The organism is Lentibacter sp. XHP0401 (assembly GCF_025751535.1).
Taxonomy (GTDB): Bacteria; Pseudomonadota; Alphaproteobacteria; order Rhodobacterales; family Rhodobacteraceae; genus Lentibacter.
Window position 1 is genome coordinate 54927 of the sequence record NZ_JAOWLC010000002.1, and the last position, 57131, is coordinate 112057.

Annotated in this window: 49 protein-coding genes and 3 tRNA genes (2 of these 52 cut by a window edge); 27 read left to right on the top strand and 25 right to left on the bottom strand. The window is 57.6% G+C overall.

What is annotated here, in order from left to right; translation table 11 throughout:
* The 9 genes in view from atpD to OE750_RS03190 are tightly spaced (at most 3 nt apart) and all read left to right on the top strand, a layout consistent with a single transcriptional unit that may run on beyond the window.
* Positions 1 to 609: the 3' end of a F0F1 ATP synthase subunit beta gene (gene atpD, locus OE750_RS03150; RefSeq protein ID WP_263761310.1), read on the top strand. Its footprint begins 786 nt before the window's first position; the window shows 609 of its 1395 coding nt (coding positions 787-1395); its start codon lies beyond the left edge, outside the window; it ends in the stop codon at positions 607 to 609.
* Positions 606 to 1016 (top strand): ATPase, encoded by a 411-nt coding sequence (locus OE750_RS03155; protein ID WP_263761312.1) that lies wholly within the window; start codon positions 606 to 608, stop codon positions 1014 to 1016. Before atpD ends, OE750_RS03155 begins: the two co-directional genes overlap by 4 nt.
* Positions 1013 to 1300 (top strand): AtpZ/AtpI family protein, encoded by a 288-nt coding sequence (locus tag OE750_RS03160; RefSeq protein ID WP_263761313.1) that lies wholly within the window; start codon positions 1013 to 1015, stop codon positions 1298 to 1300. The genes OE750_RS03155 and OE750_RS03160 overlap by 4 nt, the downstream gene beginning before the upstream one ends.
* Positions 1297 to 1584: an ATP synthase subunit I gene (locus OE750_RS03165; protein ID WP_263761315.1), complete on the top strand. Its 288-nt coding sequence runs from the start codon at positions 1297 to 1299 to the stop codon at positions 1582 to 1584. The genes OE750_RS03160 and OE750_RS03165 overlap by 4 nt, the downstream gene beginning before the upstream one ends.
* Complete coding sequence (locus OE750_RS03170; protein ID WP_263761317.1) at positions 1584 to 2279, top strand: F0F1 ATP synthase subunit A; 696 nt, start codon at positions 1584 to 1586, stop codon at positions 2277 to 2279. Before OE750_RS03165 ends, OE750_RS03170 begins: the two co-directional genes overlap by 1 nt.
* Positions 2276 to 2563, top strand: a complete 288-nt coding sequence (locus tag OE750_RS03175; RefSeq protein WP_263761319.1) for a F0F1 ATP synthase subunit C — start codon at positions 2276 to 2278, stop codon at positions 2561 to 2563. The genes OE750_RS03170 and OE750_RS03175 overlap by 4 nt, the downstream gene beginning before the upstream one ends.
* A gap of 3 nt (positions 2564 to 2566) precedes the next feature.
* Positions 2567 to 3337 carry a F0F1 ATP synthase subunit B gene (locus OE750_RS03180; RefSeq protein ID WP_263761321.1) on the top strand — a complete coding sequence of 257 codons (771 nt, stop codon included), beginning with the start codon at positions 2567 to 2569 and terminating at the stop codon, positions 3335 to 3337.
* Positions 3327 to 4865, top strand: a complete 1539-nt coding sequence (locus OE750_RS03185) for a F0F1 ATP synthase subunit alpha (RefSeq protein WP_263761323.1) — start codon at positions 3327 to 3329, stop codon at positions 4863 to 4865. The genes OE750_RS03180 and OE750_RS03185 overlap by 11 nt, the downstream gene beginning before the upstream one ends.
* The gene (locus tag OE750_RS03190) at positions 4849 to 5799 is read left to right on the top strand and encodes a FoF1 ATP synthase subunit gamma (protein ID WP_263761325.1); all 951 of its coding nucleotides are present in this window, start codon (positions 4849 to 4851) and stop codon (positions 5797 to 5799) included. Before OE750_RS03185 ends, OE750_RS03190 begins: the two co-directional genes overlap by 17 nt.
* A gap of 301 nt (positions 5800 to 6100) precedes the next feature.
* Here OE750_RS03190 and OE750_RS03195 read toward each other — a convergent pair whose 3' ends face one another.
* From OE750_RS03195 to OE750_RS03210, 4 genes are all read right to left on the bottom strand, one after another.
* Positions 6101 to 7741 (bottom strand): plasmid recombination protein, encoded by a 1641-nt coding sequence (locus OE750_RS03195; RefSeq protein ID WP_263761327.1) that lies wholly within the window; start codon positions 7739 to 7741, stop codon positions 6101 to 6103.
* A 421-nt stretch (positions 7742 to 8162) separates the two neighbouring features.
* Positions 8163 to 9986, bottom strand: coding sequence for a site-specific integrase (locus tag OE750_RS03200; protein WP_263761329.1), 1824 nt, complete (start codon positions 9984 to 9986; stop codon positions 8163 to 8165).
* 129 nt (positions 9987 to 10115) lie between these two features.
* Positions 10116 to 10190: transfer RNA gene (locus OE750_RS03205), tRNA-Asn, on the bottom strand.
* A 76-nt stretch (positions 10191 to 10266) separates the two neighbouring features.
* Positions 10267 to 11178, bottom strand: a complete 912-nt coding sequence (locus tag OE750_RS03210; protein ID WP_263761331.1) for an MBL fold metallo-hydrolase — start codon at positions 11176 to 11178, stop codon at positions 10267 to 10269.
* 39 nt (positions 11179 to 11217) lie between these two features.
* Here OE750_RS03210 and OE750_RS03215 point away from each other — a divergent pair, with 39 nt between their 5' ends.
* Positions 11218 to 12507: an ATP-binding protein gene (locus OE750_RS03215; RefSeq protein ID WP_263761333.1), complete on the top strand. Its 1290-nt coding sequence runs from the start codon at positions 11218 to 11220 to the stop codon at positions 12505 to 12507.
* An 8-nt stretch (positions 12508 to 12515) separates the two neighbouring features.
* Here the strand turns inward: OE750_RS03215 and OE750_RS03220 are convergent.
* The 7 genes from OE750_RS03220 to OE750_RS03250 all read right to left on the bottom strand — a co-directional run bounded on the left by OE750_RS03220 (position 12516) and on the right by OE750_RS03250 (position 19684).
* Positions 12516 to 12589: transfer RNA gene (locus OE750_RS03220), tRNA-Gly, on the bottom strand.
* A 35-nt stretch (positions 12590 to 12624) separates the two neighbouring features.
* Positions 12625 to 13797 carry a glycosyltransferase family 87 protein gene (locus tag OE750_RS03225; protein WP_263761335.1) on the bottom strand — a complete coding sequence of 391 codons (1173 nt, stop codon included), beginning with the start codon at positions 13795 to 13797 and terminating at the stop codon, positions 12625 to 12627.
* Positions 13798 to 13863: 66 nt separating this feature from the next.
* Entirely contained in the window at positions 13864 to 15897 is a 2034-nt protein-coding gene (locus OE750_RS03230; RefSeq protein ID WP_263761337.1) for an ASKHA domain-containing protein, read from the bottom strand.
* Between the two features lie 537 nt (positions 15898 to 16434).
* Positions 16435 to 17730: a TrkH family potassium uptake protein gene (locus OE750_RS03235; protein WP_263761339.1), complete on the bottom strand. Its 1296-nt coding sequence runs from the start codon at positions 17728 to 17730 to the stop codon at positions 16435 to 16437.
* 50 nt (positions 17731 to 17780) lie between these two features.
* A complete protein-coding gene (locus OE750_RS03240) occupies positions 17781 to 18446 on the bottom strand; it encodes a potassium channel family protein (protein WP_263761341.1) in 666 nt (221 codons plus the stop codon).
* A 195-nt stretch (positions 18447 to 18641) separates the two neighbouring features.
* Positions 18642 to 19109 carry a disulfide bond formation protein B gene (locus tag OE750_RS03245; RefSeq protein ID WP_263761343.1) on the bottom strand — a complete coding sequence of 156 codons (468 nt, stop codon included), beginning with the start codon at positions 19107 to 19109 and terminating at the stop codon, positions 18642 to 18644.
* A complete protein-coding gene (locus OE750_RS03250) occupies positions 19106 to 19684 on the bottom strand; it encodes a YqaA family protein (protein WP_263761345.1) in 579 nt (192 codons plus the stop codon). The genes OE750_RS03245 and OE750_RS03250 overlap by 4 nt, the downstream gene beginning before the upstream one ends.
* 122 nt (positions 19685 to 19806) lie before the next feature.
* On the opposite strand from OE750_RS03250, the gene OE750_RS03255 reads away from it, so the two are divergent.
* The 3 genes from OE750_RS03255 to OE750_RS03265 all read left to right on the top strand — a co-directional run bounded on the left by OE750_RS03255 (position 19807) and on the right by OE750_RS03265 (position 25899).
* Entirely contained in the window at positions 19807 to 21060 is a 1254-nt protein-coding gene (locus OE750_RS03255) for a flavin-dependent oxidoreductase (protein WP_263761347.1), read from the top strand.
* A 71-nt stretch (positions 21061 to 21131) separates the two neighbouring features.
* A tRNA-Leu gene (locus tag OE750_RS03260) sits at positions 21132 to 21215 on the top strand.
* 790 nt (positions 21216 to 22005) lie between these two features.
* A complete protein-coding gene (locus OE750_RS03265; RefSeq protein WP_263761349.1) occupies positions 22006 to 25899 on the top strand; it encodes a Hint domain-containing protein in 3894 nt (1297 codons plus the stop codon).
* A gap of 211 nt (positions 25900 to 26110) precedes the next feature.
* Here the strand turns inward: OE750_RS03265 and OE750_RS03270 are convergent, their stop codons facing one another.
* From OE750_RS03270 to OE750_RS03285, 4 genes are all read right to left on the bottom strand, one after another.
* Positions 26111 to 26470 (bottom strand): hypothetical protein, encoded by a 360-nt coding sequence (locus OE750_RS03270; RefSeq protein WP_263761351.1) that lies wholly within the window; start codon positions 26468 to 26470, stop codon positions 26111 to 26113.
* Positions 26448 to 27053 carry an NTP transferase domain-containing protein gene (locus OE750_RS03275; RefSeq protein ID WP_263761353.1) on the bottom strand — a complete coding sequence of 202 codons (606 nt, stop codon included), beginning with the start codon at positions 27051 to 27053 and terminating at the stop codon, positions 26448 to 26450. The genes OE750_RS03270 and OE750_RS03275 overlap by 23 nt, the downstream gene beginning before the upstream one ends.
* A gap of 3 nt (positions 27054 to 27056) precedes the next feature.
* Positions 27057 to 29474: a GcvT family protein gene (locus OE750_RS03280; RefSeq protein ID WP_263761356.1), complete on the bottom strand. Its 2418-nt coding sequence runs from the start codon at positions 29472 to 29474 to the stop codon at positions 27057 to 27059.
* Between the two features lie 95 nt (positions 29475 to 29569).
* Entirely contained in the window at positions 29570 to 29947 is a 378-nt protein-coding gene (locus tag OE750_RS03285) for a winged helix-turn-helix transcriptional regulator (protein ID WP_263761358.1), read from the bottom strand.
* A gap of 211 nt (positions 29948 to 30158) precedes the next feature.
* On the opposite strand from OE750_RS03285, the gene OE750_RS03290 reads away from it, so the two are divergent.
* The gene (locus OE750_RS03290) at positions 30159 to 31343 is read left to right on the top strand and encodes a DUF2254 domain-containing protein (protein ID WP_263761360.1); all 1185 of its coding nucleotides are present in this window, start codon (positions 30159 to 30161) and stop codon (positions 31341 to 31343) included.
* A gap of 108 nt (positions 31344 to 31451) precedes the next feature.
* Complete coding sequence (locus OE750_RS03295) at positions 31452 to 33896, top strand: GcvT family protein (protein ID WP_263761362.1); 2445 nt, start codon at positions 31452 to 31454, stop codon at positions 33894 to 33896.
* A 112-nt stretch (positions 33897 to 34008) separates the two neighbouring features.
* Here the strand turns inward: OE750_RS03295 and aroB are convergent, their stop codons facing one another.
* Positions 34009 to 35124 carry a 3-dehydroquinate synthase gene (gene aroB / locus OE750_RS03300; protein WP_263761364.1) on the bottom strand — a complete coding sequence of 372 codons (1116 nt, stop codon included), beginning with the start codon at positions 35122 to 35124 and terminating at the stop codon, positions 34009 to 34011.
* Positions 35124 to 35672 (bottom strand): shikimate kinase, encoded by a 549-nt coding sequence (locus tag OE750_RS03305; RefSeq protein WP_263762002.1) that lies wholly within the window; start codon positions 35670 to 35672, stop codon positions 35124 to 35126. Before OE750_RS03305 ends, aroB begins: the two co-directional genes overlap by 1 nt.
* 146 nt (positions 35673 to 35818) lie before the next feature.
* Between OE750_RS03305 and OE750_RS03310 the strand changes: the two genes are divergently transcribed.
* The 4 genes from OE750_RS03310 to OE750_RS03325 all read left to right on the top strand — a co-directional run bounded on the left by OE750_RS03310 (position 35819) and on the right by OE750_RS03325 (position 39829).
* Positions 35819 to 35968, top strand: a complete 150-nt coding sequence (locus tag OE750_RS03310; protein WP_263761366.1) for a hypothetical protein — start codon at positions 35819 to 35821, stop codon at positions 35966 to 35968.
* Positions 35958 to 37502, top strand: coding sequence for a hypothetical protein (locus OE750_RS03315; protein WP_263761368.1), 1545 nt, complete (start codon positions 35958 to 35960; stop codon positions 37500 to 37502). Before OE750_RS03310 ends, OE750_RS03315 begins: the two co-directional genes overlap by 11 nt.
* A gap of 1 nt (position 37503) precedes the next feature.
* On the top strand, positions 37504 to 38424 hold the full coding sequence (locus OE750_RS03320) for a tyrosine recombinase (RefSeq protein WP_263761370.1): 921 nt from the start codon (positions 37504 to 37506) through the stop codon (positions 38422 to 38424).
* A gap of 97 nt (positions 38425 to 38521) precedes the next feature.
* The gene (locus OE750_RS03325; protein ID WP_263761372.1) at positions 38522 to 39829 is read left to right on the top strand and encodes an HlyC/CorC family transporter; all 1308 of its coding nucleotides are present in this window, start codon (positions 38522 to 38524) and stop codon (positions 39827 to 39829) included.
* A 106-nt stretch (positions 39830 to 39935) separates the two neighbouring features.
* On the opposite strand, the gene tyrS is transcribed toward OE750_RS03325, so the two are convergent.
* On the bottom strand, positions 39936 to 41189 hold the full coding sequence (tyrS, locus tag OE750_RS03330; RefSeq protein WP_263761374.1) for a tyrosine--tRNA ligase: 1254 nt from the start codon (positions 41187 to 41189) through the stop codon (positions 39936 to 39938).
* A 61-nt stretch (positions 41190 to 41250) separates the two neighbouring features.
* On the opposite strand from tyrS, the gene OE750_RS03335 reads away from it, so the two are divergent.
* Positions 41251 to 42360, top strand: coding sequence for an anhydro-N-acetylmuramic acid kinase (locus OE750_RS03335; RefSeq protein WP_263761376.1), 1110 nt, complete (start codon positions 41251 to 41253; stop codon positions 42358 to 42360).
* A 4-nt stretch (positions 42361 to 42364) separates the two neighbouring features.
* Here OE750_RS03335 and OE750_RS03340 read toward each other — a convergent pair whose 3' ends face one another.
* The gene (locus OE750_RS03340) at positions 42365 to 43315 is read right to left on the bottom strand and encodes a radical SAM protein (protein WP_263761378.1); all 951 of its coding nucleotides are present in this window, start codon (positions 43313 to 43315) and stop codon (positions 42365 to 42367) included.
* A 141-nt stretch (positions 43316 to 43456) separates the two neighbouring features.
* On the opposite strand from OE750_RS03340, the gene zwf reads away from it, so the two are divergent.
* The 3 genes from zwf to pgi are packed head-to-tail and all read left to right on the top strand — an operon-like array spanning position 43457 to position 47111.
* Entirely contained in the window at positions 43457 to 44911 is a 1455-nt protein-coding gene (zwf, locus tag OE750_RS03345; RefSeq protein ID WP_263761380.1) for a glucose-6-phosphate dehydrogenase, read from the top strand.
* Positions 44908 to 45582, top strand: a complete 675-nt coding sequence (gene pgl, locus OE750_RS03350; RefSeq protein ID WP_263761382.1) for a 6-phosphogluconolactonase — start codon at positions 44908 to 44910, stop codon at positions 45580 to 45582. Before zwf ends, pgl begins: the two co-directional genes overlap by 4 nt.
* On the top strand, positions 45579 to 47111 hold the full coding sequence (gene pgi / locus OE750_RS03355) for a glucose-6-phosphate isomerase (RefSeq protein WP_263761384.1): 1533 nt from the start codon (positions 45579 to 45581) through the stop codon (positions 47109 to 47111). Before pgl ends, pgi begins: the two co-directional genes overlap by 4 nt.
* Here pgi and xth read toward each other — a convergent pair.
* Complete coding sequence (xth, locus tag OE750_RS03360; RefSeq protein WP_263761386.1) at positions 47108 to 47887, bottom strand: exodeoxyribonuclease III; 780 nt, start codon at positions 47885 to 47887, stop codon at positions 47108 to 47110. The two genes, pgi and xth, sit on opposite strands and share 4 nt — an antisense overlap.
* Positions 47888 to 48166: 279 nt before the next feature.
* Between xth and OE750_RS03365 the strand changes: the two genes are divergently transcribed.
* Both OE750_RS03365 and OE750_RS03370 read left to right on the top strand, forming a co-directional pair.
* Entirely contained in the window at positions 48167 to 48451 is a 285-nt protein-coding gene (locus OE750_RS03365) for a DUF6749 family protein (protein ID WP_263761389.1), read from the top strand.
* A gap of 88 nt (positions 48452 to 48539) precedes the next feature.
* Positions 48540 to 49598: a DUF6902 family protein gene (locus tag OE750_RS03370; protein WP_263761391.1), complete on the top strand. Its 1059-nt coding sequence runs from the start codon at positions 48540 to 48542 to the stop codon at positions 49596 to 49598.
* 2 nt (positions 49599 to 49600) lie between these two features.
* Here the strand turns inward: OE750_RS03370 and OE750_RS03375 are convergent, their stop codons facing one another.
* Positions 49601 to 49924, bottom strand: coding sequence for a HesB/IscA family protein (locus OE750_RS03375; RefSeq protein ID WP_263761392.1), 324 nt, complete (start codon positions 49922 to 49924; stop codon positions 49601 to 49603).
* A gap of 90 nt (positions 49925 to 50014) precedes the next feature.
* Between OE750_RS03375 and OE750_RS03380 the strand changes: the two genes are divergently transcribed.
* Positions 50015 to 51175: a deoxyguanosinetriphosphate triphosphohydrolase gene (locus tag OE750_RS03380; protein ID WP_263761394.1), complete on the top strand. Its 1161-nt coding sequence runs from the start codon at positions 50015 to 50017 to the stop codon at positions 51173 to 51175.
* On the opposite strand, the gene ssb is transcribed toward OE750_RS03380, so the two are convergent.
* Complete coding sequence (gene ssb / locus OE750_RS03385; RefSeq protein WP_318527969.1) at positions 51172 to 51657, bottom strand: single-stranded DNA-binding protein; 486 nt, start codon at positions 51655 to 51657, stop codon at positions 51172 to 51174. The two genes, OE750_RS03380 and ssb, sit on opposite strands and share 4 nt — an antisense overlap.
* Positions 51658 to 51843: 186 nt before the next feature.
* Here ssb and OE750_RS03390 point away from each other — a divergent pair, with 186 nt between their 5' ends.
* Positions 51844 to 52437: a lytic transglycosylase domain-containing protein gene (locus OE750_RS03390; RefSeq protein ID WP_263761396.1), complete on the top strand. Its 594-nt coding sequence runs from the start codon at positions 51844 to 51846 to the stop codon at positions 52435 to 52437.
* A gap of 19 nt (positions 52438 to 52456) precedes the next feature.
* Here OE750_RS03390 and OE750_RS03395 read toward each other — a convergent pair whose 3' ends face one another.
* The 3 genes from OE750_RS03395 to OE750_RS03405 form a co-directional block, all read right to left on the bottom strand.
* Positions 52457 to 52999 (bottom strand): VOC family protein, encoded by a 543-nt coding sequence (locus tag OE750_RS03395; RefSeq protein WP_263761398.1) that lies wholly within the window; start codon positions 52997 to 52999, stop codon positions 52457 to 52459.
* Between the two features lie 125 nt (positions 53000 to 53124).
* The gene (locus tag OE750_RS03400; RefSeq protein WP_263761400.1) at positions 53125 to 55209 is read right to left on the bottom strand and encodes an ABC transporter ATP-binding protein; all 2085 of its coding nucleotides are present in this window, start codon (positions 55207 to 55209) and stop codon (positions 53125 to 53127) included.
* Between the two features lie 177 nt (positions 55210 to 55386).
* Positions 55387 to 57131, bottom strand: the 3' portion of a protein-coding gene (locus OE750_RS03405; protein WP_412176189.1) for an ABC transporter permease. Its footprint extends 100 nt past the window's final position; the window shows 1745 of its 1845 coding nt (coding positions 101-1845); its start codon lies beyond the right edge, outside the window; the stop codon is at positions 55387 to 55389.

The following is a 57131-nucleotide window of genomic DNA, read 5'->3' on the forward strand; positions in this document are numbered from 1 at the left end:
TCGGGGCTGCTGGGGCGGATGCCGTCGCGCGTAGGGTACCAGCCGACCATGGCCACCGAACTGGCAGCACTCGAAGAACGGATTGCATCTACTCGCAAAGGCGCGATCACCTCGATTCAGGCAGTCTATGTACCTGCGGACGATTTCACCGATCCAGCGGCGGCGCATATATTCTCACACCTCTCGGCTTCGGTCGTACTGTCGCGCAAACGTGCCAGCGAAGGGCTTTATCCGGCGGTTGATCCCTTGGCGTCCGCCTCGGTCATGTTGACGCCGGCAGTGGTTGGGCAGCGGCACTACGACATCGCCCGCACCGTGCGCCGCACGCTTGCTGAATATGAAGAACTGCGCGACATCATCGCCATGCTGGGGATTGAGGAGCTTTCGGCGGACGACCGCGCCACCGTTGCCCGTGCTCGGCGGCTGGAACGCTTCCTGACGCAGCCGTTTTTCACCACGGGGTCGTTCACCGGCACGGGCGGCAAGCTGGTGCCGATTGATCAGACGCTTGATGGATGTGAAACGATTCTAAACCAGACCGAATTTAACCTGCCCGAAAGCGCCTATTACATGATCGGCGGGTTGGCAGATCTGGAGGCTGCGCAATGAGTATGGCGACCGAAATGCAAGTCGCGCTGCGTCTTCCGACAGGTTCGCTGTATGATGGCCGCGCAACGCGCCTGTTTGCCGTGGCCGAAAACGGTGCCATTGGATTTCTACCCAACCATACCGATTTTGTCACCGCACTTGTGCCATCTGTGTTGGCTCTGACGACGTCGAACGGGGAAGAGTTGTTCTTTGGCATCGACGAAGGGCTGCTGGTCAAGAAAGGCCATGCGGTTGATGTCGCGGTCCGGCGCGGTGTGCAAGGGGATGACCTTGGCAGCTTGCGCGAAACGGTGCGCGACACATTTGTCGGGATGGATGAAGACGAGCGGCGCGCGCGTGCCGCCCTGTCGCGGCTAGAGGCAGACATGGTCCGCCGTTTTGCCGAATTGCGAAAGCCACAGCCATGACAAAGAAACCCGACACTTCTGCCGACGATATCGGACGGCGCGCCCAACGGATGAAAAACGCGCGCGACAATCCGGGGCCAAGCCCGCTGAGGGGCATCGGTACCTTCGGCATGATCGGCTGGTCCATTGCCGTACCAACGGTCGGCGGAGCGTTTCTGGGGATGTGGTTGGATCGGATCGCGCCACAGGATTTCCCCTGGACCATCGCCCTGATCCTTGGCGGCGTTGTACTTGGTAGTCTGATCGCTTGGGCATGGATGGGCAAAGAAGGAGGCGAGGAATGATGAATATCGACTGGGGCGCATTGACGCTTGGACTTGGGATCGGGGCAGGGGTCAGCACGCTGTTCTTTGCGGGCCTCGCCTTTGGCATGCGATTCGCACTCGGTGCGGCGCGACCTGCGGCGATCCTGCTGTTCAGCGCAAGCCTGCGGATTGCCCTGTTGCTGGGTGTCGGCGTGTTGGTTGCGCAGATGGGAGCCTGGGCCTTCTGCAGCTACGCTCTGTCGTTCCTGCTGGTGCGCTTTGTCGCCATCACATTTGCCCGACCGGCCAAGGGAGGCGTGTGATGGAACTGACGTCAGACAGCACCATCGTGTTCGAGGCATGGGGCATTCCTGTCAACTCCACCATCGTCAATACCTGGATCATCATGGTGTTGCTGACCGGGGCGTCGATGCTGATCACCCGCAAACTACGTCCGGACGTGCCGCCAAACCGTTGGCGCACTATGCTTGAAGTGATCGTGCAAGGCATTCAGAGCCAGATACAGGAAATCACAATACGTCCTGCGCGCCACTTGCTCTACTTTGCGGGCACGCTGTTCTTGTTCATTGCGACATCGAACCTGCTGTTGGTGGTGCCCGGCTTTCACCCGCCTACGGCATCGCTTTCGACCACGGCGGCGCTGGCGCTGGCGGTTCTGGTCGCGGTGCCGCTCTTTGGGATCACAAGCCGCGGGTTTGGCGGGTATCTCAAGACCTATATCGAGCCTTCAGTGATCATGTTGCCTTTCAACATCATTAGCGAGTTCACCCGCGGCATATCGCTTGCCATCCGGCTTTACGGCAACATCATGAGCGGAGCGGTCATCGCCGCGATCCTGCTTGGCGTGGCGCCATTCTTCTTTCCCGTCGTGATGGACATGCTGGGCCTGCTGACCGGATTGGTTCAGGCCTATATCTTCGCAATTCTGGCGACGGTTTACATTTCATCCGCCACCGCCGACCCGCACCCAACGAAATCTGAAAAGGAAACCACATGACAGACCTTGCCATTATCGCGGCCATCTCCATTCTGACCGCCGGAACAACAGTGTCCTTTGGCGCGATGGGCCCGGCGCTTGGCGAAGGCCGCGCCGCAGCACAAGCGCTGAGCGCGATTGCCCAACAGCCGGACGCGGCCTCGACACTGTCGCGCACCCTGTTCGTCAGTCTTGCGATGATCGAATCCACTGCGATCTACTGTTTTGTTGTCGCGATGATCCTGATCTTTGCGAACCCGTTCTGGAATGCTGCGCTTGCCGCCGCACAGGCGACAGGTGGCTAGACGATGTCGATAGACTGGATCACCGTCGCTGCTCAGGTCGTCAATTTTCTGGTGCTGGTCTGGCTGCTAAAGCGGTTTCTGTACCGGCCCATTCTGGACGGGATCGACGCGCGTGAGGCCGAGATAGCGGACCGGATGGCAGAGGCGGTCGAGGCGGGTGAAAAGGCTCGGGCGACCGAAGGCCAGTATCGCGACCAACTCGCGTCCTTGCACGCCAACGAGGCCACAATGGCCGACAGAGCTCTCCGGAAGGCCAGGGATGAACGTGATGTGCTGTTGGCCAATGCGCATGCGCGGCTTGAACAGGAACGGCAGGACTGGAATGCGCATCTTGCTGAAGAAGGCCGCAAATATACCGCCGAACTGCATCAGGCCGGGGCAGGGGCGCTGATGTCGCTGACCCGCAAGGCGCTGGATGATCTTGCAGATGAGACGCTGGAGGAACGTATCGTCGCCCATGTCGCAACCAGGCTTCGACCGATGTCGGTGGATCTGCGGAAAGCAGCTGGCGCAGATGCCGAGGCGATTGCGACAACCCACAACCGGTTGCCGAAGGCCGCGCGCGATCGGCTGAAAGCGGATCTGCAAGAGGTGATCCCAGACGTGCCGATGCGGTTTGAGACTGATGCGACACAGGCCCCCGGCCTGATCCTGCGGATGGGCGGCGCGCAGGTGGCCTGGACGGTGGATGCATATATCGACGAGCTTGATGCCTTGCTTGAGGAACAACTGGCGGCGGGCGGTGGCGTAAGGGGACAGGGCGATGGTCACTGAGAGAACCGATCATCACACGCGCACCGATGCGTTGCTGAAGGCGCTGCTGGACAGCCCGTCACCGGCCCCGCGGCTAAGCGAAATTGGCAAGGTGACCGAGGTTGGCGACGGGATCGCCATCGTCACCGGACTGGCGCGTGCGCTTTCGGATGAGCTGCTGCAATTTGCATCGGGTGTGCGCGGCATAGTGCTTGACTTAGAACCCGACCGGCTGGGTGTAGCCCTGCTTGGTGCATCTGAGCGCGTCGCCGTCGGCGAAGACGTGCGGCGCACGCGGCGTGTGGTCAGCGTGCCAGTCGGGCCAGCGCTGCTGGGCCGTGTCGTTGACGCGCTTGGTCGTCCGCGCGACGGCGGCGGCCGGATCGACGCGGTGGCAGAGCGCCCGGTAGAGGCGGAGGCGCCCGAAATTCTGGACCGCTCCGCCATCACGCGCCCGCTGGCGACAGGGGTGAAGGCAATTGATGCCGCCGTGCCCGTCGGGCTGGGCCAGCGAGAACTGATCATCGGCGACCGGCAGACCGGCAAGACCTCGATCGCGGTAGACACGATCCTCAATCAGGTCAACACGGGCGTGATCTGTATCTACTGTGCGGTTGGCCAACGTGGCGATGCAGTCGCCAAGGTCATCGGCGCAATCAAGGCTGGCGGGATGATGGGCAACACCATCGTCATCTCTACCGGGGACGAAGACCCGCCCGGCCTGTCCTATATCGCGCCCTACGCCGCCATGACGATGGCGGAATATTTCGCCGATCAGGCACGCGACGTGCTGGTCGTGATGGACGATCTGACCCACCATGCGCGATCTTACCGCGAACTTTCGCTGCTGCTGCGCCGCCCACCGGGGCGTGAGGCCTTCCCCGGCGATATATTCTACGTTCATGCGCGGCTTCTGGAACGTGCGGGGCAATTCACCGCGCAGGCCGGCGGCGGTTCGATCACCGTGTTGCCGATGGTTGAAACCCAGGCCGAAAACCTGTCAGCCTATATCCCCACCAATCTGATTTCGATCACGGATGGCCAGATATATCTGTCACCGCGACTGGTGCGCAAAAACCAGTTTCCCGCAGTCGATCTAGGGGTGTCGGTGTCACGCGTTGGTGGTAAGGCGCAAAGCCGCGCGTTTCGGCATGTGGCTGGAAACCTGCGGGTGACGCTGTCGCAATTTGAGGAACTAGAGGACTTCGCCCGCTTTGGCACACGGCTTGATGAGGCGACCAAAGCACGGCTGACACGCGGTGCAGCGGTGCGCGCGGCGCTTCGTCAGCCCGAACGCGATCCGATCCCCGCAGTTGAACAACTTACGATTCTGTTTGCGGCGATGGAGGGGCTTTTCGATGGCCTGTCGGACGCTGATGCTACCACGGCAATGGCGGCTGTCAGGTCTGCGGCCCACAACACACTTGACGAGATAGAGGCGTGCATCGCGGCAAACGAACCCATGCGCAATGAAGACCGCGAATTGCTCATCGAAACTGCAAAGCAGGCAATAGGGACGGAGGCAGGTGGCGATGGCCCAGACGCTTGAAGCCCTGACCCGTCGCACCGATACACTGCAAAGCATCCGCAGCATCGTGCACACGATGAAAACGCTGTCGGCTATCAACGCCGTGCCTTATGAACACGCAGCCCGCTCCATCGAGGCCTACCAAGCGACCGTACTGGAGGGGTTTCGGGCTTTCGTGCATCGCAACGGGCCACTCGCGCAGACGGTCGAGGAGGCAGCAACACATGTGATCGTTGTCTTCGGCTCTGATCATGGGCTCTGCGGCAACTACAACGAAGTTCTGGCGACAGAGGTGGCGGCGCACGCGGGCATAGGCATCCCCGCTGCAGGCACATCTCGTATACTTTGTGTTGGCGCGCAAATGAACGACGCTCTTGTGGGGCGGGACGCCAGGCCGGAAAGAGTGTTCCTGCCACCGGCATCGGCAGACGGCATCGGGCGGCTTGCAAGCGATATCGTCACACACCTGGATGAGATCAGGCGCGGCGATCCGCAAAACGAGATTAAAGTAGCGCTTGGTTATACCCGTCGCACGCCACAGGGCTTGCGAGAGCCGGTTTGCCAAGGTCTGCTGCCGCTTGATCCTGATCTGATCGGTGGCCTTGCAGACCGCCCGTGGAAGTCGCGATCCCTGCCAGATTTTAAGCTATCTGTGGATGTCCTGTTTGCAGCGCTGATCCGTAGTCATCTCTTTGCCAGCGTGTTCCGTGCAGCGGCCGAAGCGCTTGTCTCCGAGAACGCCGCACGCCTTGCCCAGATGCAACAGGCCGAACAGTCGGTCGACGATCGGCTGGAAGAGATGAAGGCTGAAACGCGAACGGTTCGGCAAACCGAGATCACCAACGAGTTGATGGATGTGGTCATCGGGTTTGAAGCGCTTAGGGGAAGGGTTTCGAAATCCAAGAGGACCGCAGTGTTGTCTGGCGACGCATATGTCCCGCGTCTTGATTGTTGATGCCAAACGCAGCTAATGGGTGGTTTGAAATTGCCCGATTTTACTCCGAGCGAACGACCGGTCTGGCGAAATCCGCTGTAATGCAGTACAAGCATCGCTACGAGCGCTAAGACTTTCTGCGTCAGCATTAGCGGCAACTGCACAAGTCTGGTTTGTCCGCACACCGGACCTCTGTGCAAAGTGCAGCGAAGGTCTCCTCTCCGCCCTTTGTGTAGAGAAGCGCGATTAACCCTTAGCGGCTCGGTAGGTCGCTAAGGGGATATCAAGTGACCAGCGCCCATGAACGCTCTGATTGCCGTGCTCACATTCCAGGGCGATCATCGGGCTCATCAGTTTCTATTTCCGGCCCGCCACCAATGGCTGATACTGTGCGCTTGAGGATGTCGATGAACCGCGACACCAGTTTCTGAGCTGGCGTTCGCTTCTCCTGATCGGTAATTTTCATTCTCTGAATGAACTCGGGGAGTGTCCTGAGCTTTAGCCTTTCATTTTCGACCGTGACGTCCCCTTGTTCGAATTGCCCGACCAGATCGCTGAGGGCGCTGAGAGCCTCACCGGTTTCCCGTTCGGTGCGTTCAACCTGCCGCTCGCGCCGGGTCAATTCTTGCCCTTTGGCAATCACGGTTTGGTCAAACTCACCCTGTTCGCGTTCAAATTCACTGCGGTCTGTCTCCAGTCTCACCTCCGTGCGTTTTTGCGCATCTGCCTCTGTGTCTAAAGCGCGTGCTCTTTCGGCCTGTTCGTGTTCTTTGCCCTGAACGGCTTCCTCCCGCGCGTTTACCTTTGCTTCGCGTTCGGTCTGCGCCTGATCCGCGAGCACCATTTTGTTCTCTTTCTCTTGAACCCTCGCTTCACGGGCGGCCAGTTCCTCAAGCTCCCGCCTGTGTTCCTTTTCTTTTTCTTCCAGACGCAATTCCTCCGCAATCAGTTCGCTTTCCTGACGTTGAAGCCGGGCATCAGCTTCCGCGATCTTTTTCGCGTGGTCTTTACGGGCAGCGTAGGTCTTCGTGGACAACCGCTCCGCGCGCGGCCCGTTACGCAAGAAACCGCAGCGCTTGCCGACAGCTTCATAATAATGATCCTGGAACTGTGTCATCGCGGCTTGATAAGCAGCAACATCGGCGGTTTTCTTTTTACGCTTTTTACGCCGGGTATGCAGATGGGCGCCGTTCTCTTTCTCCCAATGCGCCAGGGTCGCGGCGTTCTCGTCATCGATCCGGGCGCAATCGTCTTCCCAAACCGCCACTGCTGCAGCATGAGTGGCATCGCGCTTTTTCTGCGTGGTCCGGTTTTTGCTTGGCTTTGGCTTTTTCGGCTTCCTAGGGCGAGCTACCAATTTCGGGCGGGGCAGGGAGTTCAGGGTTTCCGACGGCCCGTTTTCCGATCTCCGCGCTTCAGCCGCGATCTTTCCGACATGTAGCTTGCTCGCGCTCAGTTTCGGATCTTCCGCGTTCACCGCCAGAATGTGAATATGGAGATGGGTCTCATCGAGATGCATCACAGCGGAGAACTTCACCCCCTTTGGCATCCGTTCGGTAAAATCCTTGAGCGCGGTTTTCATCCAGTCTTTTACCTTTTGCTTCTCCTCCGGCGTTGCTTTGAGATAGTCCTCTGACCGCATCGGGTGCGAATGGATCTCGGTGTATAGGGTAGGGAAGTCAGATTTGAGGGCCCGCGTGTAAGTCCGGCCGCTCGACAACGTGACGGTCTCCTTGATCCCCGCCCGTCGCTCGTCATGGAATTTGCGCAAGTCCGGAACTTTGATCGCTCCGAACTCCATAATTGGCTCCGGCTTTTGCGGGTCCGGGACATGGGTTGAGTATTCCGGGTCACGCGCGGCCTCGCCAAAAACCTGAACGGTATTGTTGAACTGATCCTTGGTTCCGGCCACCTTGGTCAGCTTGGGGGAGTAGGTCTGGATGTGGACAAACTGATAGGCCATGGCGCGAGTTCCTTGCGTGTCATGGTTATTCATTTGTATCTCTAGGATGGAAATCCCAAGCGAAAATCCGGGAAGCTTGTTAGATTAATGTGGATAACTAATAGATTGATAATCTTTGAGAAAAAGTATTTCGCAAACACCGTGAAAAGCTACCCACAATGACAGACTGTAGGTAGCTCAAGCTACCTCATCTGCCCCTTACGCCGGGGAGGCGCTCCGTCGGACAGATAATATGCGCTGCGATATTATCTGTCCGACTGCGCGGCTGGCTACGCCAGCCTTGCAGGACCTCCGCCAGGGCGGAGGAAAAGCCTCACTGCGTTCGTCCCGCTTGCCGGATGAGTGATCCCCGGACAGTCTATTCCGGAAAGCCGGACGCTCCCGGAATGCGGTATGTGTCTCCCGGACTTCGGCCCGGACATCAGTAGTCCGGGTGCCGTGTGACCGGAAGCCGGGGCAGTTGCTCGATCGCCTCGAGCATTGCGGACAATGTGGAGCGCTCGGAATAACGCTCGCTTGTCACATCACCTCCGACATGGCCGAGGACGTCTTTGCGGACCTGTTCCGGAACGTTTCCCATCCGGCCGAGCTGTGTCGTGACGTAGTGCCGGAAGCTATGAAACGACTTGCTCGCAGCCCTCTCACCCAGCTGCTGTTCGGTGATCAGCCGGAACTTGTAGTCGATCTTGTCGCCGATCTTTGCGTCACTCGAGCTGCGCAAATCGGGGAACAGCATATCGGAGCCAACCGCCGCCATCTGCTCGGCGTGCGCCACGAGGCCCAGCTCGATCAATTGCGGATGTAGCGGCAGATCGCGGGTTGAGGCGAGGGTCTTGAGGCCGCGGATTTGGTTCGGTTTGATCTTGAGCGTCGGGATCCCATCGGTGATTACGAGCTCGTCGGGCATCAGCCCTGCGATTTCACCGCGTCGCGCGCCCGAAAGCGCAGCGATGACGGGAAGCCAGTAGAGACCATCCTTCTTGATGAACTTGCCGGGCTTGTTCCAGGATTTACGCTCTCCGCTCCCTTGCCAAACCGGATGCTTGTGGATCGCCTGAACATCCTCTACCGAGTATGCCTCGCGCCCGTCGCGATCGCGCTTGCTTTTGCGCGGGCGCAGCGATGAGGCGTCGATTACAGTGAGCGACTGGTAGCCCTCGCTTGCCCCCTTGTTGAACAGCTGGCCGAGGTAGTTGAGGTTGCGATTGATCGTCGTATCCGAGAGGCCGATCTGGTCGGCGGGCTTGCCCTCCGCTTCTTTGAGGATCTGCCTCAGGCTCTTGTCCTTGTCTTTGGCCGATTTGCGATAGCTTTTCGGCAGGACCCGGAGAACGTCCACAAATTGTGCCAAATGGGTTTGGCGTAGATCGCGGATATCGGTGACGCCGGTCGCCTCGGAGAACAGATGGAACACTTTGCTCATCTGGCTGATCATTTGCGCGCTAACCTTCTGGCGGGCCTTTAGTGAACTGAACCGCTCGACAAGCGCCGACCATGTGGGGTCGTAGGCTGCTACTGCTTCATCCGATGCAGTGGTTGACCCATTGGTAGGGGCGGGGGGCGGCATGGACGGCGAAGCAAGTTGCTCGGCCATCTGCATCGCGGTGTCGAAACTGCTGCTGCGGTTTTCGGCGGACTGCATATAGGCGGCGCCACGACCGGCAATGTAAAGCTGCCGTGCCGTGAGATATTCGGCGGCCTGGAACGTCTCGCGCCCCAGAACATCGCGCAATTGATCCGCGATCACAACACCGGGACCCTCAGTGGGGCTGGCGTCGGCCAACTTTGATTGCCGCTCCAGATGACCGCGAAGGTGCTCGATGTGGCCATCAGAGCGACCTTCACGCCGGAAGTTTTCGGCCTCTTGATCCGTCAAGGGGTGCGCCTTGCTGCCGAGTTCGAAAACCATCTTGAGCGCAACACCAATTGCCCAGTCATGCGCGAGGTTATCCTCCACATCGGCGCGTCCTTGTGGCTCGGAGTGTAACACAGCGATCTTCTTCATCTCGCGGCGAATAATATGTTCTAAAAATTTACGCGCATCTTCGCGCGATAGGCCCTGAACCGTCATGATCTCGAATACGTTGTTGCTCTCGGCGGTGACGATTGCACCCAGACGCCGCGCAATCAACGGGTCATTTGTGCGCAAGCTGACTTGCAAGATGGTGCCGCCCAGATGCGCGGGAAGGCGTCTGCGCCAAACATAGGTCGCGCCGCGCCGATAAAGGTTGGTTTGTAGTCCCATGGTAGCCTCTCAAAGAAGGCGGATGGGAGCTTCGTTTCGGGCGTTTTTAATGTGATACGTATCACACTCACACGCAAAACACCCCCTGAAGGGTGTTTTTACCAATACCATCAAACTGTTAGGTGGTTTTGGCTCCGGCGGTAGGGATCGAACCTACGACCAATTGATTAACAGTCAACTGCTCTACCGCTGAGCTACGCCGGAATGTGAGGGCGATATAGCAACGCGCTTTGGGGGCGTCCAGCGGTTTTTGTGCTTTTAATGGCAAAAAGATATTTCGTCAGGTGAGGCGGAAGGTGGCGGATTTAGAGAGCTGCGGTGAGGCTTGCACGTGGGACTTCTGAACCAGATCGATCAGATGCGCGAAGACGTTGCGTTCGGCCGCGGGGAGAAGTTCTGCTGGTGTCTCGGCATATATCTGTGCAGTGAGTGCCGTGGCTGTGGCTGGGCCGTGCTGAAGCGCCATGAGAATCTGGGCTTCGCGGCTCTGTCTGTGAGTGATGAGCCAGTCGAGTCGCGCTGCGGGGTCTGCTATCGGTTCGCCATGGCCTGAGTGAAACACCCGCCAGTCTTGCGCTTGCAGGCGAGTGCAGGAGGCCATGAACTCGGTCAGATCCCCATCAGGAGGGCTGACAAGTGAACTGGCCCAACCCATGACAAGATCGCCACAGAAGAGCGCGTCGTTCCATGCAAAGCAGAGGTGATTTCCAAAATGCCCGGGCGTGTGCAGCGCTGTAAGCGCCCAGCTTTCGCCCATCACAGTCTCGTTGTCTTGCAAGAGGATGTCGGGAGCGAAGTGGGGGTCGACACCTTCACCACCGCCGGAAAGTCCGCTTGCGGCGAGATCGGACATTACAGCGCTACGCCCGGCGAGGCTATCGCCAAATGCCAGCACGGGGGCGCCTGTGGCGTCCGAGAGCGGGGCTGCGAGCGGGGAGTGATCGACATGGGAGTGAGTGACAAAGATGTGGCTGATGCGCTCGTCAGGCCCGAGTGCGGAGAGGATTGCGTCCATATGCGCGGGGTCATTCGGGCCAGGATCAATCAACGCAAGATTGCCATGTCCGATGAGGTATGTGTTTGTGCCGCGGTAAGTCATGGGGGAAGGGTTGTTCGCCACGATGCGCCGCAAATCGGGTTCAAGCGTTTCGGCTTGGCCTGTAGGCGGATTAAAACGCTCCAGATCGTTCATGGCACTTCCTTCTTGGTATCTACAACGCTAGGTTTAGGCATGTTTTTCGGATGGCTCAAACAGTATATGCCGCGTTCGCTCTACGGGCGGGCGGCGCTTATTCTGATAGTGCCGATCATCGGCTTGCAGCTTGTTGTTTCGATTATTTTTATTCAGCGGCATTTCGAGGATGTGACAACCCAGATGACCCGTTCGATGGCGCTTGAGTTGCGATTGGTGTTAAGTGAATACGAGCAAGACGGTGTCAGTGCTTCGGCCACGCCTTTGGAAATCGAGCTTGCGGCAGGCGAACTCATTGAAGAGCGTCAGCGTTGGTATGATTTTTCCGGCTTTGTTGTGCGGCGCGAATTGCTCGAAGCGCTGGAAACAGTTGCTGCCGTAGACATGCCTGACGGTCGCACTTTGCGTGTCGGGATTGCTACAGAGCGGGGCCCTGTTGTGCTGAGCTTCAACAGACTGCGCGTGTCGGCCTCAAATCCGCACCAGCTTTTGGTCTATATGCTGCTGGGTGGCATTCTTATGACTATGATTGCCTATATTTATCTGCGCAATCAGCTACGTCCGATCAAGCGTCTGGCACGGGCAGCCGCGGCTTTCGGGCGTGGACAGGTGATCGAATATCGACCGTCCGGGGCTGTCGAAGTGCGTGCGGCAGGCCATGCCTTTCTGGATATGAGAAACCGCATCGAGCGCCAGATCGAGCAGCGCACGCTGATGCTTTCGGGAGTGAGCCATGATTTGAGAACTCCGCTTACACGGATGAAGCTGGGGCTTGCGCTTTTGGAGGATGAAGACCGCGAGCCGCTGGAGCGCGATGTGACGGAGATGCAGCGTTTGGTGGATGAATTTCTTTCGTTTGCCAAGGGGGCGGCTGAAGGCGAGGCCGAGTCGACCGACCCGTTTGTCTTTATTCGCGAAATTGTGGAGGATTGCGCGCGTGCAGGGCAAGATGTGAGCCTTGGCAAGATGGACGGCGAGGGTGACGGAACCGTCAACCTCAGGCGCATCGGGATTCGGCGGGCCGTTGAGAACCTTGTTGGCAATGCTGTGCGTTACGGCAACAGGGCTGTTGTTTCGGTGGCTTTGACAGAACGTGCATTGCGTATTCGCGTAGAAGATGACGGGCCGGGGATTGCGGCACGTGATCGTGAGGAGGCGCTGCGGCCCTTTGCGCGTCTGGATGCCGCGCGTAACCAGAACAAAGGTTCAGGCGTAGGCCTCGGTTTGTCGATTGCAATGGATGTGGCGCGCGCGCATGGCGGCATGCTGCGGCTGGGAGAAAGCACCGAGCTTGGTGGTTTACGCGCTGATATCGTGATTGGACGTTGAAGGGAAACTGGAGCGGGTAGCGGGAATCGAACCCGCGCGTTCAGCTTGGGAAGCTGACAGGCTACCATTACATCATACCCGCCTGAAGCGCTGAGATAGACCGCGCTTGTGCAGTGGTCAAGCGATATGCGCGGCCTCTGCGCGGGCCATAGCGTAGAAGGCGAGCGCTTGGGTTAGCATGAGGCCCAATCCTCCGAGAGACAGCTGGCCAAGGCCCGAGCCGGCAAGTTGATCAGCTAGAAGTGCTGTTGTGAGGCCATATCCTCCCGCTAGGAGGGCTGATGCACCAAGAACCATGCGTGCAGGCTTTCCAAGCCCCTGAATGGCAGGAAGGGCCAGCGCCAGTGCGGGGGCAAGCACACACATGTCATAGTCATAGGCATAGGGGCTGAGGGTTGCGCCTGAGAGAATAGCAAGGCTGATTACATGTGCCAAGCGCCAGTCTTTGAGACAGCCCCATGTTAGCACACCGAAACTTATGAGAAGCCAGACCACATGAACGGCCATGGCGGAGGCATTGGCGAAGCCGAAAGAGGCCATGAGTGTGAAGGGGGTGATCATGCGGCTGAATTTGTATTCGCCCGCTTGCAAAAGCTCTCCCGAAGTTTTCACGCCGCCCAGAAAGGCGGGCCATATGTCCGGGCCATAGAGCAGGGTCGCGAGGGCAAGCAGCGCGAGGAGTGTGACGCAAGCCACGGCAACCATACGCCAACCGCCACGCAGGAGGGCTGCAAGGCCAAGGCTTAAACCAAGGTGCGGTTTATATGTGAGTAACCCCAGAACAAGCCCTGCGATCCGTGAGCGTTGCGCCAATGCCAGGCCTGCAAACAGCGCCATGAGCCCTGCTGTGAGAAAGCCGTTCTGGCCCGTGAGCAAGTTGATCGCCATTGCGGGCATTGTTAGGGATAGCGCCCAAACCGCAGCGTCTGATCCGAAACGAAAGAGGCCCCAGATGAAGAAGGCCAGCGACAGGGTCGTAAAGACGAAATACCCGAGGCCAACACCCAGAGGTGCTAGAACTTGCAAGGCAAGGTTGAAGTGGGGTGGATAGGTCCATGTCATGAAGACCGAACTGCCCGTGCGTTCAAGCTGGTAGGCTTTGAAAGCGGGGGCATCATAGGCCTCGGCCACGCGGCCCAGATTGGCGAGCTCTCCGACCTGATGAAAAATCATATAGTCGGCTGAAACCGCATCGACCCCGAAAAGCTCGGGCGCGCCAATCCGTAGGGCGGTAAGGCAAATGAGAGCCACCAGAAGGCCAAGTATCAAGAAAAGACTGCGCTTAGACATGACCGCCTCTATGTTGTGTTATCGGAGCGACCCTAGCGAAGCCTGTATAGGCGTGCAAACACCACTTCAGTTGCGTCGTCGGCGGCGTCCGCCGCCACGCTCTTCACCGCTGTTGAAGCTGACTTTGGGCAGCGAGACGATGCTTTCAAGGATGGGGAAAGGTTCGACCGCGTTCGGAATGGCTGAGGCATTGACGAAGTGCTCCTGAAAGCGCGGCTCGACGGCGGTTTCGACCTTGACGATCTTACGCACGGTGGCTTCGATTTCGGCGCGGGCTTCGCTATTGAGGAGGGCGATACGTGCACCTGTGCCCGCGGCGTTGCCCGCTGAGGTGACCTTCTCGATTTTGCAATCGGGGATCATGCCGAGCACCATCGCATGTTTGGGCGAGATATGCGCGCCAAACGCACCTGCCAGAACAATGCGGTCTACCGTGGCGACATCAAACTTGTCCATCAGCAGGCGTGCGCCCGAGTAGAGTGCGGCCTTGGCCATCTGGATGGCGCGGATATCGGGGTTTGTAACGGTAATAGTGGGGCCGCCATCGGCAGAGCCGTCCCACATCATGTAGCTGTGGGTGCGCCCGTCTGTGATACAGCGTTCGGTGCCGACTTGTGCAGCCGAACCAATGAGACCGGAGGCATCGACAATACCCGCGAGACGCATCTCGGCGATGGCTTCGATGATGCCGGAGCCACAAATTCCGGTGATGCCTGTGGTGGCGATCGCTTCGGCGAAGTTTTCATCGTCTGACCAGAGGTCGGAGCCGATGACACGGAAGCGCGGTTCTTTCGTCTCGGGGTCGATTTCTACGCGCTCAATAGCCCCCGGCGCAGCGCGTTGGCCGGAGCTGATCTGCGCACCCTCAAAGGCTGGCCCAGTGGGAGAGGAGCAAGCCAAGACTTTGGTTTTGTTACCCAAAAGAATTTCGGCATTTGTGCCGACATCGACGATAAGAGCAAGGTCGTCCGACTTGTCGGGCGCTTCGGACAGTGCAACAGCGGCGGCATCGGCACCGACATGACCTGCGATGCAGGGCAATGTATATACCCGCGCGGAAGGGTGCAGTTCGAGGTCCAGATCCCGAGCTTCAAGGCGCAGGGCGTCAGAGGTTGCCAGCGCGAAAGGGGCCTGGCCGAGTTCGAACGGATCAATACCAAGGAAAAGGTGGTGCATGACGGGGTTGCATACAAAAACCGCGTCCATGATGAGGGTTTTGTCGATGCCCGCTTCGGAGGCGACCTGGTCGAACAGACCGTTCATGCCTGCACGTACGGAAGCTGTCATTTCGGCGGCTCCGTTTGGGTTCATCATGGAGTAGCTGACGCGGCTCATGAGATCTTCGCCGAAACGGATTTGCGGGTTCATAAGGCCCGAGGAGGCGACAACTTCGCCTGTTTGCAAGTCGCACAAATGGCCTGCGATTGTTGTTGAGCCGAGGTCTACAGCCAGGCCGTAGAGCGAGCCTTCGTAGTAGCCGGGCCAGACCTGCATGATAGAGGCAGAGGCTTCGGCGTGCCCTTGATGCACAGCAATTGTGACCTTCCACGCGCCTTTGCGCAGGGCTTGTTGAAGGTGCGTCAGGACATGCGGATCGGCGCGCGGCACGTCGATATTCCACTGCTCCTTCAGGCCGACGCGCAGGCGTTCAAGGTCTCCTGAGGGCTCGTGCATGTCGGGTTCTTTTACTTCAACATAGTAGAGCTTAACCGTTGGATTCATTAAGATATTACGCACTTCGGCGCGCTTGCGCACGACCTGTTTGTGAACCTGACTTTCGGGCGGAACGTCGATGACGATATCGCCCTGGACAGTGGCCTGGCAGCCCAAGCGGCGGCCCTTGGGGAGGCCGCGTTTTTGGTCGTAGCGCTCTTCGACCGAATTCCACTCGCTGAGGGCATTGTCGGCGACTGTGACGCCGTGTTTGGAGAACTCTCCGTAGGAGGGGGTGATCTGGCATTTGGAGCAGATACCACGCCCGCCGCAGACGGAATCAAGGTCAACCCCGAGCTGGCGAGCGGCTGTAAGTATCGGAGTTCCAACGGGAAAATTCCCGCGTTTGCCGGAGGGGGTGAAGATGACGAGAGGATCTTTGCTCATGGTGTAACTGCCTGATTTCGGGGCCTTTAAAGGCAAGATAGAGTGCCGTGTCTCATTTTAGAGGGCGGGGAGCGGCATAAAGCTGACATTGAGCGTCATATTTGATGTGCGCAACTGTTGCGAGGGGAAACCACCGTTCAGCCACGTTAACCATATCAAAAAACCACAAAAAGGGGGGGGTGATATGCGTGCACAATGCGTGCACACCCCGTGCACCGCCTGAATCGTATTTTTGTTAACGCAAAATTAGCTAACGGGGCGTACGGTGGTCGGGCGAGAGGGGTAATGGATGACAAACCTAGGGGAGGCAAAACCTCAGCAACGGCTCGGGTTCGGGCGGTTTTTTTGGGCAGCGGGAAACTGGCTGATTTTCGGGTGTTTCAAAAATGAGGGTATTCGGCAGCCTTGTTGAGTGTCTGCTCTTGGACGAAAGCTGCTCAGCTTTGTTGACGGTCAAAGGCTCGTTGCGTGGACGAAGCGGTCCTTCGATCGGTTGATCTACCCAGCCAAGCATCGTTTATCCAGTATACGTGATGACTACCCAAGATATATTTGCCCTGCAGGGTACTTTACCCTCGGCACACTGCGGGTTGCGAGGAAAAAACCGATAGCCAGAGGGCCAACCCGACCGACAAACATCATAGCCATGATGATGGCCCTGCCGATGCCATCAAGATCTCCAGTGATTCCGCGCGATAGGCCCACCGTGCCGAATGCTGATGTGACTTCAAACGCGAGGTCAATAAATTCGCCGTCGTGATTGATTGAGGTCACAAAAATGCCCGTCAGCACAAGAAGCATGGAAATGGTCGTGAGAGCGAGGACCTTCATTACCTCATCCACCCCTAGAGAACGGCCAAAGGCGTGCAATGTCGTTTGGCGCCTGAAAAAAGCAACTGTGGCTAGCAGCAATACACACAGGGTCGTTACTTTGATCCCTCCAGCTGTCGAGGTGCTGCCTCCGCCAACCAACATAAGCGTCATCGTCAGCATCGTCGCGCTGTCATGCATTCCGCCGGTGTCGATCGTATTGAACCCAGCCGTGCGCGGCGTGACGCCCTGAAACCAGCTTGCCCATAGTTTCTCGTCCGTGTCGAGGTGGCCCAAAGTGTTGGGGTTCCTCCATTCGAGAAAGCCGAACATGACGCTTCCCCAGACAATCAGAATGGCGGTCCCGAGCAGCATCAGTTTGGAATGCAGTGTGAGTTTGCGCCACTGGCGTTTCTGATAGATATCCCCCACGACAATGAAGCCGATCCCTCCCAGAATGAAGAGGGCCGGAATCACGATATTGATTATCGGGTTGCCCACCCATTGCGAGAGACTGTCGGAGTGAAGCGCAAAACCCGCGTTGTTGAAGGCCGAAATCGAATGAAAAATTGCCTGCCAGACACCGCTCCAGCCGAACTCGGGAACGAAGACTAAGGCCAGCAAGGCGGCCCCGATTGCTTCACAAACAAGGGCAATAACCAGAATAATGCGCGCTAGGTATGTGAGCTTTGAAAGGGATGTTTGGTTTAGATCTTCTCGCAAGATGAGACGTTGCGGCATGCCAACGGGTATACCAAGCGCGCTAAGCAATAGCACCGCAAACGTCATCAAACCCAGCCCTCCCAACTGGATAAGTGCTGCAATGACAGCCTGACCAAAGACCGTGAACGTGGCTCCGGTATCTGCAAGCACCAAGCCTGTCACGGTCACGGCTGAAGTGGAGGTGAAAAGCGCTTCGCTTAGTCCGATGTCACCATGATGCGAGATCGGCAGCCACAGCAGGATGGCGCCAAAGATTATAAATGCGATGTAAAAAATCACAAGCACCGCTGGCGGCGGCATGCGAAGCGTGGCAAACCGTTTCACCAAGTTCGAGGGCCAGAATGCCATTGTTACAGGCTGGCCGCGAAGTTGTGCAGGTCTTTGCGTTGGCCAAGCAGCAGCAGAAGGTCATTCCGCTCCAATTGGCATCCTGTTACGTCTTGCCCGACGAATTCGGTTCCGCGCATGACCCCGATGCAACGCAGATTGAACTTTTCGCCATGCGGCAAGTCTTCCAGACTTCTGCCTTCGAGGCTTTCCGGAATGCGGAAATTCACAACGTGGTAGCCGTTTCCCAGACTGACATAGTCACGCACCAGCGGGTTATGCAAAACCTGTGCGATATGTTGACCGACCTCCACTTCCGGGTGAATAATCCTGTCTACACCGAGTTTACTCAGAATCCTGTGATGTGTTTTGGTCGTAGCTTTGGCCCAAACAACCGGAACTCCGACAAGTTTCAGATTAATTGCCGCAAGGATGCTGGCCTCCAGATCATCGCCCATGGCAACGACGGCCACGTCACAATCACCGAAGCCCGCTTCTCGCAAAGCAGCATCATCGCGCGCATCGACGATCATGGCTTGTGAAAGTGTATCAGCAAGGCTCATAACGCGCGCTTCGGACATGTCGACTCCGATGACGTGATTGCCGAACCGCTGCAACTCCTTTGCGACGGTACTGCCAAAGTTCCCTAGCCCTACGACACCAAAAGTTCGGTTGGCGGAGTTCTTCATGTCTTCTACTCACGATCTATGATCACAATTAGGCGAACCTCGCCGCGATGCGGCAATTTGTCAAGATTGGGCTTGGACCGAACACTCGCGGCATCTGCGCAGGAGGGCTTTTTGCCTTAACCGGCTTTGTGTGCGGCAATGCTATGTTTGACTGCGCGTTCTGTGGATTGGATTGTCCGGGGCGGGCGCGATTGACTAGATACGGTTCTTTGCCGCTGCCAGCCAGATGAGTGCGAGGGCGAAGGATGCGATGGCGTTCCAGCTCGCCATGGAGAGCGTGAGCATTTCCCATGGCGCTTCATCGCAGCGCACGATGGGCGCGTTCATGATCTGATCAAGCAGCTCTGTCGGGTTGAGGCCTGTGACATTGTTTGAGCTGCAGCTTGACGGACCGTCCCAGAGTTTGCGTTCGACCCCCGTGTGGTAGATGCCGATGGCCGCTGTGGTGAGGGCTGCGCCCGCGCCGAGCAGGGGCCAGAAGCGGCCCGGAATGAGAAGCGCTATGAGGGCGATAACCATGGCCGCATAGTGCGGGTAGCGCTGCCAGTAGCAGAGCTTACAGGGTGGCATATCACCGATGTATTGAAACGACAGTGCGCCCGCCATCATAGCTACGGAGCCGAGGCCTGCGAGAATGAGAAGATTGGGGCGCGAGAAGGTCATAGGTATTTCACCACATAGAATCCGCCCAGAAGGAAGGCGCAGAACAGGATGAACATTAGCCCAAGACGGCGCTCGATGAAATCACGAATGGGCGCGCCGAACTTCCAGAGCAGGAAGGCGACGATGTAAAAGCGCAGGCCGCGCGCCAGAATAGAGGTGACGATAAAGGTAAAGAGCGGCATGCCTGTCCAGCCCGACATAATGGTGATGACCTTGTAGGGAAACGGGGTCATGCCCGCGACGAGGACGGCCCAGAAGCCGACATCGTTGAAGCGGGTGTTGAAGGCTTCCATGGTATCGGCCTTGCCGAGGCTTTCGAGGATCGGTTGGCCAAGCTCGGTGAACGCCAGCGCGCCGATGGCGTAGCCCAGAAGCCCGCCGATGACCGAGGCGGTGAGGGCTACGGAAGCAATGAGCCATGCGCGTGAAGGGCGGGCGAGGATCATCGGGATCATCAGGATATCGGGTGGAATCGGGAACACCGAAGATTCGATGAACGCCACGACCGCCAGCCACCACATCGCGTAACGATGATCGGCAAGGCGCATTGTCCAGTCATAAAGCCTGCGCAACATGTTTCTGCTCTTGTTCTTATTATTATGTTTTCTGCCTTGTCCTATTGGGCCGTTCTTTTGGGCTGGCGTCAAGGCTTGGGGTGCCTTTAACATGCCGTCAGAGCCAAACGGGAGTGCAAAACATGACAGTTTTAATTGCGGGTGCAGGGATTGGTGGTCTGACGCTGGGGCTGTCGCTGCATCAGTTGGGCATTCCTTTCAAGATATTCGAGGCGGTGCGGCAGATTCGCCCCTTGGGTGTGGGCATCAATGTGCAGCCCCATGCGATCCGTGAGCTGTTCGAACTCGGGCTTGAGGATGCGCTTGAAAAGGTTGGTTTGCGCACCAAGCAGGTTGGCTATTTCTCGGCGCAGGGCGGCGAGATATGGCGCGAGCCGCGCGGCGAGTTTGCGGGCTACAACTGGCCGCAATATTCGATCCACCGTGGCGAGATGCAGATGTTGCTCTATCGCGCGCTTGTGGAGCGGGCGGGCAAGGATGTGATCCGAATGGGCGCGGCTGTGACCGGATCGGAGGAAACCGGCGAGGGTGTCGAGATTTATCTGGCCGAGCGCAGCACGGGCAAGGCGCTTGGCACGGAAACGGGTCGTGTTTTTATCGCGGCTGACGGGATCAACTCGGAGGCGCGCAAGGCGCTTTACCCTGACGAGGGAGGCGCGCATTGGGGCGGGATCATGATGTGGCGCGGTGTGACGCGCGGGCCAAGCTTCCTTGGCGGGCGGACAATGGCGATGGCGGGCAAGAAAGCCTGCAAGTTTGTCTGCTATCCGATTGCGGAATATGATGACGGAACCTGCCTGATCAACTGGATTGCCGACCGCGCTATGCCTGAGGATTACATGTGGCGTGAGCAGGACTGGAACCGCGAAGGAAAGCTGGACGACTTCTTGCCCGCCTTTGCCGACTGGACGTTTGACTGGCTGAATGTGCCCGAGATTATCACCAAGGCGGAGAGTGTCCTGGAATATCCGATGGTGGACCGCAACCCGTTGCCGCGCTGGAGCCACGGACGGATGACGCTTTTGGGCGATGCGGCCCATGCGATGTACCCGATCGGCTCGAACGGGGCCTCGCAGGCCATTCTGGATGCACGGGTGCTGGCACGCGAGCTGCGCGATAGGGGGCAGGGCGAGGCGGCTTTGACGAAATACGACGAGATACGCCGCGAGACAGTGAACAAGCTGGTGCTGGCCAACAGGGGCGACGGGCCTGACAAGGTGCTTGATGTTGTGGCCGAGCGCGCGCCCGAGGGGTTTGACGACATCAGCGAGGTGATGAGCCTTGCCGAACTGGAGAGCGCGGCGGCGGGCTATAAAAAGCTGGCAGGAATGGACATCGAAGCCCTCAATGCGCGCGGGCCGCTTGTGCCTAATTGAGCGGCGATTGAGGGTTTAGTGCATTTTTGCCTTTTCGTGCGGCAAACAACACGCTAAACCGCGCTCAATGTGCCCAAGTGGCGGAATGGTAGACGCAGGGGATTCAAAATCCCCCGCCGCGAGGCGTGCCGGTTCGAGTCCGGCCTTGGGTACCACAGCACATTCAGAAAACGGCTTTTTCATGCCGCATCAGAGTTTCCCGAGGGAGATTCGGCCGATTTGCAGGTTTTTCCCAGCGATTCGGATGTTTTCTCCGTGATTCGTGCATTTGAAATGTGTCATTTATTTTCCAGAGTGTTCAATCTGGTCGCAAAGCGGCTGTTCGTTCGCGTTTCGTGATCAATGATAAAGGCAAAATTTTGTCGGAGCGTGGAAATGCGAGAATATGAATGGATGGTTAATTGTTTCGCTTCTGTAAACAGTGAGCCGGGATGAGCCTTGGCAGCTCTGACGAGGATAGCTGTTAAATACCGTTGAAAACATGACTCTGGAGCGCTCTTTTGGGTGAATTCCTTTTGGAAACAATAGCGTGTCAACTGGGAGATTTGCCCAGATAAAAATTGCGTGAGAACGCTGCGAGGGGGAGAAATCCTGCCTTTTTCCCAACAAATTTATCTTTCGGCGGACGAAAATACGTCTTAAGAAGGAGCTGCCCAACTGGGGGGCGTAGTGAGTAATGGTCACGGGGGCGACCGCTGAACTGCGAAGCATCGGGGAGATGCGAAAAGAGCTGCACTGTCTTTACGGAACTTTCCTTTAAGAAGTGTGTGGCGATTGCTGCCGATAGAGATGCGCCGTTGCGGCGCGGCTCGCTGCTGTGATGACTTTTCTGCCTCTTTTCCCTTCGTTTTCGCAAAAAATGCAACGGAGCTCTACGGGTATGTCCCCAAGGCTTCACAATCGGCGGACGGGGCGTTCCCCGAGGTTGAAAAAGAGGGTCTTATCATGGCTGATCTGGTACTGAATTGGGGATTGTTTGGCGCTTACGGCACAAACATGGAGCCTTCGCAAACTGTTGATACAGGCGGCATTGATGTCACCGTAGGTTTTTCTGCGCAGGATGAGGGCGCCTCCGGTGTGACCTTCAACGCGACAGGCTATGTCGCCGATGGCGAAGATTTCAACGATCAGTCTTACCTGAAGCTGATTGGCGAAGGCGGCGAGGGCGGTGTTGACGAAACGTCCACCACAACCTTGAGCTTTGCCTCTTCAAACGAACTTTATAGTGATTGCGTCTCGGATGTGACGTTCCGCATCAACGATCTTGATGGCGGTGGCAATGATATTGACCCGACAACAGACCTTCACGAAGACATTGTAACCATTCGCGCATATGGCCCCGACGGAAACGAAATCCCCGTCACGTTCACCACCGGGTCCAATATTGATGTGAACGGCAACACCCTGTCTGACGGCGACACAAATTTTGGCTATGAAGATGCCGAAGCCTCGACCCTTGTTTCGGTGGCCGGCCCTGTTTCGCGGATCGAAATTGAATATGCCAACGGCAACGTGGGCGAACAGACTGTTATGGTCTCGGATCTGCACTTCTCGACATGCCCGGCGGAAGACAACGAAGCGCCGGTGCTTGGTGACGATAGCGCGATGACGGACGAAGACACGGCCGTTGTGATCAACGTTCTGGCCAACGATTCTGACCCAGAGGGCGACGAACTGACCGTCACTGACACAACCGAGCCTGCGAACGGTTCAGTTGTTATCAATGACGACGGAACAGTGACTTACACGCCTGACACCGCTTTCACAGGCACGGACACATTTGACTACACAGTTGTTGACGGACAGGGAAATGCCTCGACCGCCACTGTGACAGTTGTTGTGGAAGACGTGAACGAAGCGCCGACGGCGAATAACGACAATAACACCACTGACGTTGGCACGCCTGTTGTGATTGCTGTTCTGGCGAATGACACGGACCCTGAAGGCGAAGCGCTGACTGTGAGCGGCACGACAGAGCCTGCGAACGGTTCGGTTGTTATTAACGCTGATGGCACAGTGACTTACACGCCGGATGCGGGTTACACGGGCACAGACACATTCGACTACACGATCACCGACCCTGCGGGCAACGAAAGCACGGCCACTGTGACAGTTGTTGTCGGTGATGATACAGGGCCTGACGGGATTGTTTCAGGCACGCCCGGCGATGATCTGATCGACGTGACTTACACAGGTGATCCCGATGGCGACATGATTGACGCCAACGACCAGATTATCCCCGGCGAAGACGTGAACGACGATATCGTGCAAGCAGGTGACGGCGACGACACCGTATATGCGGGCGACGGTGATGACGAAGTCTATGGCGGCACCGGTGATGACAACATCAGCGGCGAAACCGGCAACGACGAAATCTTCGGCGAAGACGGCAACGACATTATCAACGGTGGCGACGGTAACGACACCATTGACGGTGGTGACGGGCGCGACACTGTTGACGGCGGCAACGGCAATGATGTGATCGATACATCGGGGCCGGACCCCTTGATTGATGCGGAAATCTGGCCCGGTTTGCCTGTTGATGCAGACCCTGAAAACGACCGCGACTTCGTTGAAGGTGGCGCGGGTGATGACAGCATCCGCACGGGCGATGACCGTGACACTATCTTTGCGGGCACAGGCGATGACACCATCGCGGCAGGCATTGATGATGACGAAGTCTATGGCGGCGCGGGCAATGACTCGATAGTCGATATTCAGGGCTCCGATTACATCGAGGGCGGCGACGGTGACGACACAATCGAAGCGGGGACCAACACCTTCTCCGATTATGTTGGTGACGACCCCAACCTGCCAATTGCAGGCTACCCTGATATTCTGAGTGACCCGAACACAACTGACGGTTTGGACACTGTCTATGGTGGCGCGGGCAATGATCTGATTTCGACCGGCGATGACGCTGACCTGATCTTTGGTGGTATTGGCAACGATACAATCGACGCGGGCATTGATGACGACACGGTTTATGGCGGCGACGGTGAGGACAGCATCCTCGGGCACCACGGATCGGACAGCATCTTCGGTGAAGGCGGCGACGATTTCATCAACGCAGGCGGTAGCACCTACGGCGGAAACGAAGTTGATGCGACAGACCCTGTTCCTGAAAACGACCGTGACTTTGTAGACGGTGGTGACGGCAACGACACGATCTTCGGTGAAGATGATGATGACACGCTTCTTGGCGGCACAGGCGACGATTATGTCGACGCGGGCATCGACGATGACCTTGTTTACGGTGACGCCGGCAACGACACACTGATTGGCGGCCAGGGCAACGATACTGTCTTCGGTGGAACAGGTGACGACAGCATTATTGGTAACGACGGAAACGATGTTGTTGATGGCGGCACCGGTGATGACTTTATCGATACATCAGGCTCAAACCCGATCCTTGATGCGACAGATCCGACACCGAACGACGACCGTGACAATGTTGTGGGTGGCGCAGGCAACGACACGATCATCACAGGTGACGACGACGACACTATCGACGGCGGCGAAGGCAATGATCTGATTGACGCAGGCATTGACGACGATCTCGTGAACGGTGGCGAAGGTGACGACACGATTGATGGTGGCGAAGGTCACGACACAATCGATGGTGGCCTCGGCAACGACAGCATTATCGGCGGTGACGGCAATGACTCGGTGAACGGTGGGGCCGGCAACGACTTTATCGACACCTCAGGGTCAAACCCGATCCCTGATGCAACAGATCCGACACCGAACGACGACCGTGACCTTGTGGCCGGCGGCGCAGGTGATGATACGATCATCACAGGCGACGACAATGACACAATCAGCGGCGGCGAAGGCAATGACTGGATCGATGCGGGCATTGATGACGACCTTGTCTCCGGCGGTGACGGCAACGACACGATCTTTGCCGGTGAAGGCAATGATACGGTTGATGGCGGCGCAGGGGATGACAGCATTCTTGGTGGAGCCGGAGCCGACACGCTCTCGGGCGGTGACGGTCAGGATTACTTTGGCGCGATCACCGGTGGGGATGTTGTTGACGGTGGTTCGGGCCCTGCGGGCATCCGCCCTGACGGGACGCCGAACGACTGGGATACACTTGATCTGACCGGTGCAGCCGAAGCGGAAAATCCGGGCGGTAGCCTCAACGTTACCTATACCTCGGATGATCGTGAAGACGGCTTTGTCGAGTTCCGCGATGCGGATGGCAACATCACATCAACGATGAACTTTGAAGAGATCGAGAATGTCGTGCCTTGCTTTACGCCCGGCACAGCGATCGCGACACCGCGGGGCGAGCGCCTTGTGGAAGACCTTAAAGTCGGTGACAAGATCATCACGCGTGACAACGGCATTCAGGAAATCCGTTGGATGGGACAAAGGACGCTTTCGGGCCATGAGCTTGCACGCTCGCCCAACCTGCGCCCGATCCTCATTCAGAAGGGCGCGCTTGGCAACAACCTGCCAGAGCATGACATTCTTGTCAGCCCGCAGCACCGGATTCTGATCAACAATGAGCGCACCTCACTTTACTTCGAGGAAACAGAAGTGCTCGCGGCTGCCAAACACCTCACGGGGCTGAAAGGCGTCGATGAAGTGGGCACGCTGGGTGTGAGCTATGTGCACTTTATGTTCGACAACCACGAAGTGGTTTTGAGCAACGGTGCATGGACGGAAAGCTTCCAGCCGGGGCAGTCGGTGATTGACGGGCTTGGAACAGAGCAACGCGACGAAATCTTCCAGCTCTTCCCAGAGCTGAAGACGGAAGAAGGCATCAAAGACTACACTGCTGCCCGCCGCGCTCTGAAGAAGCACGAAGCCAAGCTTCTGGTTCGCTAATACACAAGATGCCTTGCGCCTCTGATATCGGAGGGGCAGGGCGCTTATACTGATATTCAATGAATATGCAGCTGCGCTCCAGTCGATCGGGGCGCTTGGGAGGGCGTGCATTTGCATGCCCTCCCTCTTTCGCGTTCTGCGTGTGGAGGCGTGCATTGATTAGCGTTTAGTTAAGCAATGAGGCGAAAATTACGAAAAATTTTGCATAAATTCAAAGTGCTGCCGCAATCGCGCCGCAAGCTTTCGCTACCCATAGCTTCAAGATTTCGAGTATGGGGCTTTTACGATGGGTTACTTTGAGAATTTTTATCCGACTTATGGCGAAACGCCAAAATCCGCGTCCTGTTGTGAGACGGGGATATTTTGCCCTGTCTATGCCCGGGGCGGGCTTGGTGGCGACTATTTGATTGGCGGAACGCAGAACAGCGGTTTCCGTGTGATTGATTTGAGTGATCTGGATATGCACATCATGCTGGATCTTACCGGATGGCAAGCAGGCATTGTGACCGACGGGATTGATACAATTGTTTTTCAGGGCGTGGAGGAAATTATTCTGCCGTTCTGGTTGCATGTCGCCATGCTGCCCAGTCTTCAGGGGTGTTCAGATCATGGCGTGCGTGTGCGTGCGGCAGCGGGTGAAAGTGTAGGCGGGGAGCATATCGCTGCAGAATAGGGGCTGCACCAGTGTCTCCTTTAAGTGTATGAAAATCATGTAAAATATCAGACGGAAAGAGGACGGGGTGACCCTGTTCTCCGGTCTCTGTGATTGCGCGCAAAATTGTGCCTGCGGGCTGTTGTGCGTAGGCTTGCCAAAGCGCTGCGAGATGCGGCGCGAGGGCGGGCATATCGGCGGGTAAAACCATTAGCGCATCTGCTCGGGCGCTGATGGCGGCGCTTGCCCCTGCGCGCAGGGAGGCGGACATGCCTGTGGCGTGGTCGGGGACGATCACGATCCGGACGGGCAGGCCATCCAGCGTTGCGGCGCGGGAATGATCAGGGGCGGGCAGTGTGACGATGACCGTATCGGCGCTGGCCAAAGCGGCTTTGGCCATATGGCTCAGGCAAGGCTCGCCGCCGACATCTTCCAAGAGTTTATCGCCGCCTCTCATACGAGAGGAGGCGCCAGCCGCGGGAATGAGAACCGCGCGGCGCATGATCTAGCCGCGCATCCGTGCGCCATCAGCATCAAAGAGCGGTTGGGTGATGAGCTTGGCTTTGCGCATGTGGCCCAATATCTCGATTTCGACTTCGAGGCCCTCACGTGCGTGCTCAACGGGGACAAAGCCCTGTGCTATCGACTTTTGCGCATAATGCGAATAGCCGCCCGATGTGCAGAAACCGACGACCTCGCCACCCAGCCAGATTGGCTCGTAGGCGTTCACATCGGCATTGTCAGCCTCAACCTCAAAGGCGCAGAGCTTGCGCGCGGGGCCGGCATCGCGTTCGGCTTCGGCGGCGGCACGGCCTATAAAGTCACTGTTTTTCTTGAAGCTGATGAAGCGGTCGAGCCCTGTTTCAGCGGCGGTGTAGTCGGGTGAGAACTCCGAGAGCCATGAGCCGAAGAACTTGTCGAGACGTAGCGACATCATCGCGCGCATGCCGAAGGGGAGTATGCCGTGCTCCTGGCCTGCCTCCCAGAGTGTGCGCCAGAGCGCGCGTTGCGCCATTGGATCACAGTAAATCTCGAAGCCCAGATCACCCGTGTAGCTGACGCGCTGCACCACGCAATCAACCATGCCGACTGTCATGTGGCGCACATCCATGAATTTCATGGTCGAAATGTCAGTGCGCGTGCAAGCCGCGAGCACTTTGGCGGCGTTTGGTCCTGCGATCTGGAAGCCGTTTAGCTTGTCGGAGACGTTTTCAACGGTGACACCTTCCATCTCGTTTTGCTCAAACCAGCGCATATGGTAGGCTTGGCTGCCGTAGCTCGCTGTGAGCTGGAAGGCCTCTTCGCCGAGGCAGGATATGGTGAAATCCCCGATCAGGCGCCCCTTATGGCTGAGCATGGGGGTCAGGCTGAGGCGGCCAATTTGCGGCACGCGGCCTGCCATCACGCGGTCAAGCCAAGCGCGGGCATTGGGGCCGGTGACGAGGTATTTGCCGAAATTATGCGTCTCGTTGATGCCGACGGCTTCGCGCACGGCTTTAACCTCGCGGGCGGTGGCGTCAAAGGCATTTGAGCGGCGGAAGCTGGGGGTTTCATATCTGGGCTCGTCGCCTTGGGCGAAGTAATTGACCACTTCGAGGCCGAATTGCTGGCCCCAGACGGCACCCATTTCATCAAACACATCATACATGGGAGTCTGGCGGAAGGGGCGCGCGGCGGGCAGCTCTTCGTTTGGATAGCTGACAGAGAAGCGCTTCTGGTAGTTCTCGATGACTTTGGGCAGGGTGTAGCCTGGTGTGATCCAGTCGCCGAAGCGGGCGACATCCATGGCGATGGTGTCGCGTTCGCATTCCCCTTCAACCATCCATTGCGCCAGCATGAGGCCGACGCCGCCGCCCTGGCTAAAGCCGGCCATGACGCCGCAGGCAGACCAGTAGTTGCGCATGCCCGGAACGGGGCCGACGAGGGGGTTGCCATCTGGGGCAAAGGTGAAGGGGCCGTGGATCACGGATTTGACGCCCGCTTTCTCAAGGTCGGGGAAGCGCTTGTAGGCGAAGTTGATGCTGTCTTCGATCTTGTCGAAATCATCGGCGAGAAGCTCCTGGCCGAAGGTATACGATGTGCCGTCAACCGCCCAAGGGCGGCAGGGCTGTTCGTAGAATCCGATGCAGAGGCCTTTACCTTCCTGGCGCAGATAGCTTTCGCCCGCAGGGTCCATGACATGCGGGTGCTCTTTACCGTCGGCCATCATTTCTTTGATCAGAGGCACTTCGTCGGTGACGATATACTGGTGCTCCATCGGATGCAGCGGGAAGTAGACGCCCGCAAGCGCACCGACTTCGCGCGCCCAGAGGCCACCTGCGTTGACCACATGTTCGGCGTGGACTGTGCCTTTGTCGGTGACCACATCCCATGTGCCATCGGGGCGCTGGTTGGTCTCTTTGACCATTGTGTGCGTTTCGATTGTGGCACCGCCCATGCGCGCGGCCTTGGCGTAGGCGTGGGTTGTGCCTGACGGGTCAAGGTGGCCATCAAGCGGGTCATAAAGCCCGCCAAGGATGCCTTCGATGTTGGTGACGGGAGCGATTTTCCTGATCTCTTCGGGTGAGACGATCTCGGTTTCCAACCCCATGAAGCGGTGCTTGGCACGCTCGGCGAGGAGCATATCAAAGCGGTCTTGGTTATCAGCCAAGGTGACGCCGCCAACGTGGTGCAGCCCGCAGGAGAGGCCAGTGAGTTCTTCGAGCTCTTTATAGAGGCGGATGGTGTAGCCTTGCAGCGCGGCCATGTTTGTATCGCCGTTGAGCGTATGAAAACCGCCCGCAGCGTGCCATGTGCTGCCCGATGTCAGCTCGGAGCGCTCAAGCAGCATGACATCGGACCAGCCAAGCTTTGTAAGATGATAAAGCACAGATGCGCCGACGACGCCTCCGCCGATGACGGCTACACGGGTTGTGGTTTGCATGGTGGCCCCTTTGGTTTCTCGCTGTTTGACGCGAGTCTGGGGCCGAACAGGCAGCAGAGCAAGTGAGAATGCGACAGCGCGTGTCGCTGTTGGTATTAACCTGAGCGGGACTCTGCAAGCTGGCTGCCGAAAAGAGCCATTGAAGCGATCACCTTTTCGAGTTCGCGGCCAAGCCCTGTGAGGCGATATTCGGTTTTGGGCGGCACCGTGGCGTAGACTTTGCGGGTGAGGAGCTTTTCGGCCTCGAGCAGCCTCAGCCTTGCAGTGAGCATTTTGGGAGAGATGCCTTGCAGGGCGCTTTCAAGCTGCGAGTAGCGCTTTTTACCTTCCAGAAGCTCGCGGATGATCAGGAGTGTCCATTTGCCGGACAGGACTTCAGCGGCAATGCCAACGGGGCAAGCGGGCGATTGATTGTCGCCTGTTTGAGCCGTGCTGTTGGCGTGCGGCAGTTCGAAACTGAGTTGGCTTGGCACTTGAAATACTCACTTAGATAGTAGCTTACTTAAGTAAATAAGATTGTTTTTTAATAGTTACTACATAAAGGGAAGTAAAGATTGATTTGTGAAGTGTGGGTTGTGGTTTTCCGGTATGCGGGTTTGGGTTTTGGGGCTAAGCTGACATGCTATCGTCTTTGGAGCGGTTCATAAGGCAACAGCAGGTTCAGGGTTTGGCAAGGAGGCCAATTTGTTTTTATCGTTTGTCCGCTTGGTGCGGCAGTATTCCCGCTTTTTACTGGTGCGTGTGGTTTTATACGCGCTGATGGCACTTGTCGCGGTGGCGAGCGCCATTCTGTTCGGGGATTATATCCCTGACTCTGTGACCGGATTTGTCGGTGCGGAGGCGATGGATGCAATTCTGACGACCTTGGCAAGTTCGATGCTGGCGGTGACGACATTTTCGCTTTCGATCATGGCCGCGGCGATGCAGGGGGCTTCCGGCACACTCACGCCACGGTCGCGGCTTGTGCTCAGGCAGGATGGCGAGACACAATCGGTGCTTTCGGCCTTTGTCGGAGCGTTTGTTTTTTCACTTGTAACCATCATTTTGCGCGCCACGCCGCTTGTCGGCGAGAAAGAGCGCTTTGTTTTGTTTTGTGCCTCTGTGCTTGTTGTCTGTCTGGTGCTTGTTGCGATTATTCGCTGGATCAGGCGGCTCGAAACGCTCGGCGCCACAGATGACACGGTACTGAAGCTGCAAGCGCGCGCAGAAGCTGCGATGAAGGCTTATAGTTCTGCTCCATCGCTCGGGGCGCATGTCTGGACCCGTGCGGAACGGGACGGTATGCGCGGAAAATCTTGCATTGCGGCAAAGCGGGACGGGTATGTACAGCAGATTATGGAAGAGCTTTTGCAAGAGGTGGCAAAGGAGAACGACATTTTTGTTTATGTGGCTGTGAGCACCGGCGATTATGTGGTCGAGGGGCAGCCGCTTGTCTATGCGGACGGAAGTGAAAACCTTGAAATTACCGATCAGGCGAAGCTGCGCGAGGCGGTTTTTTTGCAGCAAGCGCGCGGGTTTGATCAGGATCCACAGTTGGGTGTGACGGTTTTGACCGAGGTTGCCAGCCGTGCGTTGAGCCCTGCGGTGAATGATGTGCAGACAGCTGTTGATATTGTGCACAGACTGTCCTCGGTGTTTTTGAAGGCAGAGAACGGCGCGCATGAGCTGCGCTGTTCGCATGTCTGGATTATCCCACAAGCGCTTGAGGAGATGTTTGCGGCGAGTTTCGATGTGATCGCGCGGGACGGGGCAGATGCGGGTGAGCTCATGGCTGCTATTGTCGAGAGCCTCGGGCGGATTGAAGCGATGGGGCAAGGGGAGCTGCCCAAGCTTGCGCGCGCGACGGCTGCGCGGCTGAACCTCGGCTAGTTTTCCTGACGATCTGTCTCAAGGCGACACATTACGTCGCGTTTTTGCAACTGATTGCTGACAGGGCTGCAATGCTGGCAATGTAACGCGAAAACAAAGGCGGGATTCATGCGCACTCAGGCTCAGGCTGTTGTCATCGGGGGCGGGCTGATCGGCTGCTCTATTCTCTATCACCTGACCAAGCTGGGCTGGCGCGATGTTGTGCTGCTTGAGCGTGACGAGCTTACGTCAGGCAGCACATGGCATGCAGCGGCCGGGATACACGGCCTGCATGACAGCGCCAATATCAGCCGTTTGCAGCATTATACGATGAATTTGTATAATGCGCTTGAGGAAGAAACGGGCCAGAGCTGCGGTGTGTTTCAGCCCGGCTCGCTTTATCTGGCGCAAACACAGGAACGCGTGCATCAGCTTAAGCTGCAAGAGGCCAAGGCCAAGCTTTATGGTATGGATTTCAGCGAGATCAGCCGTGAGCGCGCCGAAGAGCTGCACCCTCTGGTGAACTTTGACGGCATCAAATGCATCATGTGGGAGCCCTCGGGCGGCAATGTGGACCCCTCGGGCGTGACCAACGCCTATGCTGCAGGCGCGCGGCAGAGGGGCGCAGAAATTCACCGCTTTACGCCTGTTACGGCGACAGAGGCGCAGGCGGACGGAAGCTGGATCGTGCGCACCCCAAAGGGTGATGTTGCGACCGACTGGGTGATCAATGCCGCGGGCCTTTGGGGGCGGGAAGTGGCCGCTATGGCGGGAATCGAGCTGCCGTTGCAACCTACGGAGCACCAGTATTTTGTGACCGAGAGCATCCCCGAGATTGCCGCGATCGAGCGGCGTTTGCCCTCGGTTGCGGACCGTGACGGCGAATATTACATGCGTCAGGAGGGCAAGGGGCTGCTCATCGGGGCATATGAGAAAGATATGCGATTCTGGGCGGAGGAGGGCACGCCGCTTGATTTTGCGCATGACCTGTTTGCCGATGATCTGGACCGTATTGAAGAGAATATCATGCGTGCGATTGACCGTGTGCCTGTGGCCGGAACAGCAGGCATCAAGCGGGTGATCAACGGCCCTATGATCTGGTCGCCTGATAGCAACGTGATCCTTGGGCCTGTGCCCGAGCTGAAGGGCTATTTCTGCTGTAACGGAATTATTCCGGGCTTTAGCCAGTCGGCGGGTATGGGGCTTATGGTGGCGCAGTGGCTCACCACGGGCGAGATGGAATATGACATGTTTGCCTGGGATATGGCGCGGTTTGGCGCTTGGGCGGACAAGAAATTTACCAAGGCCCGCGTTAGGGACGTCTATGCGCACCGCTTCAAGATCCACTTTCCCAATGAGGAGCGCGCGGCGGGGCGGCCTGTGCGCACGCGGCCTGTTTATGCGCACCAGAAAGAGATGGGGGCGGTCTTCGGGCTCAATTACGGCTGGGAGCATCCACTGTGGTTTTCGGGTGTGGAAGGCACGAAGGACACGGACGGGTTTACCCGCCAGAACTGGTGGGGGCCAGTGGGCGAAGAATGTAAGATGCTGCGCGAAAACGTTGGTGTGATCGACATCAGCAATTTCGCCAAATATCGCGTGCGCGGGGCAGGGGCGCAAGACTGGCTCAATGCTGTCTTTGCGAACAAAATACCAACCGAGAAGGGCCGCTCCTGCCTCACGCCGCTCATTGGTGTGCGTGGCGGTATCGCGGGAGATGCAACGATAACCATGATCGGTGAGGATGACTACTGGCTTGTCTCCTCGGGTATGGCCGAGCGCTATCAGAAACGGTTTTATGATGCTGTGCCGCGACCTGAAAGCGTGAGCTTTGAGTGCGTAACTGAAGACTACTGCGGCTTCAACATCGCAGGCCCGCGCGCCCGCGACTTGCTCGCCTCGCTGACCGAAACCCCGGCCAGCAACCACGACTGGCCCTTCATGCGCAGCCGTATGATCCGCGTTGGCGCGGACCGCAACCTTGGCATAAGCGGCGTGGCTTGCCATGCTCTACGTGTGAGCTTCACAGGTGATCTCGGCTGGGAACTTTACTGCAAGGTTGAAGACCAACGCGAACTTTATGAGATGTTGCTTGATGGGGCCAAGCTGCTCGGCGGCGGCCCGGTCGGAAGCCGCGCCCTTACCAGCCTTCGGATCGAAAAGGGCTATGGCAGCTGGAGCCGCGAGTATTCTCCGGAATACTGGCCGCAGGAAGTCGGGCTGGAGCGGCTTTGCAAAATGGACAAGGACTTTCTCAACAAGGCGGCCTGTGCCGAGGTGCTGGCGAAAACCCCGCGTGAGAAGCTCGTGCTGCTGGCGCTCGATGAGGATGATGTCACGGCCTCTAACGCCGATGCGACGGGGGGAGAGCCTATCTTTGCAGGTTCTGAACCGCTGGGGCGTGTGACCTCGGGCGCCTATGGCTATAGCGTCGGCATGAGCCTCGCGCTTGGCTTTGTGAAGGCTGAATTCGAGGGCGACACCGTCGAGGTGATGGTGCTTGGAAAACCGCATAAAGCGCGGATATTGCAGGAAGCGCCGTTTGACCCGAAAGGCGCGCGCTTGAGGGCGTGATCTGAAGGGGCGGCTGCGCCGCGCAGTTTTTTTAGGGTGGGGGCTTTGCCCCCGAACTTCAAAAGCCATAGGGCTTTTGAAGCCCCCCCAAGGTAATTTTGAACAGAAGAAGCTAGAGGTGTGTGCTTAGGGCGTCTGTGAGGACGGATTTGAGCACGTCTGCATTGACATCGGAGGTGACGAAGGCTTCGCCAATGCCGCGTGCCATGATGAAATTGAGCGTGCCGGACGCGACCTTTTTGTCTTGCATCATAAGAGAGATGAGGCCGTCGGCATCGGGGAGTTCTCCTGATATATCAGAGAGATCTGTCTTCATCTTCATGTCTTTGAGGTGCGCGCGCACACGGCTTGGGGCTTCTTGTGAACAGAGGCCGAGGCGCGCGGAGGTTTCAAACGCCAGCGCGCAACCGATGGCGACGCCTTCACCGTGCAGGAGGCGGTCGGAGTAACCTGTGGCCGCTTCAAGGGCGTGGCAGAAGGTATGGCCCAGATTGAGCAGTGCGCGCTCGCCTTGCTCGGTTTCATCGCGCGCGACAATGCCTGCTTTCATGGCGACCGAGCGTTTGACCGCTTGCAGGCGTAAAGCTTCATCACCCCCAGCGAGGGCGGGGCCGTTTTGTTCCAGCCATTCGAAGAAATCCGCATCGCCCAGAAGGCCATATTTTGCGACTTCGCCGTAGCCTGCGCGGAAATCGCGCTCGGTGAGCGTGCCGAGGACGGAGATGTCGGCGAGGACAAGCGAGGGCTGGTGAAACGCGCCGATGAGGTTTTTGCCATGGGGAGCGTTGATGCCTGTTTTGCCGCCCACGGAGCTATCGACCTGTGCGAGAAGTGATGTGGGAATCTGCACAAAACGCACGCCGCGGCGCAGGATAGAAGCTGCGAAGCCGACCAGATCGCCGATGACGCCGCCGCCGAAAGCGATGACGATATCGTTACGCTCGATTTGTTCGGAGAGGAGCCAGTGAACCACCTCTTGCAGGTGCGCCCAGCTTTTGGTGCTTTCACCTTGGGGAAGCGAGAGGTTGGAATGCGAAATACCCTGCGCATCCAGTGACTTGGTGAGTGTTGTTAAGTGAAGAGAGGCAACATGCGCATCGCTCACAATCGCCACTTTGGGGCGCTTGAGAAGCGGGGATATATGCTTGCCGGTGTCAGCCAGAAGCCCTGTGCCAACGAGCACGTCATAGCTGCGCGCGCCGAGGGAGACGTGAACTTTTTCAGGCATCAGTATGTCTCCAGAACATCATCGCGGCTGTTGAGCGCGGTCAGCACTTTATCGGCCATCCGGGTGATGGAATAGCTTGGATGAGCGCCGACTTCCAGATCGGCGAGGGCGTAGACGGGTGCGCGGGCTTCGAAAATTTCGGCCAGTGTTGCGCGCGGATTTGCGGTACGCAGCAGTGGGCGGGTGTCTTTATGGCCGACACGGCTCCAGAGCAGATCGACATCGGCGGAGAGGAAAACGGAGACCCCGAGTGCAGAGATCATTTCGCGGTTTTCCTGTGCCAGAAATGCACCGCCGCCTGTGGACAGCACGCTTTTGCCGGGGGCTGTGAGCAGGCGGCGGATCACTTCGGTTTCACGGGCGCGAAAGAAAGCCTCGCCATCGCGCTCGAAAATTTCGGGGATGGTCATGTTGGCGGCCTCGGTGATCTCGGCATCGGAATCCAGAAAAGGTGCGCCGATTTTGGCTGCAAGAGCTTTGCCCACCGCTGTTTTTCCTGCGCCCATCATTCCGACAAGAACGACTGTTTTTTTCAGCCTGACCCGCATCATTCTCCCAACCAGTTGCCTGCCACCCCCTTGCCAATCGGCATAAGTTTGCAGTTTTATTTCTTTGTCTGCCTGAATGGCGTGATCTTTGCCAAAATGCCAGATATAAAGTTATCCAAACGCGATAAAGCGAAGGCAGGGTATTGATGGGCAGACTTCTCAAATGGTTGTTTTATTTGATCATTCTGGGGTTTCTCGGGCTGTTGGCCTATGCCTATGTCGGCCCGTTTCTGGACGCGGGTTTTGCGCCCGAGCCTGAAGAGATTCGGATACCGGTGGAGCTTGATGCGCGTTAGGTTTGTTCTTTGCTTCTGCCTCGGCGCATTGCCGCTTAGAGCCGAGACCCCGCTTTCGGCGATTGACTGGCTGGACAATCCGACGCCTGTGAGAGTTGCGCCAGCGCCCGGGCCCGATGTGCAGAGCTTACGCGACGAAGCACCTGTGGCTGATGGCGTTGTGACGCCGGATGTGAGCGTTATGCCAATCGGCGAGGCGAGTGATCGGCTGACTGTCGGATTATTGCCAGCTACAGTGACGGGGCTGCCTGAAACGCTCTGGGAACAGAGTGACGCGAAAGCCGTTCAAAGAGCTATCGAGCAGACGGACTTACGCGACTTAAGTGCGCTTCAGAAGCTTTATTATACGATGATGCTGGCCGAGGCGGTTCCACCTTCGGGGATGGAAGCCGAGGCGTTTTTGACAGTGCGTGCAGGCCAGTTGCGCAAGTTCGGGGCGATCGAGCCTGCAGAGGCGCTGGTGGAACGTTTGCCGTTGGCGAGTCCGCAACATTTTGCGCTGTGGTTCGATCTGACGCTGCTGGCAGGGCTTGAGGACAAGGCCTGTATTGCGCTCAATGAAAAACGCGGGTTGTCGAACGATTATGCGGCGCAAATTTTCTGTGCGCTGCGTGGCGAAGACTGGGACGGCGCAGCTCTTTTGTTTGATACAGCTGATGCACTTGGCTTGCTCAGTTCAACAGAGCACCGGCTTTTGCTGGCGTTTCTTGATCCTGAGTATGCCGAAGACGCGCCGAGCCTTGCGCCGCCACGTGACATCAGCGCGCTGGAGTTCAGGCTCTATGAGGCGGTGGGAAACCCGCTGCCGACAGCGAGCCTGCCGATTGCCTATGCAGTATCTGATTTACGTGATCTTGCGGGCTGGAAGGCCCAGATTGAAGCGGCAGAGCGTCTGGTGCGCAATGGCGCACTTTCGGCCAACGCGCTTTTGGGGCTGTATACCGAGCGCAAGCCTGCGGCCTCAGGCGGGGTTTGGGAGCGGGTGCGCGCTGTGCAGAATATTGAAGCCGCGCTCGTAAAGCCTGACCCTGAACGTTTGAGCCAGGCGCTGCAAGATGCGCATTACCAGATGGCAGACTACGGGCTGACGCCTGCTTTGGCCGAGATTTATGCACCCGAGATTGCCGAGCTTGAGCTGACGGCAGCAGGGGACGCGATGCGCTTCATGTTGACGCTTATGAGCGATGCTTATGAAACAGCGCGGGTGGACCCTGCGCAGGAGAGTGTGCACACAAGGTTTATGCAAAGCCTTGCCGCGGGGACACCTGAAGGCGCGGAGGCACTGAATTATCCTCTTGCGGAAGCGATTGAGGAAGGGTTTGACACAGGGGTGCCCGACGAAGAACTTGCCGCGCTGATGGCCGAGGGAAAGCTTGGCGAAGCGATATTGCTGGCTGCCGAGCATATGACATCGGGACTGAACGGTAACATGGGCGCGCTGAAAAGCGGGATCGCGGCGATGCGGCAGATGGGACTGGAAGACATTACGCGGCGGGCCAGCTTGCAAATGATGCTCAAAAAGCCGCGCGACTGAGATGCGCGACTGGCTTGGCATGTTTCTGGAGACCAAGGCCGCCGAAGCGGGGGCGGCCAAGAACACGCTTGAAGCCTACGCGCGTGATTTGAAAGATTTTTTGGGCTGGTGTGCACACAAAGGGCATGAGCCAGAGACGTTGCGCAAGCCCGATATAGAGGCTTATCTGATTGCCTGCGATGCGCAGGGCCTTGCCAAATCTACCCGCGCGCGGCGGCTCTCGGCTATCAAGCAGTATTACCGCTTTGCCTATGAAGAGCGCATCCGCGCCGACAATCCGGCGCTTGAGATATCGGGGCCGGGGCGCAGCAAGGCGCTGCCGCAGGTTTTAAGCGAGGAAGAGGTCTCGCGGCTTCTGGACGGCGCGGCTGAAGTGGGCCGCAGACCGGATGAACGCTTGCGCAACCGCTGCTTGATGGAGATGCTTTATGCCACGGGAATGCGCGTGAGCGAGCTTGTGAGCTTGCCTGTCTCTGCAGCGCGGGGAGATCCGAAGTTTCTGTTGATTGTAGGTAAGGGCGGCAAAGAGCGGATTGTGCCGCTTTCGCCTGATGCGCGGGACTTGTTACAAGACTGGCTTAAAGTGCGCGACGATGCCGAGGACGCCGCGCGCGCCAAAAGCCTGCCCCCTTCGCGTTTTCTGTTCCCGAGCCGAAGCAAGGCGGGGCATATGACACGGCACAGGTTTTATCTGCTCATCAAGGAAATTGCCGTGATGGCTGGGATCAGCCCAGCCAAGGTGAGCCCGCACAAGTTGCGCCACGCGTTTGCGACGCATTTGCTGGCCAACGGGGCTGATTTGCGCGCCATTCAGACGCTTTTGGGCCACGCAGACGTGGCCACCACCGAGATTTACACCCATGTGCTTGAAAAACGCCTTCAGGATTTGGTGCTCAATCACCATCCGATGGCGAAAGACTGACACTCAAGCGCCTCAGAGCGAGGCAAAATTCCGGCAATGCTCTTGAACTTGCGCGCGCAAGCGTTTCATAAGCGTATGACTTTATGTGGAGGGATCAATGGATCCGAATGTGGCCTCGGCTGACGGGGCGTATTGGATTACAGCAGGGGCGATTGTCTTGTTGCTGATTTTGTCGGGCTTTTTTTCCGGCAGTGAAACGGCGCTGACGGCGGCCTCACGCGGCAAGCTGCGCAGTCAGGCGGACAGGGGCAGCGCGGGGGCCAAGCGCGCTCTGGACATTACCGAAGACAACGAGCGGCTGATTGGCTCGGTTCTTCTGGGCAATAATCTTGTGAACATTCTTGCCGCCTCATTGGCAACTTCGCTGTTTACAGCACTGTTCGGCGAAAATGGTGTAGCGCTGGCGACTTTGGTTATGACTATGCTTGTACTGGTCTTTGCCGAGGTGCTGCCCAAAACCTACGCGATCACCAATGCCGAGCGCGCTGCGGCGCTTGTTTCAGCTCCTATTCGCATTGTTGTTCTGGTTTTTGCGCCTGTGGTGACGGCTGTGCGCTGGTTTGTGCGGCTATTGCTGCGGATATTCGGGATTCAGGCGGACCCTGACAGCCATATTCTTGCTGTGCGCGAGGAGATTGCTGGGGCGCTTTCGCTCGGGCACTCGGAAGGGGTTGTGGAGAAGGAAGACCGCGACAGGATTCTGGGGGCGCTCGATTTGGCGGAGCGGGCTGTGGAAGAGATCATGCTGCATCGCTCGGGGATCGAGATGATTGATGCCGATCTTGATCCGCAGGAAATTCTGAACCAGTGTTTGAGCAGCAACCATACGCGACTGCCAGTTTATCGCGATGATCCTGACAATATCATCGGGGTGATACATGCCAAGGACCTGTTGCGCGCCATGCACAAGCAGATGCTTGAGGCGGGCACGGTAGAGGCTGCATTTAGTGATTTTGACCTCGCGGATGTGGCTATGGAGCCTTATTTTGTTCCTGAAACCACAACGCTTGATGACCAGATGCGCCAGTTTTTGCGCCGCCGAACGCATTTTGCGCTGGTGGTGGATGAATACGGTGTGTTGCAGGGGCTGATCACGCTGGAGGACATTCTGGAAGAGATTGTGGGCGAGATCACCGACGAGCACGACCCTGCGGCGGAACATGCTGTGACCAAGGGCGAAGACGGGGTTTTCTATGTGGACGGGGCGATGACAATTCGCGACTTTAACCGTGCGACCGATTGGTCACTGCCGGATGAGGACGCCAATACTGTGGCGGGTCTTGTTATCCACGAGGCGCAGATGATTCCCGAGGTGGGGCAGGTGTTTGCCTTTCACGGCTTCCGATTTACCGTGCAGGAGCGGGAAGACAACCGCATCACCAAGTTTAAAATCCGCCCGCTTTAGGGTGTTTCGGCTGAGGCCGACCCGCCGGGGGGCGTATGCGTGGGGGACTAGTCCCCCACGCCTCCTGAGGTATTTTTGAACAGAAGAAGCGGGGGCAGGGAGGTTTTCAGCCTTCGAGTTTTACCAGCGCGTGGCGCTTTTTGCCGGCGGCGAGTTTGAGGGTTTTGGCGAGATCCTCTTGCGAGAACATCTGGCCCGCTTCTGTGACGGCTTCGTCGTTCACGCGCGCGCCACCCTCGGCGATGAGGCGCTTGGCCTCTTTGCCCGAGCTCACGAGCCCTGCGCGCACGAAGAGCTGCGCAGCAGAGATGCCGTCGGAAACATCAGCGGCAGGTAAGGCGACGGTGGCGAGTTCTTCGCCCACTCCGCCACGCTCGAAAACTTCGCGCGCTGTGGCTTCGGCGGCTTCGGCGGCTTCGCGGCCATGGCAGAGCGTTGTGACCTCGTTGGCGAGCACGATCTTGGCATCGTTGATCTCTTGTCCCTCAAGCGCGCCGAGGCGTTCGCACTCGTCCAGCGGCAGCTCGGTGTAGAGCTTGAGGAAGCGGCCGACATCCGCATCTGTTGTGTTGCGCCAGAACTGCCAGAACTCGTAGGGCGCGAGCATGTCGGCGTTGAGCCAGATTGCTCCGCCCTGACTTTTGCCCATTTTCTTACCATCGGAGGTGGTGAGGAGAGGGGATGTGAGGCCGAAGATTTCTTCACCGATCACGCGGCGGGTGAGGTCGATCCCGTTGATGATGTTGCCCCATTGATCGGAGCCGCCCATCTGGAGCAGACATCCGTAGCGGCGGTTTAGTTCAAGGAAATCATAAGCTTGCAGGATCATGTAGTTGAACTCCAGGAAGCTCAAGGACTGTTCGCGGTCTAGCCGTGATTTGACGCTTTCAAAGGCGAGCATACGGTTGACCGAGAAGTGGCGACCGATGTCGCGCAGGAATTCGAGGTAATTGAGCCCGTCGAGCCATTCGGCGTTGTTGAGCATAATGGCATCGGTTTTGCCTTCACCATAGGTCAGGTATTTCGCAAACACCTGCTTCATACCTTCGATATTGTCATCAATCTGCGCAGGTGTGAGGAGCGGGCGCTCGTCGGCGCGGAAGGAAGGATCACCCACTTTTGTTGTGCCGCCGCCCATTAGGGTGATCGGTTTGTGGCCTGATTTTTGCAGCCAGCGCAGCATCATGATGTTGAGCAAATGCCCGACGTGCAGCGATTTGGCTGTCGCGTCATAGCCGATATAAGTTGGCACAACCCCTTTGATCATGGCCTCGTCGAGGCCTTGATAATCGGTGCAATCGGCGAGAAAGCCGCGCTCCATCATGACACGCATGAAGTCCGATTTGGGGTGATAGGTCATTTTGATATTCCTTGGTTGGTGTGGCGCTTGTATAGAGCGCTCATGGGCGAAGGAAAAGACCATGATTAAGGGCAAGAAACCAGCGGGCAAACTGCGTGCTATCGGCGCGATGAGTGGAACGTCACTTGACGGGGTTGATGTGGCCGAGGTGGTCACCGACGGGCATGATATTTTCAGTTTCGGAACCACGGGCTACCGCGCTTATACGCCTGAGGAGCACGGGATTTTGCGCGGCGTTTTGGGCAAGTGGCATGATGCCGAGGGGCTGGACGCGGCGTTTGAGGTGGTGCAGCGCGCGCATATCGAGGCGTTGAGTGGCACAGAGGCCGAACTTGTCGGCTTTCATGGCCAGACGCTCGCGCATGATCCGCGTGGGCGCGGCACGCACCAGATGGGGGACGGCGCGGCTTTGGCCGAGGCTCTGGGCAAGACTGTGGTGTGGGATTTTCGCTCGTCCGATGTTGAACTTGGCGGCGAAGGCGCGCCGCTTGCTCCGTTTTTTCACCACGCTTGCGCGCGGCACCTGGGATATGAACGGCCAGTTGCCTTCCTTAATCTTGGCGGTGTGGGCAACATTACTTTTGTCGACCCGCGGATTGCAAAGCCTGAAGACGCAGGTGCGGTTTTGGCGTTTGATACGGGACCGGCCAATGCGCCGATCAACGACTTATGCAACGAACGCCTGGGCCGGCCTTATGATGAAGGCGGCGCTTTGGCCCGTAGCGGGCGCGTTGAAACCGGGGCGTTGGAGCTGTTTCTGGCGGACCCGTATTTTTACCGTATTCCGCCCAAGTCGCTTGACCGCGACGCTTTTGCTGTGATGCGCGAACTGGTGCTTGAGTTGCCTGATGCGGATGCGGCGGCCACGCTGACAGGGATGGCCGCGGCCTCTGTTTTGCAGGCGATGGACCATGCCCCAGAGGCGCCCGGCGAAGTTCTGGTGACGGGCGGGGGGCGCTTGAACCCCGTAATGATGCAGATGCTTGCAGCGGCGCTTGATTGCCCTGTGCGGGATATCGACGAGACGGGGCTTAACGGCGACATGCTGGAGGCGCAGGCCTTTGGCTACCTCGCCGTGCGCGTTGCGCGGGGGCTGGCAACATCCTGCCCGAGCACAACAGGCGTGCGGGCGGCGGTGGGCGGCGGAATTGTGAGCTATCCGTCCGAATAAAGCCTCAGGCCGAGCAGGAAGCTCCACCGAGCACACAGAATTTGGCGCAATGCGGGTGATTGAGCTGCACAGGGCGGCGGGCCTCTTTCAGTGTGTTCCCAAGCTCGAACTCGGGCGTGTAGGCGAGAAGTGTGCAGGCAAGCACGGCGGGGGCTTCGGCGCCCTTACGCTTAACCACCATGCGTGAGGAGGAGCACATCACATCCTCAGGAGATTTGCCCAAGATGCCCCAGCAGTCTGTTGTGATTTCGGGGACTTCGACGTTCATGTCCATTTCTGGAAAAAGCACTGTTTGAGCAGGGGCTTGGGCATCAATTCTGAAGTTGTTTTCCGAGTAGAGGCGGGCATAGCCTGCGCGGGCCTCGGCTTCGCTTTCGTGAAAGGCGATGCGGCCGGCAACGGCCATTTTGAAACCGTGGTCGCGCAGCCAGATCATGCCCTCGATTGTGCGCTTGAAGGCATCTTTGCCGCGCTCGGCATCGTGCAATTCGGCTGACCAGTGATCGACGGAAATACGGAAAGTCATCTGGTCGTGGTATTTTTCGGCCAGCTTGAGCAGGCCTGTTTGCATGGGTTTGCGCATCATCGGGCGCATGGCGTTGGTGAGAACAAGCACTTCGAACCCTTGCTCAAGTGCAGCCTCCATCATGCCGATCATCTCCGGGTTCATGAACGGTTCGCCGCCTGTGAAGGCGATCTCGCGGATGGGCCAGCCGAGGCTTTTGACTTCGTCGAGATAAGGCTCGATATCGGCGCGGGTGAGATACACCAGCGCATCATTGGTGGGGGAGCTTTCGATATAGCAATTTGCACAGGTGATGTTGCAGAGCGTGCCTGTGTTGAACCAGAGCGTTTCGGGGTGTGTGAGCGCAACGGAAGCGCGTGTCTCGCCTTTGGCTGTGACGCGCGGATCTTGAAACTTGCCGAAGTTGGCGTGTGTGGTGAAATCTTCCATGGAGCCCTGACATAATCATTGTGTTTTCTTTGGCTAACCCAAGCTGCGCACGCAAAAAAGGGCCGAAGCGGGGATTGACGCCATTGTGAACGCGCGCAGGCCTGTTATCTTTCGGGCAACATACTTTGAAAAGGCTGTCTTATGGTATCGCGCGTTATTCCTGTCGATGATTTTGATCTGGTGATCTTCGGCGCAACGGGTGACCTTGCACGGCGCAAGATATTGCCCAGCCTGTTCCGCCGCTTTTGTGCGGGGCAGATGCCTGATGAGGCCCGTGTTATAGGGGCTGCGCGCTCGGACCATGATGACAAGAGTTTTCGGGCCTTTGTCATGGAAGCCTTGAAAGAGTTTGCGAGTGTGAAGGGCGCCAAGGCGGCAGATTACAAAGCCTTTGTAGCAAGGCTGGATTATGTGACGCTAGATGCGCGCGGCACAGCGGGCTGGGAAGAGCTTAAAGCGCTTTGTGACCGAGGGGTGACGCGGGCGTTTTACTTCTCGGTCGGGCCAAGCCTGTTTGAAGACCTTGCCAAGCGCCTGCATAAATACGGGCTCGCAGGCAACGAAACGCGGATTGTTGTGGAAAAACCCTTTGGCCGTGATCTGGAGAGCGCCAAGGATTTGAACGCGGCTTTGGCCAAGCATTTTGACGAAAGCCAGATTTACCGGATCGACCATTATCTTGGCAAGGAAACGGTACAAAACCTGATGGCTGTGCGCTTTGGCAACATGTTGTTCGAGCCGCTCTGGAACAGCCAGTATATCGACCACATCCAGATCACGGTGGCGGAAACAGTGGGGGTTGCGGGGCGGGGCGAATATTATGACCGCGCAGGCGCCATGCGCGATATGGTGCAAAACCATTTGATGCAGCTTTTGTGCCTGATTGCCATGGAGCCGCCTGCGCAATTTGAACCTGCGGCGGTGCGTGACGAGAAGCTCAAGGTCATTCGCGCTCTGGAGCCTGTGGGGCCGAAAGAACTGGTGCGCGGGCAGTATCAGGCCGATGAGGACAGGAGCAGTTATCTTGAGGATGTGGGGGACGAGGACAGCACCACAGAGAGCTTTATTGCGATCAAGGCGCATATCTCGAATTGGCGGTGGGCGGGCACGCCGTTTTATTTGCGCACGGGAAAACGCCTCAAGCACCGTGCCAGCGAGATTGCGGTGGTGTTCAAGGATACGCCACACAGCATTTTTGGCGATGATGCAGGGCGGCATCGCAACATTTTGAGCATTCGCTTGCAGCCCAACGAAGGCATCGAGCTTGGCGTGACGATCAAGGAGCCCGGGCCCGGCGGTATGCGGCTAATTGATGTGCCGCTTGATATGAGCTTTGCGGAGGCGCTCGGACCGGACGGTGAAGATGTGCCGGACGCTTACGAGCGGTTGATTATGGATGTGATCCGTGGAAACCAGACGCTGTTTATGCGCGACGATGAAGTCGAGGCGGCGTGGCGCTGGAGCGATCCTATTATTGCAGGCTGGGAAGAGCGGCGCGATGTGCCGCTGCCCTACGAGCCTGACAGTGCGGGGCCTGACGATGCGCTGATGCTGATGCACCGAGATGGCCGACGTTGGAGGGAAATTAGAGAATGAAAATAGTCACTTACCCAGATGATGACATGTTGTTCATGGGGCTTGCCAATGTTCTGGCGGGCGAGCTTAAAAGCGAGCTTTTGCACGAGGAACGCGCCAGTTTTGTTGTGCCGGGTGGCACAACTCCGGGGCCTGTTTTTGATGCGCTTTGTGCAGCAAGTCTGGACTGGAGCCGCGTTGATGTGATGCTCTCGGACGAACGTTGGCGGCCCGAGGTGCATGTGCGTTCGAACGCGCGGCTGGTGCGCGAGCGGTTGTTGCAGGGGCGCGCGGCGGAAGCGGTGTTTCACCCCTTTTATACAGGGGCACCTACGCCTGACGAGACATTGGCTGATGTGGAAAGCACGATTTACCCGTGCCTGCCTATCTCGGTTTTGCTGCTGGGTATGGGCACGGATATGCACACGGCTTCACTGTTTCCACGTGCCAAGGGGCTTGATGTTGCTTTGAGCGAGGAGACAAGCGCACTGCTCACGCCGATCGAGGCGGAAGGTGAGCCGGAGCCGCGTGTGACGCTGACGGCCAATGTGTTGAACGGCGCGATGAAGAAACATCTGGTGATTATTGGCGCGGAAAAGCGCGCGGCGTTGGAGCGCGCAGCGACATTGCCGCCCGAGAAAGCACCTGTGAATGCGATCCTTGAGGGCACGACAGTGCATTGGGCACCATGATGCCGGCGAAGGAGTGGGCGCGGGTTTTTACGCTTGGCCGCGCGCGTGGCAAGATTGCCGAGTTGTTTGAGGCGGATGCGAAGCGGGCGGAGCGCTTTAGCCGTGAGGCCTGCGGGATACTCTATGACTTCAGCAAAACAGCATTGAGCGAGGAGAGCTTTGCTGCGTTGCTGGATCTCGCTGAAGCGGCCGAGGTGGAGGCGGCGCGTGATGCGATGATGCGCGGCGAGAAGATCAACACCACAGAAGGCCGCGCTGTGCTGCATACGGCGCTAAGGGCGGGGCCTGAGGCGGTGATTGAGGTAGATGGGCAAGATGTGATGCCCGAGGTGCGGGGCACGTTGGCGCGGATGGCGGCGTTTGCCCGTGAGGTGCGCAAGGGGCCGATCACGGATGTCGTGAATATCGGGATTGGCGGCTCGGATCTTGGGCCAGCTATGACGGCACTCGCGCTTCAGCCTTACGCAGACGGGCCACGGGTGCATTTTGTATCCAACATTGATGGCGCACACATTCATGATGTTCTGAAAAAGCTTAACGCGGCGACAACGCTTGTGTTGGTGGCCTCGAAAACCTTCACCACCATCGAGACGATGACCAACGCCGCCACGGCGCGGCGCTGGATGGCGGAGACGGTTGCCGACCCTGCGGCGCAGTTTGCCGCGATTTCCAGTGCCGAGGAGAAGGCGGCGGAGTTTGGCATTCCTGCGGAGCGGGTGTTTGGTTTTGAAGATTGGGTTGGCGGACGCTATTCTGTCTGGGGACCGATAGGTTTGAGCCTGATGCTGGCCATCGGGCCAGAAGATTTTGCCGCATTTCTGGCTGGGGCAGCCGAGATGGACCTGCATTTTGCGAGCGCGCCCTTGGCCGAGAATCTGCCTGTGATCCATGCGCTTGTCGGGCTGTGGCATCATCAGGTTTGTGGATATGCCACCCGCGCGGTGCTGCCTTATGACCAGAGGCTGGCGCGGTTGCCCGCATATCTCCAACAGCTTGACATGGAGAGCAACGGCAAGCGCGTGAGCAAGGCGGGAGAGGCGCTGGCCTTTGGCTCGGGGGCGATTGTCTGGGGTGAGCCCGGCACCAACGGGCAGCACGCGTTTTATCAACTGCTCCACCAAGGCACCGAGATTGTGCCTGCGGATTTTCTTGTTGCGATGCAGGGGCATGAGGAAGGGCTGGCGCATCATCATGCGCTTCTGGTGGCCAACTGCTTTGCGCAATCTCAGGCGCTGATGCTGGGGCGCGACCATGAGGCACCGCAGCGGGTGTTTGAGGGCAACAGACCCTCTGTGACCATGGCGTATGAGAAGCTCACCCCGCGCATGTTGGGGCGGATTATTGCGCTTTATGAGCACCGTGTGTTTGTGGAAGGGGCGATCCTCGGGATCAACTCGTTTGACCAGTTCGGTGTTGAACTGGGCAAGGAACTGGCGACGGCTTTACAGCCTGTGCTTGGGGGGGCGGAGGCTGATTTGGACAGTTCAACCGCGCAGCTTGTCGCGTTTTATCGCGGCTATCAGAACTAGATATCAAGTTCGAGCCAGACCGGCACATGGTCTGACGGCTTTTCGCGGCCGCGCAGTTCGGCTTGAATTTCGCATTTGACCATGAGGTCGGCGCATTCGGGGCTGAGCAGGAAATGGTCAATCCGGATGCCGTTATTGCGCTGCCATGCGCCGGCTTGATAATCCCAGAAGCTGTAGTGCCCGCCGCCCTGCGTCTGTGCACGGAAGGCTTCTGTGAGGCCAAGAGCGAGAAGGCGCCGGAAGGCCTCGCGGCTCCGGGGGAGGGCGAGAGCATCTTCGCGCCAGCTTTCGGGCTTGGCGGCGTCTTCATCCTGCGGGATGACGTTGTAGTCACCTGCCATGAGGAAGGGCTCTTCCAGCTCAAGCAGCTCTTCGGCGCGTCTGTGCAGGCGCTCCATCCACGCAAGCTTATAGTCATACTTGGGGCCGGGGACGGGGTTGCCATTGGGCAGGTAGAGCCCGCAGATGCGCAGGGCGGTTTTGCCTACCACGGTGGCCTCGATGTAGCGGGCTTGTTCATCGTCTTCGTCGCCCGCGAGGCCACGGGTGACATCTTCGAGTGGCAGCTTCGAGAGCAGGGCAACGCCGTTGAAGGATTTTTGACCGTGGGTCTCGACCTGATAGCCGAGAGTTTCGATCTCGTCGCGTGGGAAGCCTTCATCGATGGATTTGATCTCTTGCAGGATCGCTACATCGGGGGCGTCGTCTTTGAGCCATGTCATCAGGGTTTCAAAACGGGCTTTAACACCGTTGATGTTGAAAGTTGCGATCTTCATGAGGCCCGCCTGCGATTTGTTTCCTCACTGGTTTAGCCGAAGAATCATCGCGCCGCCAGAGTGGCTTGGAGTGAGGGGAATGGAGATTTGATTCTGTCATTGGAAGGATGGTCCTGGACCAGAACGTCAGGTCAAGCGGTGAAGGGGTTTGAAAATATGGAAGCAAAATGAATGAGTTATGGGTTTGTTGGTGAAAACAACTTAAGGTTGTGTAAAAAACATTGCTTAACAACTCTAGGTAGATAATGCTGAAGACACATCAACCTGAAGGGAATTGAGATGTCTGCACTTCGTAAAACACAATCCATTGAAATCCAGATCACAGAGACAAGCATGTTTGAGGGCGCTGGCTCGGAGTTGTTCATCTGCTGTTCGGAGCCGACAGGCTCGGACGCCATGATGGGTGACGCAACCGGCGCATATATCTGCTGCTCGGACCCTGCCGGTTCTGACAGCATGTCAGGCGATGCGACTGGCACATATATTTGCTGCTCAGAGCCCACAGGTTCGGATGCCATGTCTGGTGAAAAAGTAGAGATGTTCATCTGCTGCTCGGACGATTGAGCCCTATGGCCCGAGCTTTAGCGCTCGGGCTACAAGCGGGGGGCCATGCCTCCCGCCAAACTTCTGAAGCAAACAATGGGGCCGACCGATGGGCGACGTAATCCAGCTTAACTTCGCTAAGCCAGTTTATGCAGAGGCCGACCAGCAAGCCGCATTGGCGCATTGTTTTGCACGTCATCGCCGCATTGGGGATGATGTTTTCTGGCTGAAGGAAAACGCCGAGTTTCTCAACATCCACGAGACAACTGGTAAACGGCTGAGCGATGGAGCCTTGAGCGCTTACGAGAGTTTCTATAACGATGTTGAAAGCCGCTTGCGGTTTTTCCCACAGTATTACCGTTTTTTGCTGTCGATCACGCTTGACCTTGAGGCGTTAGGCTTTGAGGGCAGCAAGGGGGGCGCGCTTTGTGCTTGGGCCGATAAAGCGCAGCTTGTGGATGCGGAACTGTCTGATTTGCAGCGCGCCGAAGCAGCACGGCTTTTGGGCCGTGGCGGTCTTGTGGGGGTGCATGAAGATACAGCGCTAACCAGCCGTTTGCACAGGTTTATTTCGCACAGTGCAACCTTTTCGCTCCCCAATAAAAAAGCCGCTTACGAGCTGACCCATATTGTCTTTTATCTCAGTGAATATGGCCGACGTGACCCTGAGATAAGCCGCTCTGCCGTCCGCAGCCTGATGTTTGCAGGCACGCTTGCGCTGATTGACGAGAACGCCGATTTGTTGGCCGAGGTTTGCCTTGCCTTGCGGTTTGCGCGCCAACCTGTGCCGCCAGCCTGGGCTGCTTGGGTGCAGGCCGTGGGCAAGCGCTTTACAGTGAGTGCCGAGGCGAGCCCGCCAATTGACGATTATCACGAGTTTCTCACCTGCAACTGGTTGGCCATGGCCACCGGGGGAGAAAGTTTTGCACAGGAGATGAGTGCCGAGCGTATGATTTTTAAGAAATCACACGGGCATCATGGGGTTTTGCGGGCGATGTCGGAGTATCTTTACAATCTGGCCGACAAGCGTGTGGACGATTGGGGCGCGATGCGAGGTGAACTTGAGGGGATGATCGCCGGCGACGCTTATGCACATCTTCTGCAAGCGGAAGCGGCTTATCCCGAGTTTGACGAGTTTTTTGCGTATTTTGCCCGCGCGGGGGGCTAGCTTCACATCGAGAATGACACGCCACAGCCGCAGGAGCTTGACGCGTTCGGGTTTTCGATCACAAAGCGCGCGCCGATCAGCTCTTCGACATAGTCGATCTTGGCGCCTGTCAGGAACGGTTGGCTGACCTCGTCGATTACAACTTTTTCGCCGGCGCCTTCCAGCACGAGGTCGTCCTCGGCGGGATCATCAAGCTTGATTTCGTATTGAAAGCCCGAACAGCCGCCGCCTTCGACTGCCACGCGCAGCGCCTTACCGTCTTTGCTTGCGCCGATGACGGCGAGTTGGGCAAAGGCTTCGGGTGTGACGGAAGGGGGGATGAACATGGGGGCTTATCCTTACGGGCTTGCGGGTTTACCTGACGGCTTGATGCAATATATATGGGGCCAAGTGAGCGGCGGCAAGGATGAGACACGATGCAATTTGAAATGGCCCTCTTTGCCAGCCGGCCTGAAGACACGCGCGGGCGGCTTTATTCCGAGGCGGAGAGCGTGTTTCGCACCTGTTTTCAGCGGGATCGGGACAGGATTATTCATTCCAGCGCCTTTCGCCGGTTGAAACATAAAACGCAGGTATTTCTGGAGCATGAGGGCGATTATTACCGCACGCGGCTGACGCATTCCATTGAGGTGGCGCAGGTGGCGCGCACGATTTGTGGCGCGCTTGGCCTGAATTCGGAGCTGACCGAGGCTGTCGCACTGGCGCATGATTTGGGGCATACGCCCTTTGGCCACACGGGCGAGGATGCGCTGGACGCCTTGATGCAGCCTTACGGCGGGTTTGATCACAATGCACAGGCCATCCGCATCGTCACCTCGCTTGAACGGCATTATGCGGATTGGGACGGGCTGAACCTTACGTGGGAGTGCCTTGAAGGGATCGCCAAGCATAACGGGCCTGTTTCCGAGCCCGTGCCCTATGCGCTGGCGGGGTATAATACGCGCCATGATCTGGAGTTGCACACCCATGCCAGTGCAGAGGCGCAGGTGGCGGCGCTGTCGGATGATATTGCCTACAACCATCACGATATTCACGACGGTTTGCGCGCAGGGCTTTTTGAGGTTGAAGATCTGCTCGACTTGCCGATTGTGGGCGGGTGTTTTGCCGAGGTTGATGCGCGCTACCCTGCGCTTGAGCCGCAGCGCCGCCAGCACGAGGCACTGAGACGGTTTTTTGGTGTGTTGGTGGAAGATGTGATTGCCACGAGCCGCGCGATTGCGGTTGAAATGCAGCCGGTGAGTGCGGAAGAGGTGCGCCATGCAGGGCGGCCTCTGGTGCGGTTTTCGCCGGGTCTTTGGGCTGATCTCAAGGTGATCCGCGCGTTTTTGTTTGAGCGGATGTATCGCGCGCCTTCGGTTGTAAGGATGCGCGCGCGCGCCTCTTTGATTGTGGAGGGCCTGTTTGAAGGGTATCTCGCGACGCCCGAGCTTTTGCCCGAGGAATGGCACGAGGCACTGAGCGAAGCGATGGGCAAGCAGACCGAAACTGCGCGCATTATCTCGGATTATCTGAGTGGCATGACCGACCGGTTTGCCACTCAGGAATACCAGCGCTTAATCGGGGCGTTGCCCGATTAAAACGGGATTTCGTCGTCAAAATCGGAGTTGTTGCCGACTTGCTGAGGCTCGGACGGGCCACCGAAACGGTCATCCTGTCCGCCGCCGTATTGGCTGCCGCCTCCGCCACCACCGCCAGAGCCACCTTCGTTGCGGCCATCGAGCATGGTGAGCACGCCGTCAAAACCTTGCAGCACAACTTCGGTGCTGTAACGGTCGGCGCCGGACTGGTCCTGCCATTTACGGGTTTGAAGCTTGCCTTCGATATAGACTTTCGAACCTTTGCGCAGGTATTGCTCGGCGATGCGCACGAGGCCTTCCTGAAAGATCGCAACAGAGTGCCATTCGGTGCGCTCGCGGCGCTCGCCAGTGGCTTTGTCTTTCCAGTTTTCAGATGTGGCAATGCGCAGGTTGCAGACTTTGCCGCCATTCTGGAAAGTGCGCACTTCGGGGTCGCGCCCCAAGTTGCCGATGAGAATGACCTTGTTAACCGAGCCTGCCATGATACGCCTTTCTGAGAATCTGTTTGCCGTTTGACAGAGCTTACACCATCACGACCAAGTTAATGAAAGCATAAAACTTGAGATAAATGGGCAAGAAGCCGCGAAATATGCTATGAAATCAAACGGGGCTGGAAATTTGCTGTGTATTCCTTACACTGCGCTCTAGTTTTTTGGGGGACAATGCAGATGCGCAAAATATTGTTGAGCGCTGTCTTGGCGGCTTCGCTGCTGCCGGTTGCGGCGGATGCTGAGCTTTTTGGTTCCAAATCGAGCAAATCCCATTTCAAATCCCAAACACGGATTTTGGATACGCGCGCCAAGTCGCAGTATTCGTCGTCTGTCCGGTTGCAGCCGGCCAAAGTCGAGGCGCCGACCAAATGGGGCAATGAAGCGGTTCTTCCTTATCAGGGGCGTCAGAACGGCCCTTATGTGATCATGGCGAAGAATGCGGCGCGCAAGCATGGTGTGCCTGTGGATTTGTTTTTGCGGCTGGTGCAACAGGAAAGCGGCTGGAACGCGACTGCGCGGTCGCACAAGGGCGCTTTGGGGCTGGCACAGCTGATGCCCGGCACGGCGCGCACCCTTCGGGTCAATCCGCACGATCCTTATGAAAACCTTGAGGGGGGCGCGCGCTATCTGAAGGCGCAATACAAAGAGTTTGGCTCGTGGCGGCTGGCTCTTGCTGCTTATAATGCGGGGCCTGGGGCTGTGAAGAAATACGGCGGCGTGCCGCCTTTCAAGGAGACGCGCAACTACGTTAAAGTAATTTGGGGAAGCTAAAGCGCTTCCCCTTTTAATATCAAACGTTTGAGAGTTCTTTTTGATGTAGCCATTCCGCATGTTTAGGCGCTTTTTTGGTGCGGCTCCATTCTTCAAGCATATCCCATTTGACAGCATCAAGCTTGGCGAGAAGCGCGTCTTCTTCGGGATCGGGGCAAGCCAGCTCGACACGGTGGCCATTGGGGTCAAAGAAGTAGATCGAGTGAAAGATCGAGTGATCGGTGACGCCGAGAACCTCGACACCTTCAGCCTCAAGGTGCTCTTTGAATTCAATCAATGTCTCGCGGTCTTTCACCTTGAAGGCGATATGCTGCACCCAGATAGGTGTGTTGGGGTCGCGGCCCATTTCAGGCTTGGTTGGCAACTCAAAAAAGGCCAGCACGTTGCCGTTACCTGCATCCATGAAGATATGCATGTAAGGGTCTGGTTCGTGGGTCGAGGGGACATGATCTTCTGCAATTGCGAGGACGAAATCCATTTTGAGTTTCTGATTATACCACTCGACCGTTTCCTTGGCATCGCGGCAGCGGTAGGCGACGTGGTGAATTTGTTCGATTTTCATGAAGCGTTCCCTTTTTTCTGTTCTGGGAGTCTCATGAAGGTTGCATTTGTAACTATCAAGTAAAAAGTTGCGAGCGCAACTAATCGGGTAAAAGAAGAGCCGCGTGAAAGCGGCTTTTCCAGGGATTACTCTGCGGCGAGCTTGATCACCGGTTCCATTTCTTTCAGATCTGCATCATTCAAATGACATTTGATCTGGTGTCCATTGCCCATATCTTTAACCGGTGGCACTTCTGTCTCGCAGAGCCCGCCAGAGACCTTGCTTTTCCAGTTGCAGCGGGTCTGGAACGGGCAGCCAGGGGGAGGGTTCATCGCCGAGGGAATATCGCCTTCCAGAACGATATGTTTTTTGACGATACTTGTGTCGGCGATAGGAACCGCCGAGAGAAGCGCTTCGGTGTAGGGGTGGTAAGGCGGGGCAAAAACTTCGTCGGTTGTGCCGAGCTCGACAACATGCCCAAGATACATAACCATAACGCGATCAGATAGATAGCGCACGATGCTCAAGTCGTGACTGATGAAAAGGAGTGTGGTTTTGTGCTCGCGCTGGATTTCCATCAGAAGGTCGGTCACTGCCGCTTGAACCGACACGTCGAGAGCCGAGACAGGCTCGTCTGCGACAACGATGCGGGCATCACCAGCAAAGGCGCGGGCAATGCCGACGCGTTGCTTTTGGCCGCCCGAGAGTTGGCGGGGCATTCTGTCAGCGAAGGCGCGGGGCAGCTTCACCAGATCAAGCAGTTTGAGCATCCGCTCGCGGCGGTCGGCGTCACTGTCGCCAATATCGAAAATTTCCAGCGCGCGGATGATCTGACGCCCGACTGTCATGGACGGGTTGAGAGTATCAAACGGGTTCTGGAAGACCATTTGCACATCGGCGACGGTCTTTGTGTCACGTTTCTCGATGGGTGTGCTTCCGATATCTTTCCCATCAAGCTCAATTGTGCCGCCAGTGGCTGTCTCAAGTCCCATGAGCACTTTGGCGAAGGTGGATTTACCGCAGCCTGACTCGCCGACAATGGCCAGCGTTTCGCTCTCGCGGGCCTCAAAACTTAGGGTTTCATTGGCTTTGACCACGCGGGTTTCACCGCCACCGAAGAGAGCGTTGGCAGCGACTTCATAGTATTTCTTGAGGTTGTCCATCTTGAGCACGACCTCGCCGATATCACCTTTTTTCTTGGTTTCAGCGGCTGTGATGGGGGCGTGCCAGTCGATTTCCTGATACTTGAGGCAGCGGGTTTCGTGGCTTCCTTCGCTATCAACCGAGGACATGGGCACGAAGCCTTCGTCGCAACGGCCAGCATCAAAGTAGTCACAGCGGGGGCCGAAATTGCAACCTTTGGGGCGCTCATGGGGCAGCGGGAAATTCCCCGGAATGGCCACCAGAGGGCGGTCATTTTTGTTGGCTCCTGGCAGGGGGATAGAGCGGAAAAGTGCTTGTGTATAAGGGTGTTGCATGTTGTTGAACACGGTTTCGATATCGCCGCGTTCAACGGCTTCGCCAGAATACATCACGCAGATGCGGTCACAGGTTTCAAGCACGAGGCCGAGGTTGTGGGAGATGAACAGCATCGAGGTGCCGTATTTCTTGCCCAGATCCTTCACAAGCTCCACCACGGCGGCCTCGACTGTGACGTCGAGCGCTGTTGTCGGCTCATCGAGAATCAGCAAAGAAGGCTTTGACATCAAGGCCATAGCGATCACGATGCGCTGTTGCTGGCCGCCAGAAAGCTGGTGCGGATAGCTTGAAAGCATCCGCGCGGGGTCGGGGAGTTTTACGTCTGTGACCACCTCAAGGGCGCGGTTGTAGGCCTCTTCTTCGCTGACGCCTTCATGGATCATCGGCACTTCCATGAGCTGCCTGCCGATCTTCATGGCAGGGTTCAAAGAGGCCATAGGCTCTTGATATATCATGGCAATTTCGTTTCCGCGGATGTCGCGGAGCTCGTCATCGCTCAAGGAGGCCATGTCGCGGCCCTTGAACTTGATCGAGCCGCCGACGATGCGACCGTTTTTGCCCAGGTCTCGCATGACGCCGAGCGCCACTGTGGACTTGCCGCAGCCGGATTCTCCAACCAAACCAACGGCTTCTCCCGGAGCAACCTTGACGGAAAAATCCATCACAGCGGGGATTTCGCGCAGGCGGGTGAAGAAGGAAATGGAGAGTTTGTCGATCTCCAGAATGGGGCCTTCATAGTGAATTTTAGCCATTAACTTTCTCCCTGAGCGGCGCAAAACGGGGGGTGAAAAGCGTGCACAACCCGTGCACCCTGCGTGCACCGCCTGAACAGGCTTTTTGAGGGGTGTGAGCGTTAACCATTTCGTTCTGTCCTTAACATTGTGTTTACGTTTGCAAGGGGGCGCGGCCGCAAAAGCCACCGCGCAGCATTAGTCTTTCAGGCTCTCTTCGCGCAGACCGTCAGCCAGAAGGTTGAGGCCCAGAACGAGTGTCAACAAAGCGAAGGCGGGCGGCAGGGCGGGGTGCGCATAGATCGAGAGAAGCTTGCGGCCCTCGTTGATCGTTGAGCCCCAGTCCGGGCTTTCGGGCGGTAGGCCGAGGCCGAAGAACCCCAAGGTGCCGAGCAGGATTGTTGTGTAGCCGATGCGCAGGCAGAAATCGACGATGAGCGGCCCGCGCGCGTTGGGCAGGATTTCCCAGAGCATGATATACCACGGGCCTTCTCCGCGGGTTTGCGCCGCTGCCACATAATCGCGGCTGTGAATGTCGAGAGCCAAGCCGCGCACGATCCGGAAGACTGTGGGCGAGTTCACAAACACCACCGAAACGAAAACCACGAGAACACCGGGAGCAGGATTGAAGAAATCAAGCGGGCCGAACAGGTTGATCTGGGTGTCGGGCGCGCTGATTGTGACGGCATAGATGATCGCCAGCGGGACCAGAACGACTGTGAGCCAGAAGCGGTTTTTCTTCGGGTCTGTCTGAAAGCGCGAGCTGATCAACACGCCCGAGAAGACGATGGGAAAGATGAACAGCACGATGGCCATATATTGCGGCAGACCGGTCTCGACGATTTCGGGCGTGACCAGGAGGTAGAACAAGAGGATTACCGGGAAGGCGAGAATGAGGTTTGCCAGAAAGCTCAGGACCGTATCAAGCGAGGCGCGGAACATCAGCACGAAGAGCACCGCGAGGATGACGCCGAGCATGAGAAAGTTGGATATCCCCCCGCCGAGGCCTGCCGCGAGTGTGGCGAGGGCGAAAACGACGGCTGTTGCGACCATGCCCAAGCTGCCTTTGCGCAGGGCGGGCCCAGAGAAGTAGCCCGCGGGCAAGCCAAGCGTGATCCCGACCATGAAGGCGAAGAGCGTGGCCAGCGGCGCGATCATGATAACGATGACCGAGCCTGTGACCATGCGCGAGAAGACGTCGCGCGCGAGGTTGTCACCGCCCAGAAGGTAGTACGGGTATTCTGCCAGCTCGGCACCGCGCAGGGGCGTGCCGGGGACTTTGTTTTTCATCCCCGAGGCCTGATCGAGCGGGGCGTGTGTGGCTATCATATCAAAGAAGCCGTTGAAGGCGGCTGTGAAGACCCAGAACATGACAAGGGCAAAGCCGAACATGCCGATGGCATTGTCAAAGAGCTTGCCATAGAGGCCGAGCTTGCGCTTGTAGCGGATCGAAACAGCAAAGAGCACGGCGATTGCGATCCAGACCGGCATGAAGCGCATGACGATCGAGGCGAGGATGCCACGGCCCTGCATCACGGCAATGCGCTCTTGTTGGGCAAGGTCTTCGCCTGTGGGGACAGCCGACGGGTCCATCGCGGCGAGCTGGTCGCGGAATCCGCTTCCTGCGAAGAGGAGCGTATAGCCGAGCCAGAGCAACACAGTGACGCCGATGAGCTTGAGAGCAAGGCCGAAGAACCAGCCCATCGTTGCGGCCGGGTCGTCAAAAAAGGTGTTCATGAAGACACTGAGCATGGCGGCAAAGACCCCGAGGGCGGCGAGGCCCAGAAGGATTTTGCCAAGCACGGCGAGTTCCATTCCGCCGCTGAGCGCGGGGCTGAGGGCGTTGTAGATATAGCCTATGCCAACCACGAGGAGTGTGAGCACGGCGATGCCGTTGAACAGCGAGAAGCTGCCGCGTGGTGAGCTGCCGGTGAGCGACAGGA

Excerpts from the sequence above, each read along its gene's own strand:
- OE750_RS03165 (WP_263761315.1), top strand. The coding sequence starts at position 1,297 with ATGATGAATATCGACTGGGGCGCATTGACGCTTGGACTTGGGATCGGG.
- OE750_RS03280 (WP_263761356.1), bottom strand. The coding sequence starts at position 29,474 with ATGCAAACCACAACCCGTGTAGCCGTCATCGGCGGAGGCGTCGTCGGC.
- OE750_RS03310 (WP_263761366.1), top strand. The coding sequence starts at position 35,819 with ATGGGCAGACTTCTCAAATGGTTGTTTTATTTGATCATTCTGGGGTTT.
- OE750_RS03390 (WP_263761396.1), top strand. The coding sequence starts at position 51,844 with ATGCGCAAAATATTGTTGAGCGCTGTCTTGGCGGCTTCGCTGCTGCCG.
- OE750_RS03395 (WP_263761398.1), bottom strand. The coding sequence starts at position 52,999 with ATGAAAATCGAACAAATTCACCACGTCGCCTACCGCTGCCGCGATGCC.
- OE750_RS03240 (WP_263761341.1), bottom strand. The coding sequence starts at position 18,446 with ATGAAGAACTCCGCCAACCGAACTTTTGGTGTCGTAGGGCTAGGGAAC.
- OE750_RS03155 (WP_263761312.1), top strand. The coding sequence starts at position 606 with ATGAGTATGGCGACCGAAATGCAAGTCGCGCTGCGTCTTCCGACAGGT.
- OE750_RS03180 (WP_263761321.1), top strand. The coding sequence starts at position 2,567 with ATGTCGATAGACTGGATCACCGTCGCTGCTCAGGTCGTCAATTTTCTG.
- xth (WP_263761386.1), bottom strand. The coding sequence starts at position 47,887 with ATGAAGATCGCAACTTTCAACATCAACGGTGTTAAAGCCCGTTTTGAA.
- OE750_RS03400 (WP_263761400.1), bottom strand. The coding sequence starts at position 55,209 with ATGGCTAAAATTCACTATGAAGGCCCCATTCTGGAGATCGACAAACTC.
- OE750_RS03365 (WP_263761389.1), top strand. The coding sequence starts at position 48,167 with ATGTCTGCACTTCGTAAAACACAATCCATTGAAATCCAGATCACAGAG.
- aroB (WP_263761364.1), bottom strand. The coding sequence starts at position 35,124 with ATGCCTGAAAAAGTTCACGTCTCCCTCGGCGCGCGCAGCTATGACGTG.
- OE750_RS03325 (WP_263761372.1), top strand. The coding sequence starts at position 38,522 with ATGGATCCGAATGTGGCCTCGGCTGACGGGGCGTATTGGATTACAGCA.
- OE750_RS03320 (WP_263761370.1), top strand. The coding sequence starts at position 37,504 with ATGCGCGACTGGCTTGGCATGTTTCTGGAGACCAAGGCCGCCGAAGCG.
- OE750_RS03210 (WP_263761331.1), bottom strand. The coding sequence starts at position 11,178 with ATGAACGATCTGGAGCGTTTTAATCCGCCTACAGGCCAAGCCGAAACG.
- OE750_RS03315 (WP_263761368.1), top strand. The coding sequence starts at position 35,958 with ATGCGCGTTAGGTTTGTTCTTTGCTTCTGCCTCGGCGCATTGCCGCTT.
- OE750_RS03230 (WP_263761337.1), bottom strand. The coding sequence starts at position 15,897 with ATGAGCAAAGATCCTCTCGTCATCTTCACCCCCTCCGGCAAACGCGGG.
- OE750_RS03195 (WP_263761327.1), bottom strand. The coding sequence starts at position 7,741 with ATGGCCTATCAGTTTGTCCACATCCAGACCTACTCCCCCAAGCTGACC.
- OE750_RS03375 (WP_263761392.1), bottom strand. The coding sequence starts at position 49,924 with ATGTTCATCCCCCCTTCCGTCACACCCGAAGCCTTTGCCCAACTCGCC.
- OE750_RS03340 (WP_263761378.1), bottom strand. The coding sequence starts at position 43,315 with ATGGAAGATTTCACCACACACGCCAACTTCGGCAAGTTTCAAGATCCG.
- OE750_RS03215 (WP_263761333.1), top strand. The coding sequence starts at position 11,218 with ATGTTTTTCGGATGGCTCAAACAGTATATGCCGCGTTCGCTCTACGGG.
- OE750_RS03225 (WP_263761335.1), bottom strand. The coding sequence starts at position 13,797 with ATGTCTAAGCGCAGTCTTTTCTTGATACTTGGCCTTCTGGTGGCTCTC.
- OE750_RS03190 (WP_263761325.1), top strand. The coding sequence starts at position 4,849 with ATGGCCCAGACGCTTGAAGCCCTGACCCGTCGCACCGATACACTGCAA.
- ssb (WP_318527969.1), bottom strand. The coding sequence starts at position 51,657 with ATGGCAGGCTCGGTTAACAAGGTCATTCTCATCGGCAACTTGGGGCGC.
- OE750_RS03160 (WP_263761313.1), top strand. The coding sequence starts at position 1,013 with ATGACAAAGAAACCCGACACTTCTGCCGACGATATCGGACGGCGCGCC.
- OE750_RS03295 (WP_263761362.1), top strand. The coding sequence starts at position 31,452 with ATGCGCACTCAGGCTCAGGCTGTTGTCATCGGGGGCGGGCTGATCGGC.
- OE750_RS03245 (WP_263761343.1), bottom strand. The coding sequence starts at position 19,109 with ATGACCTTCTCGCGCCCCAATCTTCTCATTCTCGCAGGCCTCGGCTCC.
- OE750_RS03380 (WP_263761394.1), top strand. The coding sequence starts at position 50,015 with ATGCAATTTGAAATGGCCCTCTTTGCCAGCCGGCCTGAAGACACGCGC.
- OE750_RS03170 (WP_263761317.1), top strand. The coding sequence starts at position 1,584 with ATGGAACTGACGTCAGACAGCACCATCGTGTTCGAGGCATGGGGCATT.
- OE750_RS03265 (WP_263761349.1), top strand. The coding sequence starts at position 22,006 with ATGGCTGATCTGGTACTGAATTGGGGATTGTTTGGCGCTTACGGCACA.
- OE750_RS03250 (WP_263761345.1), bottom strand. The coding sequence starts at position 19,684 with ATGTTGCGCAGGCTTTATGACTGGACAATGCGCCTTGCCGATCATCGT.
- OE750_RS03235 (WP_263761339.1), bottom strand. The coding sequence starts at position 17,730 with ATGCCGCCGCCAGCGGTGCTTGTGATTTTTTACATCGCATTTATAATC.
- OE750_RS03185 (WP_263761323.1), top strand. The coding sequence starts at position 3,327 with ATGGTCACTGAGAGAACCGATCATCACACGCGCACCGATGCGTTGCTG.
- pgi (WP_263761384.1), top strand. The coding sequence starts at position 45,579 with ATGATGCCGGCGAAGGAGTGGGCGCGGGTTTTTACGCTTGGCCGCGCG.
- OE750_RS03175 (WP_263761319.1), top strand. The coding sequence starts at position 2,276 with ATGACAGACCTTGCCATTATCGCGGCCATCTCCATTCTGACCGCCGGA.
- OE750_RS03305 (WP_263762002.1), bottom strand. The coding sequence starts at position 35,672 with ATGCGGGTCAGGCTGAAAAAAACAGTCGTTCTTGTCGGAATGATGGGC.
- tyrS (WP_263761374.1), bottom strand. The coding sequence starts at position 41,189 with ATGACCTATCACCCCAAATCGGACTTCATGCGTGTCATGATGGAGCGC.
- OE750_RS03370 (WP_263761391.1), top strand. The coding sequence starts at position 48,540 with ATGGGCGACGTAATCCAGCTTAACTTCGCTAAGCCAGTTTATGCAGAG.
- OE750_RS03335 (WP_263761376.1), top strand. The coding sequence starts at position 41,251 with ATGATTAAGGGCAAGAAACCAGCGGGCAAACTGCGTGCTATCGGCGCG.
- OE750_RS03270 (WP_263761351.1), bottom strand. The coding sequence starts at position 26,470 with ATGCAACCAGAACGGCAGAATAATTTCCTCCACGCCCTGAAAAACAAT.
- pgl (WP_263761382.1), top strand. The coding sequence starts at position 44,908 with ATGAAAATAGTCACTTACCCAGATGATGACATGTTGTTCATGGGGCTT.
- OE750_RS03255 (WP_263761347.1), top strand. The coding sequence starts at position 19,807 with ATGACAGTTTTAATTGCGGGTGCAGGGATTGGTGGTCTGACGCTGGGG.
- OE750_RS03275 (WP_263761353.1), bottom strand. The coding sequence starts at position 27,053 with ATGCGCCGCGCGGTTCTCATTCCCGCGGCTGGCGCCTCCTCTCGTATG.
- OE750_RS03200 (WP_263761329.1), bottom strand. The coding sequence starts at position 9,986 with ATGGGACTACAAACCAACCTTTATCGGCGCGGCGCGACCTATGTTTGG.
- zwf (WP_263761380.1), top strand. The coding sequence starts at position 43,457 with ATGGTATCGCGCGTTATTCCTGTCGATGATTTTGATCTGGTGATCTTC.